This is a genomic window from Palleniella muris (assembly GCF_004792655.1).
GTDB classification, from domain to species: Bacteria; Bacteroidota; Bacteroidia; order Bacteroidales; family Bacteroidaceae; genus Prevotella; species Prevotella muris_A.
Window position 1 is genome coordinate 115,344 of record NZ_SRZC01000004.1, and the last position, 55,593, is coordinate 170,936.

The window sequence follows — 55,593 nt, forward strand, 5'->3', positions numbered from 1 at the left end:
CTCGCCGAGTGGAAGAAGGAAGGTCTCTTCAACGGCAAGTTCTCAACACAGCACCACTTCTTCGGCTACGAGGGACGTTGCGCTGCCCCTTCAAACTTTGACGCTGACTACTGCTACTCTCTCGGTTTCAACGCTTCCATGCTTATCGCTGCAGGCAAGACAGGCTACATGTCTTCCGTGAAGAACACATCCAAGCCTGTTGACGAGTGGATTGCGGGAGGTATTCCTATCACCATGATGATGAACATGGAGAAGCGTAACGGCGAGATGAAGCCTGTGATACGCAAGGCCCTCGTGGAACTGGACGGCAATCCATACAAGTACTTCGTTTGCCACCGCACAAAGTGGGCTCGTGAGACAGACTTCATTTATCCAGGTCCGATACAGTATTTTGGTCCGGCAGAGGTATGCGACCAGCCGACAAAGACACTGACTCTCGAGCACGAGTAATCCTTTCGCTATAAGCATGCATGACGCGCAGTGCCGGTGTTGTTCCGGGCTTGCGCGTCGTGTGATGTGTGGCTTATGGCTGCATGAATTTCATAACACGTTAAGTGGGAAAGAAAAGAACTACCAAAAATAAGAGAAAGCGACTCAGCCGCCATCCCAAATGGGTGTGGTGGCTGGGTGGCTTTTTGCTTGTGGCTGCCTACACATGGGCTTTCTGGTATTTCTTTGTCTCTCCGACATCCTTCCGCTGGCAGGCGCTGTACGGTGATGCCAATTATCCGGAAGGTTATGAAATCCATGGCATAGACGTCTCCCATTATCAGGGAGATATTGACTGGGCGTTGCTCCGTACGGCGAACATCAACCGCTGTCCCGTACGTTTTGTTCTCATAAAGGCGACGGAAGGCGCAAGCATTGTCGACGAGAACTTTGACGAGAACTTCTTCCAGGCGCGCGAACACGGGTTCATACGCGGAGCGTACCATTTCTTCAGTCTTAAGACTCCTGCCAAGCAGCAGGCGGAATTCTTTCTTGCAAATGTGCTGCTTGAAGCGGGCGACTTGCCTCCAATCCTTGATGTGGAGCATAAGGCGAAGGAACGTTCGGTGGAAGATTTCCAGCGTGATGTGCTGACATGGCTGCATACGGTGGAGAACAAATACCATGTCAAGCCCATTATATACACCTATTATAAATTTAAAGAGAAGTATCTCAACGATGCGCGCTTTGACGATTACCCTTATTGGATAGCGCATTACTACGTTGACACGATGCAATATAAGGGCAAATGGAAGTTCTGGCAGCATACGGATGCCGGCAGGCTGCCCGGAATAGAAGGTGAGGTGGATTTTGATATTTACAATGGGTCGTTTTATGACCTAAAGAAACTCTGTTTACCGGAAGATGACTGACAATAATATTTTCAAAGGAAAGAAAGCCGCATATTTCACGCTTGGATGCAAATTGAATTTTGCCGAGACATCGACATTCGCCGAGATGCTGGAGAAGAGGGGTGTCGTTGCCGCCGCAAAGGGTGAGCAGGCAGACCTCTGCCTCATAAACACCTGCTCTGTGACGGAGGTTGCCGACCATAAATGCCGACAGCAGATACATAAGATGGTGCGCAACAATCCCGGGGCTTTTGTCGTTGTGACAGGCTGCTATGCACAGCTTGAACCGGAGCGCATCGCAGCAATAGAAGGTGTTGACCTTGTCCTTGGCTCAAACGAGAAGGCAGACCTGATGCAGTATCTTTCTGATGCGTGGACAGAGAAGTCCGGTGCTGACTGTGGTGAAGGGCGTGGCACAATAATTTCGGAGAACCTTCATCGCCACCATAGTGTGAAGACAAAGGAAATCAAGTCTTTTGCTCCGTCGTGCTCGCGTGGCAACAGGACACGCTATTTCCTTAAGGTTCAGGACGGGTGCAACTACTATTGCACATATTGCACAATACCTTATGCGCGTGGAAATTCGCGCAACCCTTCCGTGGAATCACTTGTGGCACAGGCTCGTGAGGTAGCGGAGAGAGGAGGAAAGGAGATTGTGCTGACAGGCGTTAATATCGGGGATTTCGGTCAGACAACAGGGGAGACTTTCCTTGAATTGGTGAAGGCTCTTGACAAGGTTGAGGGTATAGAGCGTTACCGTATATCGTCGATAGAGCCGAATCTGCTTACCGACGAGTTGATAGAGTACTGTGCCGGCTCGCGTGCTTTCATGCCACATTTCCACATTCCCTTGCAATCGGGAAGCGATGAAGTGCTTAGGCTGATGCACCGCCGTTATGACACGGCTTTGTTCCGTCGTAAGATAGAGCTTGTAAAGTTATTGATGCCGGATGCGTTTATCGGTGTTGATGTAATGGTCGGATGCCGTGGCGAGACACCGGAATGCTTTGAGGAATGCTATGAGTTCATCAAGTCTCTTGATGTGCAGCAGCTTCATGTGTTCCCATATTCGGAGCGTCCGGGGACAGCGGCACTGAAAATCCATTATGTCGTTGAGGACAAGGAGAAGAAAGAACGCTCACATCGTTTGCTGGAGCTGTCGGACTTGAAGACCGAGGCTTTCTATAAGGGCTTTATCGGAAGGGAGATGCATGTCCTTATGGAGAAAGCTCCGAAGGGCAGGGCAATGCATGGATTCACAGATAACTATGTCCGTGTGGAGATTCCTGCCGGCATTGCCAAGGACGAGTATGACAATGAAATCTTGAAAGTAAGGCTTAGTGGCTTTAACAGCGACAAGACTGCGTTGATGGCAGAACTGTTGCCGTAGTCGTTTGTGTCATAATAAGAATGGGAGGATATATCCGTGATGAAAGTATCTGTTATAATCTTGAACTGGAACGGTGCTGCCATGATGCGCCGTTTTCTGCCTTCTGTTGTCGCTAACACTGATGGTGCGGAGATTGTTGTTGCGGACAATGGATCGTATGACGCCTCGCTTGCGATGCTTGCGTCCGAGTTTCCGTCTGTGCGTGTTATCCGCCTTGGCATGAATTATGGTTTCGCTGAAGGTTATAACCGTGCCATATCTGAGGTGGACAGTGACTATGTGGTGCTTCTCAACAGTGATGTGGAGACTCCGAAGGGCTGGCTTTCTCCTCTTGTTGGGTATATGGATGCAAATCAGGATGTGGCGGCATGTCAGCCTAAACTGTTGTCGTTCAATGATAAAAACTCTTTTGAGTATGCCGGTGGGGCAGGCGGATTCATAGACAGATTCGGTTATCCTTTTTGCCGAGGAAGGATTTTTGGCGTGGTGGAGAAAGACAAAGGACAATATGATGATGTATGCGACATACATTGGGCGACTGGCGCATGCATGATGGTTCGCAGGGATGTTTACATGGAGTCGGGAGGACTGGACGCACGTTTCTTTGCCCATAACGAGGAGATAGACCTCTGTTGGCGCATGCGTCTGTTCGGCTATCGCATTGTGTGTGTGCCGGACAGCTGCGTTTACCACTTTGGCGGCGGTACGCTTCCGCAAGGCAATCCGCGCAAGACATATCTGAATTTCCGCAATAATCTGACAATGCTTTATAAGAATCTGCCGGACACACGGATAAAAAGTGTGATGAGGTGGAGACTCGCCCTTGATTATGTGGCTATGCTGCAATCATTGCTAAAAGGCAATATTGCTGATGTTAAGGCGATAAGGGCAGCACGCAGGGATTTCAATGCTTGGAAGAGTGACTATGCTCCGATACGCAAGCGAATACAGGAGCGTGCCTGCAAGGATGATAATGTACGAGAGAGGTGCACAACTTCGTATTCAATACTTGTGAAATATTACTTGCGTGGAAAAAAATATTTCTCTGATTTATGATAATGAAGGATATGAAAGAAATGAGTATAAAGCAGAAACGTGTTTTTTATGCGTTGGCATGCGTTGCTGTGCTGTTGGTTGCTTTGGGCGTAGTCTATGCAGCTTCTGATGACGATAAAGGAGGAAATGCCGATGCCGATTCTGCCAAATGTATGACAGTTGCTGTCACCCCGACATTGGACTGTCTTCCTGTTTATGTTGCCGTGGAGACCGGCATTGCCGACGAACTGGGATGTGAATTGGGCTTACAGCAGCAGGCATCGATAGCCGATTGTGACAGTGCGTTGGTGGGAGGCTCGGCATTCTGTGCGTCAACGGACAGTGTCCGGGCAGCAATGCTTTTGGCAGGAATGAAGAAAGGTGTGAAGGAAAAATACTCAATCGTCAGGAATCCGAACTGTTGCCTGTTTCTTTTTGCAAATCGCAAGGCACGTGTGAAGAAAGTCTCGCAACTGAAAGACAAGATGATTGCCGTGGATCGTAAAGGGGCAGATGCCGTGATGGCACAGTATGTTCTGGATTCTGTGAAACTTGTTGATGACAAGGCGTTTCTTGTGAACATCCACAGTCTGAATGTACGTATGGCAATGCTTGCAAACAACACTATAGATGCTGCTGTGCTACCGGAACCACAAGCAACTGTTGCACGTAAGGTTGGGCATGAGAATCTTTATGCAGAATGCAGCCGTGGTGGAAAAACGTATGGGGCTTTTCTTGTGGAAAAAGAGAACAAGGAATTGTTTGTGAAAATCTATAACCGTGCTTGTGACTCAATAAACAAGAACGGAATAGCACATTATGATTCTATACTTGTGAGGAGAATGTCAGTGCCGGAAAAATTCGTGAAAGACATTCCAATAATAAGGTTTGTTAAATTATAAAAAAAAAAAGAATATCTTTCTTGATTTGGATTATTTTTGGTAACTTTGCAGCGGACAAAACAGATACAACACTCCCATTCGGATTTCGTGGAATATTGCTTTCTTCCAGATTCTGTGCAGAGTGCGTAAGGCGAGAATAAATAATAAAAACAATAACTAAAACATTAATTTATGTCACAGATTAATGGACACATCTCCCAAATTATCGGTCCTGTTATTGATGTGTACTTTGACACTAAAGGGCAGGACCCGGAGAAAGTGTTGCCAAAGATTCATGACGCTTTGAAAGTGAAGCGTCCTGATGGCTCGGACTTGATTATTGAGGTGCAGCAGCATATTGGTGAGGATACTGTACGTACTGTTGCCATGGATAATACTGATGGTCTTCAGCGCGGTCTTGAGGCTGTGCCGACAGGTTCGCCTATCGTCATGCCTGCCGGTGAGCAGATTAAGGGAAGAATGCTGAATGTTATTGGTGCTCCTATCGACGGCATGAAGAGCCTTTCACAGGAAGGGGCTTACCCTATTCACCGCGAGGCTCCAAAGTTTGAGGAACTTTCAACCTCAAAAGAGATGCTTGCAACGGGCATTAAGGTGATTGACCTTCTCGAACCTTACCTTAAAGGCGGAAAAATCGGTCTTTTTGGTGGTGCCGGTGTAGGTAAGACTGTGCTTATTATGGAGCTTATCAACAATATTGCCAAAGGACATAACGGTTTCTCTGTCTTTGCAGGTGTAGGCGAGCGTACTCGTGAGGGTAACGACCTTATACGAGAGATGATTGAGTCCGGTGTAATAAAATATGGTGATAAGTTCAAAGAGGCAATGGCTGAAGGCAAATGGGACTTGTCTCTCGTTGACCCTGAAGAACTCAAGAAATCACAGGCGACACTCGTCTATGGTCAGATGAACGAACCACCGGGAGCACGTGCTTCCGTGGCTTTGTCAGGTCTTACCGTGGCAGAGGAATTCCGTGACCAAGGTGGTGACATCTTGTTCTTTATTGATAATATCTTCCGTTTCACACAGGCAGGCTCTGAGGTTTCAGCTCTTCTCGGACGTATGCCGTCAGCTGTGGGCTACCAACCGACATTGGCATCCGAAATGGGCTCTATGCAGGAGCGTATCACATCTACAAAGACAGGCTCTATTACATCAGTACAGGCGGTGTATGTCCCTGCTGATGACTTGACTGACCCTGCACCTGCCACAACATTTACCCACCTTGATGCCACGACAGAACTTTCACGTAGCATTGCGCAGCTTGGTATATATCCTGCCGTAGACCCATTGGGCTCTACATCACGAATCCTTGATCCGTTGGTTGTTGGCAAGGCACATTATGATTGCGCCCAGCGTGTGAAGCAGATTCTTCAGCGTTATAAGGAACTACAGGACATCATTGCCATTCTTGGTATGGATGAGTTGTCTGATGAGGATAAGCTGACAGTAAACCGTGCACGCCGTGTGCAGCGTTTCCTCTCACAGCCATTCACTGTTGCAGAACAGTTTACAGGCGTGAAGGGCGAGATGGTTTCCATTGAGGACACAATAAAGGGATTCAACATGATTCTTGACGGTGAACTTGACGACCTTCCGGAGCAGGCGTTCCTTAATGTCGGTACTATAGAACAGGCGATAGAGAAGGGCAAGAAACTGCTCGCTCAGGCACAGGAATAAAATATCTCGGTTATGATTACTCTTAATATCGTATCTCCGGAAAAGGTAGTGTATGCCGGCGCTGCAGACAGAATTGTTGTGCCGGGAACAATGGGACAGTTTGAGATTCTTGAGAATCATGCCCCTCTGATTTCATCCTTGGATAAGGGTGAAATCAGATATGCCACTGCTGACGGCGAACATTCAGTTGCCGTGGAAGGAGGCTTTGTCGAGGTGAAGAAGAACCAAGTGGATATCTGCGTTGAGATTTAGAGTGGTGCTGTGAAGATTTCTGCATAGAATGTTCTTTTTTTGTTGAAGACAAGCAAGAATGAAAGCAAAGTGATGGATAAAAAAAATGTAGAAAAGGCATTCAAAAGATACATTGCACAACTCTTGGGCATTGCAATTGTACTCTGCCTGATAGCAGAAGCTCTGATGGCATTAGATGTTGTTGGGGATATAATGATGCCATTGACAGTCAGTTTGGTATTCATGTTGGTCGTTGGGATTGTGATTTCTTTCATTTGGAAGAAAGTCGCAATATCAAGTCCTGACTCTTTGACAACATTCTTTACTGCGGTCTCTGGTTTCAGGATGCTTATTGCTCTTGTGACCCTTTTGGGATGTTACATTGCAGTCGGGCGTGACAATATGGACAAGTATGTGATAGTCTTCATGGTGTTCTATTTCGCGTCTCTTGCACATCACTCAATGTTCTTTGCACATATTAATAATAAAAAGTGAAAAATGAAACGTATCAAGTCAATACTGCTTTTTGCTTTTCTGCTTCTGTCCGTGCTGCCTATGAAGGCAAACGGTGGTGGGCAGAAAGAGGAAGGCTTGAATATTCCGGAAATTGTGCTTGAGCATCTTGCCGATGCTTATGAATGGCACATCGCTTCTTATGAGGGAAAGCATTTGAGCATCCCATTGCCGATAATTGTGAGAAGCGAACAAACAGGTGAATGGACATTCTGTACAGCTCATAGTCTTCCGGAAAACTATTTTTTCAATCCTGAGAGCCATGGCAAGATTTATGAAAAGCTGGCTGACGGCACAACTGTGCGCCCGATTGATTTGAGCATTACAAAATCTGTTGCCCAGATATGGATTGTCGTAGCCATACTGCTCACTGTTTTCCTCGGTTGTGCGAAGTGGTACAAAAAGCGGGATTGCAGAAGCGAGGCACCACGAGGCTTTGTCGGGGCTGTGGAAATGCTTACAATGACAATTCATGATGACTTGTGCAAGAGCTGTATTGGCGAGAAACATTACAAGCCGTATGCTCCGTATCTCCTTACGGTTTTCTATTTTATCTTTACTACAAACCTTATAGGACTTATACCTATATTCCCGGGTGGCGCCAATGTCACCGGCAACATAAATGTAACAATGTTTTTGGCATTGTGCACAATGTTGGTGATAAATATCTTTGCAAATGCTCACTACTGGAAAGAAATATTTTGGCCGGAAGTGCCGGGACCATTGAAGCTGTTGATGATTCCGATAGAAATGTTCGGAGTCTTTACAAAGCCGTTTGCTTTGATGATTCGTCTTTTTGCAAATATGATGGCGGGGCATGCTGTGATTCTTTCATTCACTTGTGTGATATTTCTTGGTTGGTCAATGGGAGCAGCTTATGGACTTGGATTGAATTTGTTCAGTGCTTTAATGCTGTTGTTCATGAACTGTCTCGAAATTCTTGTTGCATTTGTTCAGGCTTATGTGTTCACGCTTCTCTCTGCTGTGTTCATAGGGCTCGCTCATGTAGAACATCATGAGGCATAGTGAATACTTGTCATAATAAGGACCGTATTGACATTCCTGACAATATTGACAAATTAACAAATTCTCATGTGAAAACACAAAAAGCAACGAACTCCTATAGATGCAAGTTGCATAAAACAGATAATAGATAAACAATTAATAACTTAAAAGTCAAAACTATGATTTCATTATTAGTAGAAGGTATTGCAGCTATGGGCTGTGGTCTTGGTGCAGGTATAGCAACAATTGGTGCAGGTCTTGGTATTGGTAAGATTGGCGGAAGCGCAATGGACGCTATTGCACGCCAGCCGGAGGCAACAAGCAAGATTCAGACAAACATGATTCTTACTGCTGCTTTCGTTGAGGGCTGTGCTCTTTTTGCTATCGCAGCCTGTGCATTCCTTATCAAATAAAGACAGAAATTCAAATAGAGGAGAATGGATTTAAGTAATTTGCCTGCTATACTCACACCGGACCTTGGGCTGCTGTTTTGGATGTTGCTGGCATTTCTTGTTGTCTTCTTCGTGCTTGCCAAGAAAGGTTTCCCTGCCATAGTCAATATGGTAGAGGAGCGCAAGGCATACATTGATGAGAGTCTGAAGAAAGCTCATGAAGCAAACGAGAAATTGGCAAACATTCAGGCAGAGAGCGAAAAGATATTGCTTGAGGCAAGGGAGCGCCAGTCACAGATTGTGAAGGAGGCTCAGGCTACTCGTGACAATATGATTGCTCAGGCGGAAGTCAAGGCACGTGAGGAAAGCGCGCGCATTATTGCCGAGGCAAAGGCTCAGATTGAGACAGAGAAGAAGAATGCCATCGCTGACATCCGTCAGCAGGTTGCTGTCCTCAGTGTGGGCATTGCCGAGAAAATACTGCGCCAGAAGCTTTCTGACGACAAGAGTCAGATGGCTTATGTTGACAAGTTGCTGGATGATGTTTCTTCTGATGCTAAATAAAAATAGAGTATGGATTTAGGCGTTATTTCAATTCGCTATGCGCGTGCCCTTTATAAGAGTGCCGTGCAGACGGGCTGTGACGAGGATGTCTACAACGACATGGTGACTTTGGCTAATGCGTATATGGATGTGCCTCAGTTGCGCCACACCATTGACAATCCGATGCTCCAGAAGGAGAAGAAGGAAAGTCTGCTCAAGGCTGCTTGTGGTACGAAACCGGCAGAATTGACAATGCGCTTTCTCAAACTCGTTTTGCAAGAGGGCAGGGAGACGGTGATGCAACTTATTGCTCAGTCATACATCACTCTATACCGCAAGCAGAAGAATATCATTCACGGACGTCTCATCACTGCCACTGCTGTCAGTACAGCCACAGAACATAAAGTTCGACAAATGGTTGAGCAGAGAACTGATGGCAAAGTAGAGTTTCTTACCGAGACAAACCCTGATATCATCGGCGGTTTCATTCTCGAGTATGACACTTACCGTATGGATGCCAGTGTGAAGTCACAGCTTCAGGGCATTCTAAAACAATTAAAGTAAAATAATGGACAAGATAAAACCAAGCGAAGTATCTGAAATTTTGCTTCAGCAACTCAACAGTATCGGAGCTGAGCATAATTTTGATGAAGTGGGTACTGTGCTTACCGTCAACGACGGTGTTGCACGTATCTATGGACTCAATAATGCAGAGGCAAATGAGCTTCTTGAGTTTGAGAATGGTACGATGGCTATCGTGATGAACCTGGAGGAAAACAATGTTGGTTGCGTTCTTCTCGGTTCGACGAGCGGTATCAAGGAGGGAATGAAGGTCAAGCGTACAAAACGCATCGCTTCCATTCGTGTAAACGACAATATGCTTGGTCGTGTCATCAATCCTATCGGCGAAGCTATTGATGGACTGGGTGACATAGACCTTACAGATTCGTATGAGATGCCTCTTGACCGCAAAGCTCCGGGCGTTATTTACCGTCAGCCGGTAAAGCAGCCTTTGCAGACCGGTATAAAGGCTGTTGACTCAATGATTCCTATCGGACGTGGTCAGCGCGAGCTTATCATTGGTGACCGTCAGACAGGCAAGACTGCCATTGCGATAGATACCATCATTAATCAGAAGTCTTTCTATGAGGCGGGCAAACCGGTATATTGTATATATGTTGCGATAGGACAGAAGGCTTCAACAGTGGCAGCTCTCGTGCAGAATCTCAAAGAAAGAGGCGCTATGCCATATACAATCATCGTTGCCGCTACAGCCTCTGACCCTGCTGCCATGCAGTACTATGCGCCTTTTGCAGGTGCTGCCATCGGAGAATATTTCCGTGACCGTGGCGAACATGCACTTGTGGTGTACGATGACCTGTCAAAGCAGGCTGTCGCTTACCGTGAAGTATCGCTCATCCTTCGCCGTCCGTCAGGACGTGAGGCATATCCTGGCGATGTCTTCTACCTCCACTCCCGTCTTCTTGAGCGTGCTGCGAAAATCAATGAGCAGCAGGAAGTGGCAGAGCAGATGAACGACCTTCCGGCATGTCTGAAGGGAAAAGTGAAAGGCGGTGGCTCACTCACGGCTCTTCCTATCATTGAGACACAGGCAGGTGACGTGTCGGCATATATTCCAACCAATGTGATTTCAATCACTGACGGTCAGATTTATCTGGAGTCAGACCTCTTCAACCAAGGCTTCCGCCCGGCTATCAATGTCGGTATCTCTGTATCTCGTGTCGGTGGTTCGGCGCAGATAAAGTCAATGAAGAAGGTTGCAGGTACATTGAAGATTGACCAGGCTCAGTATCGTGAGCTTGAGGCTTTCTCCAAGTTCTCAAGTGATATGGACGCCGTTACAGCCATGACTTTGGATCGTGGACGCAAGAACAATCAGCTTCTTATTCAGGCACAGTACAGTCCGATGCCTGTCGGTGAGCAGGTTGCCATACTCTATTGCGGTACACACGGTCTAATGTCAACGGTTCCGGTAGAGCGTATCCGTGAATGTCAGGACCAGTTCCTTGAAGTAATGCGTACACAACATCAGGATGTCATAGATTTCCTTGGTGCAGGAAATATTGATGACAAAGCAACTGATACTATAGAGAAGGTTATGGCAGATGTTGCCGGCTCTTTCAAATAGAATCAGGCATTGATTTTCCTGATGTATAATTCTTAATTTGAAAGCGTATGGCTTCATTGAAAGAAATAAAAGACCGAATAGCATCTATCAACAGCACCCGTAAAATCACGAGTGCCATGAAGATGGTGGCAAGTTCAAAACTCCACCATGCTCAGGTGATGATAGAGAATATGCTCCCATACGAAGGGATGCTGGAGCATATTCTCAAGACTTTCCTTGCCAGTGAGATAGATGCCCGGAACATTTATTCGGAAGAACGACCGGTGAAGAGAGTCGCAATTGTAGCGTTCAGCAGCAACAGTTCGCTGTGCGGCGGATTCAATGCCAACATCATCAAGGCGGTGCAGAAAGCTGTTGAGGACTATCGGGAACTCGGTTTAGAGAATATTGTTGTTTATCCTGTAGGTCGGAAAATAGCGGAAAAGGCTATCAAGTCAGGATTGATTGTGGCAGGTGACTTCAATAATCTTTGCGACCATCCATGTGTCGACGGATGTGTGGATATAGTTAAAGATGTTGCAGTGAAATTCCGCAATGGCGAGATTGACAAAGTGGAACTCATCTACCACCATTTCAAGAGTGCCGGTTCGCAGATTCTGAAGCGCAAGACTTATCTCCCTATTGACATCACGGAAGTGGATTTTAATGAGGATAAGGTGCGTGACCTGAAAACGCAGATAGCCACAAAGGAAACGCAGGAATATCTTGCACGGCGTGCCCGTGAGGAGGCTGCAAAGGCTAATGAGGAGGTTGCGCCTCTCAATGATAATTTCCTTGTGGAGCCAGACCTCTATACCGTTCTCAGCAAACTTATTCCTCAGTATCTCAAATTGCAGATGTATACTGCGCTCCTTGACAGCAATGCTTCCGAGCATGCTGCCCGCATGGTGGCTATGCAGACAGCAACAGACAATGCGGACGAATTGCTGCGGGTGCTCAACCTTCAGTACAATAAATCGCGCCAGCAGGCTATTACAAATGAATTGCTTGACCTTGCAGGTGGCTCGCAGAATTAGTTCTGAGTATTATTCTGAAAAATCCATTTCGATGGTTTATATTCATTCAAACGGCACCACACTTGATGCGTGGTGCCGTTTGATTATAAAAAGAACATTATCTTGGTTGAACGGCAAACGATGTCCTGAGGGCTGACCGGAAAGCGAGTGCAATAGCGAGCCGGTGTTTGGTTGCAACGTTTCGCTGAAATGGGATTTTGAAGTGTTGACTAAGTAGACAATATTTCAGAAATTAACAGCACCTTTATAGCCGGTCTATAAAGGTGCTGGTTTGTATTTATGGTGTGGCAATCAGTACTTTAATGAGCTTAGCTGCATGAAATCTGGTATTGGGTAGGTGTGCAGCCGATGTGCACTTTGAAATATTTTGCAAAGAAACTCTGATTGGGGAATGAAAGCATGTCGCTCACCTGTTGTATAGTATAGCGGCGGCTTCTCAGCAGCACTTTTGCTTCAAGCAATACATATTCGTCAATCCATTCCCCTGCATTCTTTCCACTCACTTTCTTTATCAGCATGGAGAAGTATTTGGAACTGATGTTCAGTTCCTTGGCATAATATTGTATGGTACGGTGTTTTCGGAAGTTCTGTTGCACGAGTTCTATGAAGCGGTCGTAAAGGCTCATTGGGCGGTCAGTGTTGCTTATCTTCTCTATTGGTTTCCTGACAAGTTCCTCCAATGCAATGGCGCATAGCACATAGGAATAGGCCTTGATAGCGAACTTGCGGAAAGGGTTGTCCGCCTGTTTTAATTTTTCCTTCATCTTCAGGTAGACATCAATGCATTCGTTCATCAAAGATTCTGTAAGAGTAATCTTGGGATTGACGGAGATTCTTTTATTAATGTTCATTGAAGCCTCAATGTGTTCTATCGGTGCAAAATACTCGTTGGAGAACGATATGACAGCCATGCGGACGTCATCGGACAAATCGATTATTTCCATGATTGCTCCGGGCAATATTGTAAGTGTCTCGTTTTTGCTTATCAGATATTCACGGAGGTTGATTCTGACCGTAAATGTTCCCTGCACACAGAAATATACAGTATTGCAAGTAATCCTTATCGGACACTTGATAAAGAACGAGTCAACCTCTGCCGGAATGGAATGGTCACAGAGATTGTCAATCATTAAAAACTCGTCGCCAATGTGGTGCACTCCATAGATTCGGGAGATGTTGTCAAAGTTAGACAGGATGAGAGGTTTGTTTTTCATATTGGACAATTTTATGCTGCAAATTTAGTTAAAATATATCAGATTTCAAACAAATTCGTCCTTTAGGATAATTAATAGTCCTAAAAGGACCACGGTGTTTCATTGATTTTTAAGAAATTTGCAGCCGAAATTATTTAATATGTTTTTAGTATGTACATGAAGAAAACATTTTACATTGCATTGGCGGTGCTCATGGGACTATGCTCATGCCGGCGCACCGCAGACAAAACATCTATGCACACAGTGATGGTTACGTGTCCTGAAAGTTCCGTGGCAAGTGACGGAGGCGAGGTATCTTTGCCAGGTACAATAAAGGAGGGACAGACGGTGCAGTTATCGTTCAAGACATCAGGGCAAATCATCCGTTTGGATGTCAAAGAGGGTGATTATGTCCGGAAAGGGCAGCTTGTTGCTACACTTGACGCTGCTGACTACCGGATAGCGTTGGATGCATCTCAGGCGCAGTATTCACAGATGAAAAGTGAGGTGGCACGCATCAAAACCCTCTACGAACGTAATTCTGTGTCGAAGAATGAGTATGAGAAAGCCGTTGCGGGATTGGAGCAGGCGGCTGCCGATCTGCAGGCGAAGAAGAACCAGCTCCGGTACACAAGCCTTCATTCTCCTGCAAGCGGATATGTGCAGCAGGTCGATTCGCACATAGGGGAAATGGTCAGTGCCGGTTCTTCGGTGGTGACACTGATTGATGTGGAGCGAATGGAGGTTGAGGTCGGACTACCTTATAAAATTTATCAGCAACGTGACAATCTGACCGGGTTCAAGGCTGTTGTCGGTGGTAAGGAATATCCGCTGACTAAGCTCAATGTCATACCGAAGGCCGGAAGTGCACAGCAATATACCATGCTTTTGGCTTTGCCTTCTGACAAGTCATTGAAAGAGTCGTCCGGAATAAATGTGGAGGTGAGGTTCTCTGTATCTGGTGATGGAGACAGCTTGTCGGAGATGACTGTGCCCGAGAGTGCCATCGTGTATGAAGGCTCACAGCCCGGAGTGTGGGTCTTGCGGCAGGATTCGACTATCGTTAGGAAACCAATAGATACAGGCACAGTGATTGACGGGCGTGTCCGTGTGCTCAAAGGGCTGAATGGTTCGGAGACAATAGTCAAGGCGGGTGTGAACCAGCTCCACAACGGCGAGAAGGTGAGAGTGCTTCAACAGAAATCATTAACCAATCCCGGAGGGCTGTTGTGATGAAAATTATCAAGTACCTTGTGGAACGGCCTACATTGATGTGGTCGTTTATGGCTGCCATAGTCATTGCCGGAATTCTGAGTTTCATACGTATGCCAAAGTTGGAAGACCCAGTTGTGCCTGTCAAACAGGCCGTTGTCGTGGTAGCCCGTCCCGGAGCTTCTGTGCATGAAATGGAGTTGCAGGTGGCGCAACAGGTGGAAGAATCGCTGCGCACCCTTCCGGATGTGCGGAAAGTTATGACCGACTGCCAGCAGGGACAGGCGATGTTCACGATTGAGTTTGAAGAGACTGTGCTGATGGACGAAATAGAGCAACATTTCGACATTCTACGCCGGCGTGTCAATGACCTTCAACAGTCGTTGCCTCCCGGTTGTGTGGCATCACTTGTGCTTGATGACCAGATGGATATATTTGGTATCTTCTATTCATTGCAAGGTGACGGCTATACATCTGCGGAACTCTATGATTATGCCAAACTGATACGCCGTGAGCTTCTTGGAGTGAAGGGCATAAAGCGTGTAAGCATCTATGGTGATAGGGAAGAGACGGTGAACATAGTGCTTGACAAGAGCAAGATAGCGGCAAACGGTCTTCTTCCTACTCAGATAATGATGGCATTGCAGGATGTATGCAATCAGGTAGATGCCGGCAAAGTGAATGCCGGGTTATCCAAATTGGCTGTCAGGGTTGACACAATGGTGTGCACGGTTGACGACATCCGCAACATTTACATTCCGACACTTGACGGAAGCCGTGTCCAACTCTCTGATGTGGCTAAGGTGGAACGGAGCTATACCACTCCTCAGCGCAATGCATGATTATGCTTGGAGTGTTGCTACTGTTGTTCGGAAAGTGGAACAAAGTCATCATAATCCTCCTGTGCATTCCGTTCCTGATGGTTGGAGTGGCTCCGGCTCTTTTCCTGACTTCCACGCCACTGACATTCATGGCAATAATAGGATTAATGGGACTGATGGGTATGATGACCAAGAACACCATAGTGCTTGTGGATGAGGCCGACCGTCTTGTGCGAGAGAATCACTGCACAGTGCGACAGGCTGCCATTGAAGCCACTGTGTCGCGTGTGCGTCCGGTGTTCCTTGCCTCGTTCACAACCATTGTGGGTATGGCACCGCTGATTCCTGACCCTATGTACAGTTCATTGGCAATCACAATCATGAGCGGACTGTTTGTCGGCACACTTGTGACATTGCTGCTCCTTCCGTTGCTTTATGTAATCTTGGTAAAAGACACAAAATAAGACAGAAAATGAAGACACATATTATTATAGCCTCACTTTTGCTGGCTGCTATTTGCCACGCCCAACCTCTTGTGCTGTCCCTGAAAGAATGCAGGAGCATGGCGCTGGGTCACAGTGAAGACATGAAAATCTCTTCCAACAACACTTTGCAGGCGGTGCTCGACCATAAAGTCGCACGCAACTCATTATTGCCGCAACTCACAGGCTCTGCCATGGGGATGTACATGGCACCGGACATGGATTTCGATGGAATGACACTGTCCATGAAAGGCACATGGACAGCCAGGCTTAATCTCACGCAGCCGATTTATGTAGGAGGGAAAATCATGTCCGGCATAAAGCTCGCAAAACTTGGTGTTGAGGCATCGCACGAACAGCTGAAAGTGACCCGCGCCAATGTGATTGCCGATGCGGACAATGCCTATTGGACATATATTGCTGTAATGGAGAAAAAGCGGATGCTGGAGTCTATGCTTGAATATATCAGCTCTATTTACAATCAGGTAAGAAACTCCGTTGATGCGGAAATGGCGATTTCCGCAGACCTGTTGCGTGTGGAAGCCAAGCGGAGTGATTTCAATTATCAGCTTGAAAAGGTAAACAATGGTTTGGAAATGTGCCGTATGAACCTGTGCAATGTTGTCGGTGCGGATTTCTCAACGCAGATTGTTCCTACAGACACCATAATAACTATTGATGGTTCAGCACACTGTTCTGTCGGAAAAGACCTGATTTCCAACCGTCCGGAATACAGGCTTTTGCAGAAACAGACAGACATTTCGCAGGAACAGGTGAAGCTGGCGTGTGCCGACTATCTGCCGACTTTGGCATTGTCTGCCGGCTATTCCTACTTCGGCAACCTTAAGATTAAAGGGTTTGCTGATGACGGAACAGGCAGGATGACTCCTTTTTCGGAACGTTACAATGATGATTCTTTCTCGCTGATGCTGTCATTGTCCGTTCCTATATGGAACCGGGGAGAAGGTCATAGGAAGGTGCAAAAGCAGAAACTTGCTGTTGAAGATGCCCGTCTTGACTTGGAAAAGAACAACCGCCTGATGTTGATAGAATTGCAGAATGCATACAATAATCTGCACTCTTCCGAATCATTGATAGCCACTGCGGAAGCCGGCGAACGTGAAGCGGAAGAGGTTTTGAGAGTGATGACCGACCGTTATGAAGTCGGAATGTGCACACTCACCGACTTGCTGGAGGCTCAGTCGCAATGGCATTCCGCACGTTCCAACAGTATAGAGGCAAGGACGCAATACAAAATCTACGAAACAGACTATCAGCGTGTTGCGGGATTGATGGAATGAGGGTTGCTGGTGTCTGTATGCTTGGTAATGCAGAACTTTATGATAATTACCGTATAAAAAATGAAAACAGTTGTTGGAAGCCACTGTGCAATAAAAGTTGGCTTCCAACGACTGTTTTTTTAGTTCAATGTGGTATCAAGATATAAGGAGAAACAGCGGTGGAGGCAAGTCAAAATTTTCCTGATTTCGTAAATGCCATCCCAAAAAATCGTCTGTAAATATATGAGCGATTCTTCAGGTATTCGACTGTTGCCCCCCCCCTTTACTTGATGTACAAGCAAGATGTGCTTAGAAGAGTTTACGAAAAATGGAATCCTCGATACGGTTGAATCTCGTAAGCGCGAAAACAAGGTCAAGTCTTAGCTCAGAACCATTGATAAATATGTTGCTGATCTGTTGTGGATAGCCATGGACTCTAATGACCGGTTTGGGTAAAAGGAAATTGTGGTTATTTCAGCCACCCGAGACGCATTGCCCAATCGTCAAGGACTTGCCGGCGATACTTGCTTACGGTGGCAGCACCTTGCCATTTGCCCTCAAAAAGGGAAGGGGATGTGCAGTCTGTCCACCATGATGTCCCGAGCTTGTAATCGGTCGGCGATGGTGCTCCGGGCCATTGGTTGTCCACTGTGAGAGTTCCTCTGATAGGTTTGAAGGCAGCGTTGTCACAGGTTATCTCATAGTTGAGGGTAGCTGTCTGTTTTGGGGAATAACGGACACAGTACTCGCCTTTGCCCATGTAATATCCCTGCCAGTTCTGCTTGTCTATAAAAAGATTAAAGCACGGAGAATATTTAGGGAGATTCAGCCTCTTGCCTTTGAATCTGAATTCCACCACGGAATACACCGGTACGGCAGCCGTTGGCTCTTTTTCAGGGTTAATTATTCTGCGCGATGAGTAGTTGGTCTTTTCAAAACTTCCGCCCCAAGAATCACCTTCCGGGCTGTCGGGATTGCCGTTCATCATATAGAGCAGTGACGGCGTGTCGCCCATTTTCACAACCCCTTTGTAATAATTGATAAAGTCCGCACCGATGTGTCCTGCTCCTTTCATGCAGGCTTCGTAATATCCTGCATGGTATCTGCAGCTGTCCTTCGTGTCAGAAATCAGTCCTCGATAGGAAGCGTTATTCTCTATCATCCATAGATTGGGGAAGTTCTCCGCGATATAGGCATAGCTGTTCACGCCCCATTTCTTGTTAGGGCCGCCTATGTAATACACGCGAATCTTTTTGACAATGTCCGGTGCATCGTGCAGAGCCTGCGCAACATCTTCGAGGGAGCCCCACACAAGTACATACAGCGGTCGGTTGTCTTTCTTGCGGGCGCAGCGTACAATCCATTCCGAGCCTTCTGTCGGCTTGTCATAACCCGCAAACGGTGCAAGTCCGTGGCGGCCTTGCTTGCAGAACGGGCGCAGTTCTTCCGGTGTTTTCAACTCTTTGCAATGCGATTTGAGTACAGGGAAATCCTTCTCATAAATGTCTATCATCCTCAGAATCTCTCTTTTCGAGCCATTGCCGAAGGACGGTGAAGAGACAAGTCCCTCTATGTCGAAAAGGTCACTGTACATGAGCAGATGCAGCATCGACTGGTTGTCGTCAGGGTCAGTGCCACCAATGTCGGTGCTGACGAGTATGCGCGGCTTCTGGTTCTGTGCAAAAGCAAAGCAGCAAGGTGCGATTGCAAGAAGCAGAATAAAGAGTCTTGTTTTCATAATTCGGTTGTTGTTTTATGTCATTAGTTAGCAATTATATGTCGTTGTATGGATTTATTTATCCTCGTGCTTTCCTGTCTTTTCAAACTTTTCACGGTTATTCATGATAGCTTCCATGTTTTTCAGTGCCCATTCTGTCAGCTCTTGAATTATAGGCACAAGAGAATGACCGATGTCCGTCAGACTGTATTCTACTTTCGGAGGCACGGTCGGATAAACCTTCCGTGTCACCAGACCATCGGCTTCCAATGTCTTTAGGGTTTCGGACAGGACTTTTGAGGAAATGTCGGGAATAAGTTTGCACATTTCGCTGAAGCGTATCGCTTCCTGCTCGCTTAATATCACGATGACAAGCAATGCCCATTTTGTGCCGAGTCGCGCCACGATGTTGCGAATCGGGCATATTTCGATGATAGAGTTATTGTTTCTGTTCTTCTGCATGTTTGGCAGGTAATTGAGTGGACTTATAGTTATTGTGATGGCATATACCTAAGCAAAGTTAGTGAAAAAAACTGACAGAGTGATGCTTACGGTGCGTTTTAATGTATTTTAACGTATCGTTAAAAGCCTCAAAAACAACACAAGTGAGGAAAAGGTAACTATGTTTCAGGAAAGTAAGTTCTTGTGTATGAGTGAGTAATGTATTAACTTTGCACCTGCAAAACAGAAAAATCTTACTTTCGGAATAATCGTTTAACCATATAAAAAGCAACATTATGAGCAGTATTGAAATTTTGAACAAGGGCGCAAAGTATGCCCATGCATCTGTAGGAACACTTAAAGGCTATGAGGGAAAGGATTTTGTCAAGGAAGCGACCGATGCCACTTCGTGCGAAATCTCGTTCGGAACATTGCCGACGGGTACTTCTGTCCCATTCTTCCACAGACACAAGGCAAACGAGGAGAATTACATCATCCTTTCCGGAAAAGGTAAGTTTCAGGTCAATGATGAGGTGTTTGACATTGCTGAAGGTTCCGTTGTACGTGTCGCTACCGGTTGCGACCGCAACCTGAAATGCACTTCTGAAGAGCCGATGACCTACATCTGCATCCAGGCAAAGGAAGGCAGTCTGGAAGGCTATACGATGACTGATGCAGAAGTGACTGAGCATGAGGACCTTTTGTAACCTTTATGATTGTGATTTCAAATGGTTACCTTTTGCATTGCGAAAGGTAACCATTTGTGTGGTAAAACGTTACACTTCGTCAGGTAAAAGGTTGCCTTTTGGATTGTTATATTCTTTTATTTGTGATATATGGAGGTAAGTACTTGGTAATCAGTCGTCTATCTGATGTTGTAGATGGATGTGTCTGTCCTTTGCATTTGAAAGCTCGTTTTGTGCTTTATGGATACAATGGATTGGCTCCGCAAAGCAGCTTTCTCTTATAAACCAAAAAATCTTAATTTTTTGTAATTATATTGTTTGTGACTGTATATTGTGCGAGTATTTTCTTATCTTTGCATAAACATATATATGCATAAACTAATTATAATTTAGGAACAGATGAGAATTCTTTTGTGTGGTGGTGCCGGGTTCATAGGAACCCACACTATTGTAGAATTGGACAAAGCCGGTCATGATGTCGTTGTTGTAGACAACTTGGTGAATTCAAACGAGGAAGCCCTTCGCCGTGTGACAAAAATCATAGGGAAGGAAATTCCTTTTTACAATGTTGACTGCCGTGACCGCAAGGGAATGACGAGGGTTTTTGATGAGAACAAGTTTGATGCTGTCATCCATTTTGCCGGTCTGAAGGCTGTCGGTGAGTCTGTGGCGAAGCCTTTGGAATATTATGAAAACAACATGAACGCCACGTTTGTACTCATGGATGTGATGCGTCAGCATGGCTGCAAGAATATCATATTCTCTTCTTCAGCTACTGTCTATGGCGACCCTGCCATCATTCCGATAACAGAGGAATGCCCGAAGGGACATTGCACAAATCCTTACGGGCAGACAAAGTCCATGCTTGAGGAAGTCCTGATTGATGTGCAAAAGGCTGATAATGAATGGAATGTTGTCCTGCTGCGCTATTTCAATCCTATAGGCGCACATAAGTCAGGATTGATAGGCGAGAATCCGAACGGTATACCAAACAACCTTATGCCTTACATCACGCAGACCGCTATAGGTATGCGCGAGGAACTTGGTGTGTTCGGCAATGATTATGACACACCGGACGGCACGGGTGTCAGGGACTACATCCACGTTTGTGACCTTGCCGCCGGTCATGTCGCTGCACTTTCCGCAATAGAAAGGAAGTGCGGGCTTGCCATTTACAATCTTGGTACAGGACACGGCTATTCTGTGCTTGACGTTGTGAAAGCATTTGAGGACGCCAACGGACTTAAAGTTCCTTATGCCATAAAGCCACGCCGCCCGGGAGACATCGCCACCTGCTACTGCAATCCTGCAAAGGCAAAGGCGGAGTTGGGCTGGGAAGCGCAGTATGGCATAGAGGACATGTGCCGTGACTCTTGGAACTTCCAGAAGAACAATCCGAGAGGTTACGAGGGATAGTGTACAGACACATTCTGTAGGAAATAATGGAGATTCATCCGATAGCATATTTCCACTCTCCATTCACGTCAAAGTTCGGTATTCCACGTCAAAGCGGTGTTGTCCCGGAGGTTGAGGGAGAAATAGTCTTCTGCAAGCCATACGACAATCCTGTTGCCGTCCGTGGCATAGAGAACTTTGACTATGTATGGCTGATATGGGGTTTCAGCGGTAATCCCGGAAGCAGTGGGAATTCTATACAAGAAACAGCATTTGATGACGGGAGGGACGATACTGTACATCTGTCAGTGCGTCCTCCGCGTCTTGGTGGAAACGAGCGTGTCGGAGTGTTTGCTTCACGTTCACCTTTCCGTCCCAACGGTCTCGGGCTGTCATGTGTGCGACTGAAAGAAGCAAAGAAGGGACGCTTGGTTGTCCTCGGTGCCGACCTTATGGACGGCACCCCGATATATGATGTGAAGCCATATATTACTTATGCCGACGCCTATCCCGGCGCACGTTCCGGTTTCGTCGATGCTGCGGAGTGGCAGCCACTTGCGGTTGTCTTCCCAAAGGAGTTGCAGCAAGGCTTCTCCGAAGCAGACATAAAAGCGATTTCCGGGGCGTTGAGCCAAGACCCGCGCCCGCATTACCATAAGGATTCGCCACGCATTTATGGAATGCCTTTCAGAGGAAAGGACATCCGTTTCCGAATCTGCGATAATAAAGTAGAAATAACAGACATAATCTGAGTCGTCATAATCATTTGTGACGCCAAACTAATTACCATAATGAAAAAAATACTGACCACATTAACTCTTACCACAGCTCTGTCCATCCCGATGATGGCACAGCAGGGTGGACTTGTAGACATGCACAACGCCTCACATTCAGTAATGGTGAACACTCCTTTGGGTGCCACACATTGGACTGGAGGCTTTTGGAAAGAACGTTTTGACATATTCCACAAGAACTCTATTCCTTCCATGTTCGAGACATGGAAAAGCAAGCAGGGAAAAGGCTGGAACAATTTCCTTGTAGCGTCAGGAAAGATAGAAGGTGAGCACCACGGTCCTGCTTTCCATGACGGAGACATGTACAAATGGTGTGAATCAATGGCAGCAGTATATGCTGTCACCAAGGATTCGGGACTTGACAAGATAATGGACGAGTTCATTGCCCTTGTCGCCGCATCGCAGCGTGAGGACGGATACATCCATACTCAGGTGAACATCGCGGAACTTAATGCCAAGAAGAAGCGCAAGGAAGCTAAGGACAACACTGTCGTGGGTACGGCACAGGGAACCGGTGCTGACGGTGCTCTCGGCAACAAACTTAATTTTGAGACTTATAATATCGGTCACCTTATCAATGCCGCCCTTGTCCATAAGCGTGCGACAGGCAAGACAAATTTCTACAATGTGGCACTCAAGGCTGCGGATTTCCTTATCAATTTCGCCAAGACAAATCCTGACGAGCTTGCAAAGTGCGCCGTTTGTCCGAGCCATTATATGGCGGTTGCGGAACTGTACCGTGAGATCGGTGACAAGCAGTACCTTGACCTTGCACAGACACTCATAGACATCCGTGGCAGCCAGCCTGACGGAACGGACGACAATCAGGATCGTGAGGCATTCCGTGAGCAGTACACAGCTATCGGCCATGCAGTCCGTGCCAACTATCTTTATGCAGGTGTGGCAGACCTTTATTCCCTTACAGGCGAGGCACAGCTGATGAAAAACCTCACCTCAATATGGGATGACCAGATAAACAGGAAGATGTATATCACAGGCGGTTGTGGCGCATTGTACAACGGTGTGTCCCCTGATGGCACGGACTATAAGCCGGCAAACTGGCAGCAGGTGCATCAGGCGTTCGGCAGACCGTATCAGTTGCCGCAGTCAACGGCTCACAACGAGACTTGTGCGAACATCGGAAACATGCTCTTCAACTGGCGTATGCTCCAGACAACAGGCGACGCAAAGTATGCTGACATTGTTGAGACTTGCTTGTACAACTCCGTGCTTACAGGTATATCTTTGGACGGTACTAAGTATCTGTACACCAATCCGATGCGCCTTTCAAAGAAGCTCCCTTACCAGTTGCGTTGGAGCCGTGAGCGTCAGAAACTGATTTCCTGCTTCTGCTGCCCTCCGAACACACTGCGTACTGTCTGCGAGGCACAGGAGTATGCTTACACAGTAGGCTCTGATGCCTTGTTTGTGCAGCTTTATGGTGAGAACGCTTTAGAGACAGTTCTTGGCAAGAAAGCATTGAAAGTTTCACAGAAAACAGATTATCCGTTTGACGGACGCATAGAACTGACCATCGACGCTGTCGGCAAGAACTGCCTGAACACAGTCAATCTGCGCATACCGGGATGGTGTGACAATGCCACCGTGACTGTCAATGGTGAGGCGCAGCAGGTTAACGTCGCTCCTAATTCCTACATAGCACTTAACCGTAAGTGGAAGAAGGGTGACAAGATTGTCCTTGACATGGAGATGAGGGCGAAGCTCATTGAGAGCAATCCGCTTGTCGAGGAGTCTCGCGGTGAGGTCGCTGTTAAGCGCGGACCGTTGGTTTACTGCCTTGAAGAGATTGACATCGACGGCAATCAGAACATGAAACCGGGTTCCGGAAAGACACCGAGTGTGTCAAGTGTTGACATTGACAACATCGTTCTGCCGATGAATATCAAGTTCTCCGTGGTCGATGTGGAGATAGCCGACTCAAAGATGAAGGCACTTGAGGGTATGGCAAAATACGTTGAAGAACCGGATTGGAACGGCACACTCTACCGCGAGGTGAGCAGAAAGGAGCGTGACATTAAGGTACGACTGATTCCTCACTATGCGTATGGCAACCGTGGATTGCAGGATTTCACAATCTTCATGCCGTTGGCACGCTGATACATATGTTAAAATACTCAGCAAGTGGGTAGAAAGCCCCACTTGCTGAGTATTTATAGCCAAACAAAATTGATTTGCGAAAACACTCATGCCTTATTGCAAACATCTCCATGCAAAGTGTGGCGGAGCCACACTTTGCACGGTAGTTATTGTAGAACATGGAAATTATACAAAAACGTAGTCATTGGGTAATTGGAAAACCATGGGCAATGCGCTTGCATATTTTCGCAAATCTATTCTGTCTTACTATTATATAGACTGAAAAAAATAATGTTTATGAGAAAAATATTGTTGAGTATATTTGCTTTAGCGGCACTGTCTGCTTCGGCAGCAGACATATATGTGTCGCCCAATGGTTCCGACACGAACGACGGTACTGTGGGAAAACCGCTGAAGAGCCTCCGTATCGCATTGCGTCAGGCACGCAATCTGCGCCGACTTAATGACCCGTCTGTGAAAGGCGGTGTGACGATTCATGTCGCAAAAGGCACATATAATCTTTATGAACCGCTGTATGTCCGCCCCGAAGACAGCGGTACTCCTGACTCTCCGACACTGATTAAGGGCGAGGGCGCAGTGATTTCCGGAGGAGTGGCCGTTACCGGATGGCGCAAGGAAGGCAAGCTGTTTGTTGCCGACACTCCTGAGTTTAATGGCAATCTGATTGATTTCCGCCAGCTTTACATCAATGGCGAGAAGGCTGTGCGTGCACGCGATGTGGCGAATTTTGATGATATGGCGCACATACTCTCCCTTGACAAGCCTAATCAGGTGATGTACGTTCCTGTTACGCCAGCTGTCAAGGCTTTGGAACGTCAGTATAATGCAAAGAACAAGCAATATGCCCAGCCTGTTGAAATGGTGCTCCATGAGATGTGGTGTGTTGCCAATCTTCGTATAAAGGACATAAAAATACAAGGCGACAGTGCTGCTGTCACCTTTCACCAACCTGAGTCAACAATACAGTTTGAGCACCCTTGGCCGTCACCAATGGTGAACACAAAGCCTTTCACACGTGAGGACGGAAAGGTGCTTAACCTTAACTCTGCATTCTATTTGACAGGTTCTAAGGCATTGCTTGATGCTCCTGGCGAATGGTATCATGATGTCCGCAGCCACAAACTCTACTATTATCCGCGCAGTGGAGAGACTCTTTCCATGCTCAACAGCAAGTCTGCTCCTGCCATTGTCCCTGCATTGGAGACACTCGTGGAGGTGAAAGGCACTCTCGAGCGTCCTGTCCACGATGTGCGTTTTGAGGGGATAACCTTCTCTTACAGCACATGGATGCGCCCGACCACTGACGGTCATGTGCCTTTGCAGGCAGGAATGTTCATGTACGAAGGCTACAAACTGCGCCCGCAGACACGCCGTCCCGACCGTAATAACGGACTTGACAATCAGGGATTCCTCGGTCGTCCGGCTGCTGCTGTTGTTGTAAGTGGTTCCAATGACATTGCTTTTGACGGCTGCACATTCACTCATCTTGGCTCTTCCGGCATTGATTATGAGGAAGGGACAAAGGGTTGTGTGATAAGCAACAACATCTTTACCGACATCGCCGGCAGCGGTATTGTAGCAGGTTCGTTCTCACCGTCAGCCTTCGAGACTCATCTTCCTTACGATCCTCTTGACAGACGAGTGGTTGTGGACGGACTCATTATTGCCAACAACAACATCAAGGATGTTACGAATGAGGATTGGGGAACGCTTGGAATCAACTGCGGATATGTTGCAAACACAATCATTGCGCATAACGAAATCAGCGAAGTTTCTTATTCCGGTATAAACCTTGGCTGGGGATGGACACAGAGTGTGAACTGTATGCGTGGCAATGAGGTGTACCGAAACTACATCCACCATTATGCAAAGCACATGTACGATTGTGCGGGCATATACACATTGAGCTCGCAGATAAAGACGTACATCACGGAGAATGTCGTGGATGAGATTTATCATCCTGTCTATGCACACGACCCGCACCATTGGTTCTATCTCTATTGCGACGAAGGTTCGTCGGGCATCACTGTGCAGGACAACTGGACTCCGACAGAGAAATACCTGAGAAACTCCAACGGTCCTTGCAACACTTGGGAGAACAACGGCCCTGCAGTGAATGACTCCGTAAAGGCAAATGCCGGTATCAAGGCCGGTCTGGATATTGCCGGACTGAGAGCAAAGATACAGACAAAGAAACCTAAGAAGGCGAATTAAACGCCTTTGGAAGGATATTGCAAATAGAATTGAAAAACAAAAAACTCGCGATATTATGTGGATAACCTATCCCGGTGATTTTGAAATATGGCTTGGTAACAAGTTCAACAACCGCCGTACAGAGCGCGGTGCAATGTTCCCACCGTTCTGGAAGCAGGACTCCCACTATGTTACGGTGGAGTTCTCGACAACTGTCAACCTTGAAGAGGCTGAGGAAGTGGAGATTCTCTGTGAGGGAAAGTTCAACCTTATGCTTGACGGCAAACTGCAGTTCGGTATGCCTGAGCATTTCACTGTACCTGCCGGTGAGCACAAACTCAACCTGAAGGTGTGGAACCAGGCAACTCCTCCTGCATTATATATAAAAGGTAAAACCATCGTTACAGACTCTTCATGGCTCGCAACCTACGAGGATAAGATTTGGATTGACGAAAATGGCATAGCTCATGGTTCGGGCATCTATGTCCCGGCAGCAACAAGCAAGTACTTCCAAACCAAAGAGCAGCGTCCTTCCGAGTTTGCCTTGGCAACAGAACCACTGATGCCGGTGAGCAAGGAGAGGGTAGGCGAGGGAACACTCTACGACTTTGGAAAGGAGACAATGGGACTTCTGTCCGTAGGCAACTCAAAGGACAAGGGACTTGTCGAGGTCTATTACGGTGAAAGCCGTGAGGAAGCCTTGGACAAAGACTATTGTGAGACGCTTGACAAGTTTGAGACTAAGGACTTTACTCCTGTCATTCTTGACAGTAAGGCGTTCCGCTATGTCTATGTAGAGTGTGCCGGAGGTGTGGAAGAACTTGATGTCTATGCCTTTTATGAATACCTTGAGCAGGACATGGCACTTGGCGGAGCGTTTGAATGCTCCGATTCCGAACTGAACAGAATATGGGAAGTGGGTGCTTATACCATGGACCTCACAACCCGCGAGTTCATGATGGACGGCATCAAGCGTGACCGTTGGACATGGTCAGGTGATGCCATACAGTCCTATCTGATGAACTACTATCTCCGTTTCGATTTCGAGTGCGTCAAGCGTACCATACGGCAACTGCGTGGAAAAGACCCGGTAACAGCCCATATCAACACAATTATGGACTACACTTTCTATTGGTTCAAGTCTGTGCTTGACTACTATGAGTACACTGCCGATACAGCCTTCGTCCGTGAGATGTGGGCACGTATGAAGACACTCATGGACTATGTCCTCGGAAGACTTGACGAAGAGGGGCTTGCCGAGGGACAGCCTGACGACTGGATTTTCGTTGATTGGGTGGATTTCCCTATGCACAAGCGTGGTGTGATGTGCTTTGAGCAGATTCTCCTTGCCAAGGCTCTTGAAACCATGAAGGTGTGTGCAGAGCTTCTTGGAGAAGAAATTGATGCTGAAAAATATGCTACCTTATATAAGAATGTACGCCTGAAGACTGACGAGCATTTCTGGAATGAGGATAAGAAAGCGTATCTCCACAGCATTGAGGACGGACAATTGAATGAGATGATAACCAAGTTCCCTAACATGTTCGCCATACTTTTTGGTTATGCGGACGGACGGCGAAGCAAGGAAATCATGGAGAATGTTATGCTCAATCCTGATGTTGAGGCCATCACAACCCCTTACATGCGCTTCTATGAGTTGGAGGCTTTGTGCCAAATGGGACTGCATGATTATGTCATGGGCGAGATGAAATCCTATTGGGGTGGCATGTTGAAGGAAGGTGCGACATCATTTTGGGAGAAATATGTCCCGACAGAGCAGGGTACACAGCACTTGCAGATGTACGGCAGACCGTATGGCAAGAGCCTTTGCCATGCCTGGGGAGCATCACCGGTCTATCTTCTTGGAAAGTATTATCTTGGCATCAAACCGACAAAACCGGGCTATCAGGAGTGGGAATGCCGTCCGCATCTCGGTGGGCTTGAATGGATGAAGGGGCGTGTACCTACGCCTTTCGGACCTATCTCGTTGGAGATGAACAAGGAAGAAATCACCATACAAAGTCCTGTCATAGGAGGAAAACTTTATGTCGGAGACAAATGTATAGACATCAACACTACGGAGAAGATACAAGTTGGACTTAAGTAAAGATTTTACAGACTATACCTCACGCCTTTTCGGTGAGGAACGCTGGCAGCGATTTCTTGACTCTTTCGGTCAGGAAGTCCCTGCCAGTGTGCGTTATAACCCGTTCAAGCCGGTTGCTGACATGCCGGAAGGAGAGCCTGTGCCATGGTGCAAGGATGCCTATTGGCTGAAGGAACGCCCGAAGTTCACACTTGACCCGCTGCTTCATGCCGGAGTTTATTATGTGCAGGAAGCAGGGTCAATGTTCCTTGACAATGTTCTTCGGCAGTATGTCCAAGAACCGGTGTGCATGCTTGACCTGTGCGCTGCACCGGGAGGAAAGTCAACATTGGCACGTGCTGCATTGCCGGAAGGTTCTTTGCTGATAAGCAACGAGCCTGACCACCACCGTGCCAATATCCTTATGGAGAATATGCAGAAGCAGGGACATAAGGATGTCTATGTCACAAACAACTATGCAAAGGACTTCAAGTCTGCGAAAATGCAGTTTGATGTCATACTTGCCGATGTGCCGTGCTCAGGTGAAGGAATGTTCCGCCGTGACGAAGGAGCGATAAAGGAATGGAGCTTGCAGAACGTGCGCAAGTGTGCTGAACTGCAGCGGAGCATAGTCAGTGATATATGGGATTGTCTGCGTCCCGGCGGACTGTTTATATATAGTACCTGTACGTTCAATCTGCAGGAGGATGAAGAGAATGTCCGTTGGATAGCGGAAGAGCTTGGAGCGGAAATTCTTCCTGTACAGACAAGTCCGGAATGGAACATCACGGGCTCCCTCCTTGAAGGATTTGATGAGCCCGTCTATCGCTTCATACCCGGAGTGACTCGCAGCGAAGGACTCTTTATGTGCGTTATGCGCAAGCATGGGGAGTCTCAGCCCTGCCGCAGACCGATAGAAAAGCAGTTGAAACGCCTACGCATACTTTCCGATGGAAATCCGAAAGGAGAGCAGAAAGGCAAGAACATCATCCCTGCCCATGCTGAGACATTGCTCGTCCCTTGTGGTAAAGAGAAAACCGGTGTGTATCCTGTTGTAAAACTGTCACTCGAAGATGCCCTGCGCTATCTTCATCGTGAAGCAATAACTTTGCCGGAAGCCACTCCGCGCGGCTATGTCATCGTCGCTTATAAAGGTCATAACCTCGGATTCATGAAGAATCTCGGCAATCGTGCAAACAATATGTACCCGAAAGAGTGGGCGATAAGAAATCTGTAGATATTTGGATTAATCCTATTTAATATAGAAGACAGCTGTAAGTTACCATATCAGAGAATATGAGTCCTCGGATATGGTAACTCATTTTTTTTTAAGAAAAGGTCAAAGTATATATTCAGTAACGCCTCCCTTGCGTTTGTGAATCTCTCTGCGCGAGCCCTTTGTCTTTCGTCACATAAAAGTGCGTCTTCATTATACGCACATTCGGTAACGGATGAACTGTCCGCCAATAGGTCGCGCCCTATGTGCAGATAGTCAACATCGTTCAAGGCAAACGATGCCAAGGTCGGCAGTATGTCATAATGATTTCCATATTTATGTGTGGCACTCTTATGGTGAGGTTGACGTAGTGCCGGTGGCAGGTAGACATACATGAGTATGCGGTTGCGGAAACTCTCGTCAACATTATTATAGTCAATGATTGACCTCAGGCTATGGTCTCCGCAGATTATGATGATAGTGTTGTCGGCTGCCGGCGACTCTTTGAAACGTGTGAGTAAATTCCCTATGGATTGGTTCGCATATTGGAAGCCACGTAGATATTGCCTTACAACATCACGTTTCCCACTGAAATTCCTGGAATTCACCAAAGTGTCTGGCAACTCTGGAAGTTTAATATCATCAGGTAAGTCCAGTGGAGGGTGGTTGGTTGTAGTCAGCCCCATTATGAACTTTGGGGATTTCGCAGGTTTTTCCAATATTTCCATGAGCGAGTTGAGCATATAATGGTCATAGACTCCAATGCAGCATTCTTTGTATTCCGGGTGCGCAGATTTCATCTCGTACATCGCCACAATGTCATCAAAGCCTTGCACTGTCAGTCCCTCCTGCACATTGCCCCAGCCGGGATCCATTCCTGTGATGAACGTAGTGCTGTAGCCGCTTTTGCAGAACGCTTTTGCAATGGATGTTGGCAAGGTGGTGTAGTGGTGTGGCGAGAAGAAAAATCCTTTGAATGGTGTCGCCACGGTGAGGCACTCCAATGAGCGTGCCGTGCCATTGCGGACAGATGTGAAGTTGTCAAACAGGAGGTCTTCATGCAGATGCCTTTCCATTTCAGGCATCAACTGGCAGTTTTTGCTGCTCAGCGTTGAGAGGTAGTAGCCCCAACTTTCACTCATCAGCAGCACAATGTTATGTTTCTGTACGTTCTTGTTATGTTCCGCATGTGAGAACAAGAGTGAATTAAGGGTTGCAAGTGTGTCTTCGCATATCTTTACAGGGATTGGTCTCCCCATGCCTTCGGCAAAGGCATCGCAGGCTTCCTGTAATGCTGTGAAGCCATATCGCTCCAGTGCTTCTTCTCCATTCAATGGTGAAGAACCTTTCCCTAAGTCGCTTTTCGCTTTTTTTAGCATATACAGAGCGTTAGGGACGATACTGTTAAACTGTTTGTCAGGAGATACGACAATATCTTCCGCTTGTAGTGGATAGGGTCCGAAACCGCCACGCAAGCAATATGCCTCTACTGCTACAACTAACACTATGCTAAGCCAATTCCTTTTCATTCGCAATGTTCGGTTATGTTTAGATTCTTTATTAACAGACTGTTCACTCTCCAAGTAGTCCAAAGACATCCAATGATAATAGCTATCATCCGGATGACAGGGTATTCGTTCCAGATGCTTTCGATAAGGCTCAGCGGTTCTTCCTTGAAGAAGTCGAAGAATGTGGAGTTTATGTGTGACCCAAAGTTGTGGTAAAAGCCAAGGTCAACGCAACCCAACAATGTGATTGCCATCACTACGACCATGCTGTACCATTGCGTGAATACTGTGAAGAAGCGGCATAGCCTCTTGTTGGCTACAACCAATAGCGGCAGACCCAAAAGCAATAAAGGCACGGCAGCGTAGGCGCAGACTTGAGAGTCGAATCGAACGATGTTGCGTAATGCCAGTGGGAGATGGGGCAGGTTTTCTGTGATGACAGACATAGGAATATAGATGAAGATGAACACTAAGCGTATCACAATCAGCATAGTGAGCCATATCGCTATTTGAAATACTGTCAGTTGCAAGAATATTCGGGACATAATATGTTTGAGGCTTGTCCTCCCAAACAAAGCACTTTGGTATGTTAACAAATTGGCGGATAGGACATAAAAACAAAAATAGCGTGGGAGTCCTCACTTACCCGTCCCACGATTCCAGGCCTTCGAACTTGCCCCCATTAGTAGAACGAGCAAGTAGCAGAAGCCCACGCCGTATGCTGACGAGTGGATACAATCCACCCATACAATCATACACGTAGACACCTACTTTGCTCTTGTTCCTTGACTAATGGTTTCAAGTGTTCGAAGTTTGGAACCGTCAAAGACAAGGCTTAGTAAACGCCTTTTCATTAATATGTAACTCCCATGTTTTCCCGCCCTTATGGGCTTCTGCATGGGAGAATAGTGCAAAGTTTATGCTTTTTTGTGAAATCACAAAGATTTTTCAAGAAAATCAGACAGGCATAGTGCCATAAAAGCATAAAAACAAATTGATAGAATGATTTTATGCACCTGTGCAAGTCATCTGCTTGTTTGCCATAACTAAAAAAATCCCTGACTTCATCACTGGTTTACCTTTGAGAAAGTGACGAAGTCAGGGAAATATAATTTATGGCTTTGGTTAATAATATAAGACGCAAGCAGTTTGTTTGATGTCAGCAAATACAATCTTTACCGATGAACAAGAAGGAGCTCGTTGCCACTATCATCAAACTTCACTCTTATAGAATTCTTCCAATTGAAACACCATGTGATTCGCATTATAATATCTTTGTCGGGTGAAACATCCGATTCTGGTTTATTTGGTGTAGTGCCTAATTCTGAGATTGTAATGAAGCGTTCTCCGTCATGTTCGCTGAAACTCCACCTTCCCCACAGCTCATCACCTTGTTGCTCAATAAGACATCTGCCATTGCCCCAGAAACAAAAAGATACTTGTCCGGAATCGACCTTCCGCCCATTAATCTCTGTTGCATACCATTCCCCATAAAAGTCCGTGCTTTCAAGGGTGGGTACATATTCATCTTCTTTGTCGCAAGAGACGCTGAAGAGTGAGACAAGGATAAAGAAAAGAATGCGCTGCAAATAAGTTGTATTGATTTCAATAACCATAATTTAAACATTTGTAGTAAAATAGTTTGCTATTGCCTTAGAATGATAAAACTACATTATTATAGTAAGACTCCTGTATGCAATTGTTCCACTGGAAACATCAAATCCCAGTTTTTTCCCAAAACGATATTACTACCTTCAATCTTGAACTTCTTGAACAATGCTGGTGCTGCATATTTGTTATACTGTGGATGAGAGTTTTTCTTGAAGAATGATGAAAAATCCAATGTCCTCTCAACGCCATCATTGAAAGTCAATTTCACAGATAAACCTCCAAGGTAATCTGTCTTTGTTATGTATAAGAATAGAGCCATAACTATAATTTTTTCTTAATATTAGTGCATCTGACAACTTTCTTCAAGATAAAAAAGTTAATCCATTTGGAAATAATACTCTATGTATAGTAACTTCGTTCCATTAAACGTTATTGCTCTAAGAATCCAAAGAATTAAAAGAAGCAGTTTCATCATGACATAGATTATTGTCTAACAAGCCATTTCTTTTAATTCTTTGGATTCTTAAAGCAATGTTTTTCTTAAAGTATTGTCACTCATGGGTGATAATATCTATTAAGAACATTATGGATTAATCTTTTCTGATAATTTCCATTCCTTCGTTTACGGCCTGCATGTTCAGAGGGATAAGTCCATGGTGACGTTCGGGGAGAGTCTTGTAGAGAGCCTTCTCCAGTCCTTCGAGAGTGACAAGAGGGGCGACTTTCAGCAGACCGCCCAGCACAATCATATTGAAGACTTTGGTGTTCTTCAACTCTATGGCTTTGTCCATGGCGTTGATGCTGAATGTATGTATGTCGGTGCGTGTCGGCAGATTGAACACACCGGCACTGTCGTAGATAAGTATTCCGCCCGGTTTCACACGCGCTTGGAACTTGTCCAATGACGGTTGGTTAAGGACGATGGCGATGTCGTAGTTGCTCAATATAGGTGAGGCAATCTGCTTGTCAGAGATTACGACAGTGACATTTGCCGTGCCACCGCGCTGTTCCGGTCCGTATGCAGGCATCCATGTCACCTCTTTCCCCTCCATAAGTCCGGAGTAGGCGAGTATCTTTCCCATTGACAGTACGCCTTGTCCACCAAAGCCTGCTATGATGATTTCCGTTTTCATGTTGCTTTTATTCTTAGAAACTTTATGAGTTTGTGCGAGTTTACCGCGTTAGCGGTTAAATATAGTAGCCGTGGGTCGCAACCCACGGTTTGTGCATCTGTTTCTCTTTTCACGACCGATTTATTGGTCGAATAGTTGATTTTTTTGTTTATTCGACCAATAAATCGGTCGTAAAAAGAACTGTTACTCTTGTTCCGTGGGTACGACCCACGGCTACTTTCTTGCCACCGCTAACGCGGTTTCTTCCATATATGTGTATTTTATCCGTTGCAAAGATAAAGGTACAATCTTAACCGTTAACGCGGTTTATCCATTATTTGCTGCAAAGATAAAGGTACAGTCTTTAACAGTTAACATGGTTTCCTATATGGAGTTTTTTTACAATACAAAACAGAAGCCACGGTATTTAACCGGTTATGTCCTGTCCTTCAGGTCTCCTTTAGGATAGTATGGGAACATATTCTCCACCATCCATTCGTTTGCCTTTACGGGCGACATCTTCCATCCGCTGTTACAGGTGGAGACAATCTCCACGAGTGAGGAGCCTTTACCTGCCATTGAGGCTTCGAAAGCCTTGCGTATTGCCGCCTTTGCCTTGCGTATTGCCGGTGCAGACTCTACGGACTGTCGGCTGACATAGCATGTGCCCTCCAATGTTGCGGCAATCTCTGTGATGCGCAGAGGGTAGCCGTGCATCTCCGGGTCACGGCCATACGGGCATGTCGATGTCTTCTGTCCGATGAGTGTGGTAGGAGCCATCTGTCCTCCGGTCATGCCGTAAATGGCGTTGTTTATGAATATTATCGTGATGTTCTCGCCACGGTTGAGAGCATGGATAGTCTCCGCCGTGCCGATACATGCAAGGTCACCGTCACCTTGGTAAGTGAAGACAAGGCGGTCGTTCCACAGGCGTTTTATGCCGGTGGCAACAGCCGGCGCGCGTCCGTGGGCAGCCTCCTGCCAGTCGATGTCAAGGTATTTATATGCAAACACGGCACATCCCACAGGGCAGACGCCTATGGCCTTTTCCTCCATGTGCATCTCCTCAATCACCTCTGCGACCAGCTTATGCACCACGCCGTGCGAGCATCCCGGGCAATAGTGCATGGGAGTGTCGTTCATCAGTGACGGTCTCTGATATACAATGTTTTCAGAAGTCATTTCTTTCATGTGCTTGTTTTGTTCTTCTATGGCAGTCATCGGTTCAGTCCTCCAATAAAGTTCTTTAATGCTTCGGCTATCTCGTCAGGTTCAGGCACCACTCCTCCCATGCGTCCGAAATGCTTTATCGGCAGGGCGTCATGTATGGCAAGGCGCACATCCTCTATCATCTGACCGCCATTTATCTCTGCGCACAGCACACCTTTCACCATGTTTTCCCCATTTGGAGTCTTTTTTGTACAGAGGGCTTCAAGCTCTTTGTACGGATAAGGCCACAGGGTTATCGGACGGAAAAGTCCTGCTTTGATGCCCTCTTTCCTCAGTTCGTCGATGGCGGTGACGGCAAGTCGGGCAGAGATGCCGAATGCTGCGATGATGTATTCCGCATCGTCGGTCATGTAGGTCTCGCATCTTGTCTCGTTCTCCTGAATGGTTCTGTACTTCTCCTGCATTCTCAGGTTGCGTTCCTCCATGACCTCCGGTGTCTGTTCCAGTGAGGTGATGATGTTCGGTTGCCTTTCCTTTGTCCTTCCGGTTGTAGCCCAAGGGCAGCGCTCGCGTATCTCTTCTTCAGTCCAACGTGGCTGATAGGGTGGGAGAACACACTTCTCCATCATCTGTCCTATGACACCGTCGCAGAGAATCATGCCCACACAGCGGTACTTGAATGCCAAGTCAAAGATGAGCGGAACGAAGTCCGCCATCTCCTGAACTGTGGACGGTGCAAGGACAATACAACGATAATCACCGTTTCCGCCGCCACGAGTCATCTGTGTGTAGTCCGCCTGTGACGGCTGTATGGTGCCAAGACCGGGACCTCCGCGTGATACATCAATCACCACGCCCGGTATCTCGCAGCCAGCCATGTAGGAAATACCCTCCTGCATGAGTGCTATGCCCGGTGATGATGAGGATGTGAATGCGCGCTTTCCTGCTCCCGCCGCGCCGTAGACCATATTGATTGATGCCGTCTCGGACTCAGCCTGTACCACTGCCATGCCTGTTGTTTCCCAAGGCTTCAGCATTGCCAAGGTCTCGATAATCTCACTTTGCGGAGTGATAGGATAGCCGAAGAAACCGTCGACTCCGCAGCGTATTGCTGCATGGGCGATAGCCTCATTGCCTTTTAGGAGCATCACTTCTCCTTCTGTATGTTTCATGTCATTTGCCATAATCTTCAATCCTCAAGTTTCTTTTTATAGACTGTTATACAACCGTCAGGGCAGACGATACCGCATGAGGCGCAGCCGATGCAACTGTCGTTGATGGCTTCTGCATACGGATAGCCGCAGGCGTTGACTTTCTTGCTCATGGCGATAACTCCTTTCGGACATGCGGCAGCGCACAGTGCGCAACCCTTGCATCTGTCCTTGTTTACCTCTATGGCACCGATAATCTTACTCATTGTTCTGTTGGTTTTAAGGTTCTGGTGTGGCGATTACGGGTTATACATATCTTTGTTATAAAACTCGATAATCTCCATCAGCATTTTTCTTGCGTGAACGGCAGGCGACTCACTGTCAAGGTCTATGGCTTCCTGATAGCAGTTGAGTGCCCCTTGCCAGTCCTGGTGCTTTCTGCGGAGGTTCCCCTCCTCATACCATTCTTCTGCATTCATGATATTGTATAATGTGTTTTTTGCAGTATGTACATTGCTGTCGCTACGGAATGCCTTATCAGCATGCACTCTTTCTTGGTTTGATTGTCACAGTGCAAAGATAAAGATTAAAACAGAAAGGACATTTGAATGTTCTTTCTATTTTAGATATTTTAAGCGTAATAAACATGAAAATGCGCACACTGCTTGGTGAATGTGCAATGGAAGGGATTGCATGGCTGTTTTCTGACTTTATTGCCGGATTGTTTGTCATGGAGAATGGTGTTTGTATTCAGGTGGGCATGATATATGGAATTACTGATGTGTCTCTCTTGTATGAGCTTGCCAATGTTAGCGTGGGGTGAGAAAACTCGGGGCTCAAAGTGCCATGTAAATTGCGTAGAAAATAAAAACAAGAAGAAACTTTCAAAAAAACGATATTTTTGTCGTTTTGTGTAATTAATTATAATACAGTGAATTATGGTGTATGAAGTTGGTTTGCCTAAATTTCGTTTTGGCGAAAGGTTGCCTTTCATAAGGTCAAAGGTAATCTTTTGCATTGTGGAAGGTAATCTTTGACAGTGCAAATGATAACATTTTCCTATGTTTTTGTCATGAAAAAATGTCTGAAAATGCCATGAACGGCAATTAGAAATGCAGGTAATGCTATTTTTTATGTGCAGTATCTTATGTTTGGACATAAAATATCAGAAAACTCATGATATGCTTTTGTAAATGTTTTTCATACTAAAGCCGGATGCAAAGGGGAATGCATGCTGATTAATTCGGATTCTGAAGATTTCTTTTCCGGCAAAATATTTACCATGAGTCTGACGAATTGCTGCTGTACATTAGTATTCCTAATCAATCTGAATTCGTTGGACTCACGCTAATATTCATGTGGTTTTTACAGATTTTTTTTGCTCTATAATATTCTGAATAGGTACGATTCGGATTTGATTTTAGAAAGTTTGGATCCTAAAAAAAACGTATAATCCGTTTTGGACTATACGTTTTTGTAGCGATTTTTTTTATGCGTTTTATCGTGCAGCGATACACTCAACCTCAACGAGTACGCCCTTAGGCAGAGCCTTTACGGCAACGGCGGAGCGTGCCGGGAACGGTTCTGTGAAGAATGTGGCATAGACTTCGTTCATTGCTGCGAAATCGTTCATGTCCGCCATGAACACTGTTGTCTTGACAACATTAGCGAGTGTCAGCCCGGCAGCCTCCATAATAGCCTTTGCGTTGGTGAGAGCCTGCTGTGTCTGCTCTTTGATGCCGCCTTCAACGACATTGCCTGTGGCAGGGTCGAGTGGAATCTGTCCTGATGCGAAAACCATGCCGTTGACTTCAATTGCCTGGCTGTATGGTCCGATGGCTGCAGGAGCCTTGTCTGTGTGTAGCGCTTTCATGTTTTTAATGTTTTTATGGGTTATTGGTTTTGGGTTATTGGTTGTAGGTTTAGATATTGGGTAACCTACCACCTTGCTTTCAAACAATCTTGAAACCGTGTTCACGGATGGCTTGGGTGATTTCCGCCCTGTGGGCATCGTCGCGTGTCTCACAGACAATTCGGAGGATGCAGGCGTTGATTTTCTCACTGTCGGCGGTGCGCTCGTGGTGGACTCTTGTGATGTTTCCGCCACACTTTGCAATCACTGCTGCCACCTCAACGAGTTTGCCCGGCTGGTCGTCAAGCTCGATGTTGATGTCGCAGTAGCGTCCGCTCTTTGTGAGACCGCGCTTGATGACCCTGTTGAGTATTGTCACATCGATGTTTCCTCCGCTGACAATGCAGACAGTCTTCTTGCCTGCAACGGGAACTTTGCCGTAGAGTACAGCGGCAACAGCTGCTGCTCCGGCACCTTCCGCAACGACTTTCTCTTTCTCGAGGAGGTGGAGTATGGCTCCGCAGATTTCATCCTCAGTGACGGAAACGACTTCATCAACGTAGTTTTGGCAAATCTCATAAGTCAGTGTGCCCGGTTCTTTAACAGCTATGCCGTCGGCTATGGTGGAGACAGAGTTGAGGGCTTCCCTGCGGTTGACGCTGAGACTGTGCACCATGCTTGCCGCTCCGGCTGCCTGTATGCCATAGACCTTGATGGCAGGATTGAGGGATTTCACGGCGAATGCTATGCCGCTGACAAGTCCGCCACCGCCTACGGGGACTACTATGGCTTCGACATCAGGCAACTGTTCAAGGACTTCAAGTCCGATAGTGCCCTGTCCGGCAATGACATTCGGGTCATCGAAAGGGTGGATGAACGTGTATCCTTTCTCCTCTTTGAGTTTCAGGGCATACTGGTAGGCATCATCGTAGACTCCCGGCACAAGGCATACGTCAGCTCCATAGCTCTTTGTCGCCTCTACTTTGCTCATTGGCGCGCCTTCGGGAAGGCAGATGATTGAGCTGATGCCGTGGGCTGTCGCGCCGAGGGCGACACCCTGTGCATGGTTGCCGGCGGAACATGCTATGACGCCTTTTGCCTTCTCTTCCTCGCTGAGTTGCGAGATTTTGTAGTATGCGCCACGGAGTTTGAACGAACCGGTCTCTTGCAGGTTTTCAGGTTTCAGGTAAACTTCGCAATCGGTACGTATCTTCGGTGCCTTGACCAGTTCTGTCTTGCGTATGATTTTGCTGAGCACGTAGCGTGCTTTGTAGAAATTGTCTAAGTTCAGCATAGGATGTTGTGTTCTTGTTAGAAATGTTAATGTCTTTGCATGTGTGGCTTTTCTTTGTTCAAACCATTGGCAAAATTACAGAAATTTTCTGTATTGCAGATGTATTTTGCAAATTTTAAGTACTTGCTAGCCCAGAAAGTAAGTGTTTATATAACATCTTCCGCTCAGGGACAAAATGGTTGCCAGGAGCGGAAGATGTTAAGTTGGTTTTCACCGGTGACTGCGTGAAAACCAATGTTCCTATGTTGTTTCCACATTGACTTCTGCTTCAAGAACATTGATGACATAGTCGCCGATTTTCTCGCATTCGCTGATGAAGTCATTGTAGAATGTGCTGAGATGATAGCTGTATGTGCCGGAGTTGACAGCCTCGAAGTTTGCTGTGCGGCATTCGTTGCGGAGTGTGTTGATTTTCTCCTCAATATGCCTGCTCCGCGACATGTCAATCCTTACGTGCTCAGGACCTGTGATGATGTTGTACATCTCTTCGAGAGCCATGTTTGTCAGGTCAAGCATCTGTGTGACGTTCGCCATCTGTGACTCGGTGAAATTCTCATTGTTGTATTTGTATTTTCGGCGTATGGCACGTCCGAGATGGTACATTGAGTCACCGATACTTTCAAGTTCGTCAACCTCACGCAGCATTTGGGCTATATGGTTCTTTGAATATGCAGACAGCCTTCCTTCGCTGACCTTACGGAGATATTCGGCTATCTCAATCTCCATATTGTCGGTAATCTGCTCGTAATGTTGGATGCGTTTGAACTCTTTCTGGAAAGTTTCTTCATTCTCGGCTGTAAATGCGTTGCGCACCATTCCAAGCATCATGTGGCAGCGTTCTGCCATAACACCGATTTCCTTGCGTGCCTGATAGATGGACAGCTCGGATGTCGAGAGCAGACCGCCGGAGATGTAGCGGAGACCGTGTTCCTTTGTTTCTTCCTTCTTGTCAGGGAGCACATAGCATACGAATTTCTCAATCTGCTTGACAAATCCGATGAGAAGCAGAGTGTTGAAGATGTTGAATGCTGTATGGAATGCGGACAGCTGTATGAGCTCGTCTGTTCCGTAGTGCATGATGTTTGCGACCACCCAGCGTATCATGTCGCAGAACGGATAGAAGCAGAGAAGCACGACAACAACACCGAACACATTGAAGAACATGTGGGCAAGCGCAGCACGGCGGGCTTGCACTCCGGCTGTGAGTGATGCCATCACTGCGGTGATTGTAGTACCTATGTTCTGTCCCATGGCGAGGGCTGCCGCCAGTTCAAGGCTGAATCCCGGGATGTGCATGTCGAAGAGCATCAATGTGATAGCCATTGTCGCTGCCGACGCCTGTACAAGCATTGTTACAAGAGCTCCGACGATTACAAAGAGGAGCACGGTGAAGAATCCGCCATTAGCAAGTCCTGCAAGCATGGACGCAACGATGCCGCCGATGTTGAGGTCTGTGGCGGATTGCTGCAGGAAGCACAGTCCCATGAAGAGGAAAGCGAAGCCGAAGATGAATTCGCCGATACTCTTTCTCTTCTCATTGCTGCTGAAAAACAGTGGTATGCCAATGGCTATGAGTGGGAGGGCAAGGGCGGCGATGTTTACTTTGAAGCCTACCAATGATATGATCCATGCTGTCACTGTCGTACCGACATTGGCACCCATAATGACTCCTATGGACTGCCGGAGGGTCATCAGACCGGCATTTACGAAACTGACGACCATGACTGTCGTAGCACTTGATGACTGAATCAGTGCTGTGACAAGAATTCCGGTGAGGACGCCCATGACTCTGTTCTTTGTCATCGCGGCAAGAATAGCACGCAGACGGTCGCCGGCAAATTTCTCGAGTCCTTCACTCATTGTCTTCATTCCAAAGAGGAAGAGCCCGAGTGAGCCAATCAATGAGAGTATGTTTAGTAATGTTTCCATTTATAAAAAAATAATTGGTGTGTTATTTTGTCAAGGCATTGGTTTACATTGTGTTAATGACTAAATATGCAATGTGCTCTGTTCCCTATAATATATTGGTTTTGTGTATGTTAGGCTTGTGTTAGTTTTATGGTGTCAGTTCGGAGCATCATGTATGTGTGCTTTGGTAGAGCTTTGCTTTATTATGTAGGTGACAAATAATAAAAGGTGTGCCAAGTAGTTATACCTGGTACACCTTTTTATTGTTATATTGTTTTGGCAATGTCTTATTCACCTTTGATAGCTGCAACTCCCGGGAGAACCTTACCCTCGATAGCTTCGAGGAGTGCGCCACCACCTGTGGAGATATAAGAAACCTTGTCTGCAAGACCGAATTTGTTGACACAAGCAACAGAGTCACCGCCACCGATGAGTGAGAATGCACCTTCTGCTGTAGCCTCTGCGATAGCGTTGCCGATAGCGCGTGAACCGTCACAGAAGTTGTCGAACTCGAACACTCCGGCAGGACCGTTCCAAAGGATTGTCTTGCAGCCCTTGATAGCGTCAGCAAAAATCTTCTGTGCCTCAGGACCTGCATCAAGACCTTCAAGGTTGGCAGGGATTGCGTCTACAGGGCATACTGTGCGGTTAGCGTCGTTAGAGAAATCGTCGGCTGTCACACAGTCAGGAGCGAGTACAAGCTCAACACCGTTCTTCTTTGCGAGTTCCTCGACACCGAGAGCCACATCGAGCTTGTCCATCTCAACGATAGACTTGCCAATCTCGCCACCGTGTGCCTTTGAGAATGTGTATGTCATGCCACCACAAAGGATGATTTTGTCAACCTTGCCGAGGAGGTTCTCGATGATGCCAATCTTAGAGGAAACCTTTGAACCGCCCATGATAGCGATGAATGGACGCTTGATGTTGCCAAGCACATTGTCAACAGCCTGCACCTCTTTCTCCATGAGGAGACCGAGCATCTTGTTGTCAGCGTCAAAGTAATCAGCGATGACTGCTGTGGAAGCGTGCTTGCGGTGAGCTGTACCGAAGGCGTCCATAACGTAACAGTCAGCATAAGAAGCGAGCTTCTTGGCAAACTCCTTCTGCTTCTCCTTCATCTCTTCCTTTGCTGCCTTGTAAGCAGGATCTTCCTTGTCGATGCCGACAGGCTTGCCCTCTTCCTCTGGATAATAGCGGAGGTTCTCGAGAAGGAGGACTTCTCCCTGCTTGAGGGCAGCTGCCTCAGCCTCTGCATTAGCACAGTCCTTTGCAAACTTTACAGGTGTGCCGAGAGCTGCTGATACAGCGTCTACAATCTGACCGAGTGACAACTCCGGCTTAACCTTGCCCTTCGGCTTGCCCATATGTGACATGATGATGAGTGAACCGCCTTTCTCAAGAATCAGCTTGAGAGTAGGGAGGGCACCCTTTATACGTGTGTCGTCTGTGATTTTGCCGTCTTGGAGAGGCACATTGAAATCAACACGGACAATGGCTTTCTTGCCATTGAAATCATACTGGTTAATTGTCATGATGATAAATGATTAATTATGTTTGTACTTTTATCGTCTTTTTGTTAGGGTTTATATTGCAAAATTACAATTTTATTTTGTATGTAGAGCCTTTTCTGCATTGTTTTTTCGCATAACGCTTTGCGAAATTGATATATATTATTGCGCAATGGGCTTGTGTTTTTCTTGCATGTGTGGCAGGTGGTTGTCGTTATTTGTCTGTGTCCACTCCGAGTCCGAAAAGTGCAAAGTCTCCTTTCATGGGGTCGTCAGGGAATATTTCACACAGTCTCCTGCTAAGTTTCCTTGCGTTGGACATCGATGTGGACTTGGATGCCAGTAGTCCGAGACGCATGGCTTCCTGCACGACATGTGTGTCCATTGGGATTATAAGTGTCCTTTTGTCGATGATGTCACTCCATAGTCCGAGGTCTACCGGAGAGTTGTCGCGTACCATCCAACGGAGGAACATGCAGATTCGTTTGCAGCTTGATGTCGTGTCTTTTGGTATGACACCGGTTGAATTGTGTTCCCTGAACCATGTTGTTATAGCGTCAAGAGCTGTGAGGGTGTCAATATTTGTTTGTTTTCTGTATGCGTATGCAACAATGTAATTCTTCATTGTTCCATGTTCTTTTATCATCTCTGCAAGTGCTTTTAGGAAATTGTTGAACGTTTGGCATGTGTAGAGACGGTAAAAGCATGTTGGGGTGGGAGGCACTGCTGTTTCGTAGGCATTGCTTGTCAGCCATTTGCCGACATCACCTCCGGCATCGTTCACGATGGAGTCAAGCAATGCTTGTATTTTCGGCAAGAACTGTTTCCGTGAGCCGTAGCTCAATGCTGAGGCTATAAAGGCAAGGAGTTCCTTGTTGGCGTCTCCTTCAATCCGGTGCATAAACCGGCTTGGATCGCCAACAAGGAACTCCTTTTGTTCATATCGAAAAGCCAACGACTTAAGATGATTGTTCAATTCTGTGTTCAATGGCGTTTCGTTCATATATGTGTCATTCGTTTGTTTTGTATCGGTTCACTATTACAGGATAGACTTTACAGTCTCAAGCATACCCTTGGACTGGATGTCGTTCAGGAAGCCTGTAACCATGTCTGTGAGACCCGGGATAGTGTTGATGTCTCCGTGCTCGCCCCAGATCCAGTCTGCTGCGAGAACGCCCTCGGCAACCTTGCGTGTGTCGCCTGTTGCCCAAAGCTCTGTGAGGAGATCCATGATCTTCTGGTCGTCGTTTGGCTGGATAGGAGCACCGTCAGCGCGTGTACCACCCTTGTAGTAAGTGATGATAGCTGCCAGACCGAGTACAAGTCCCTTAGGAAGCTCGCCCTTGCGCTCAAGATAAACCTTGACTCCCGGAAGGTCGCGTGCCTGGAACTTAGGGAAAGAGTTGAGCATGATGGATGTAACCTGGTGGTCGACGTATGGGTTGTCGAAACGCTCAAGCACATCGGCAGCGAACTGCTGAAGCTCTTCCATAGGAAGGTTGAGGGTCTGCATCAGCTCGTCATACTGAACCTTCTTGATGTACGGACCGACAACTTCGTGGTGAAGTGCGTCGCGCACGATGTTGATGCCTGAAAGGTAAGCCACAGGAGAGAGAACAGTGTGAGGACCATTAAGGAGAGTAACCTTACGCTCGTGGTAAGGAGCTTCAGACTCAGCGATGAGCACGTGGAGACCTGCCTGGTCAGCAGGGAACTCGGCACGAAGCTCCTCGCATGTCATGTTCTCCGGACGCTCGATAACCCAAAGGTGGAAAATCTCAGCCTGTACGACGAGGTTGTCCTTGTAGCCAATCTTGTTCTGGATTTCTACGATGTCCTTGCGTGGGAAGCCAGGAACGATGCGGTCAACGAGTGTTGCACACACATAGTTGTACTTCTCAAACCACTCCTTGAAGCCTTCGTAGTCAGTGCCGAAGTCTTCCTTCCACAGCTCGATGTACTTGCGGATGCAGTCCTTAAGGTGGTGTCCGTTGAGGAAGATGAGCTCACAAGGCATGATGATGAGTCCCTTTGTCGGGTCGCCCTGGAATACCTGGTAACGGCGGTAGAGGAGCTGGACGAGCTTGCCCGGGTAAGATGATGCAGGTGCGTCGGAGAGCTTGCATGCAGGGTCGAATGCGATGCCCGCCTCAGTTGTGTTGGAGATGACGAAGCGGATTTCAGGCTGCTCGGCGAGTGCCATGTATGCCCAGTTCTGAGCGTATGGGTCGATGCCGCGAGAGATTACGTCGATACGGTCAAGCTGGTTGACAGGTTCACCGTTCTGACGGCCCTGAAGGTTGACATGATAGAGACAGTCCTGACCGTTGAGCCACTGTACCATGCCGCGGTCGATAGGCTGAACGACAACGACTGAGCCGTTGAAGTTTGTCTTTGCGTTCATGTTCCATACAATCCAGTCAACGAATGCGCGAAGGAAATTGCCTTCACCAAACTGGATAATCTTCTCAGGAGCAACACTCTTAGGTGCTGTCTGCTTGTTAAGTGATTTAAGCTGTGACATAAATTTATGTAAAATAGTTAATTGATGAATGCTTTACGTAATATCATTATTCTCTGCAAAGTTAATAAAAAAGTTTAATAATATAAAAATTGATATATGTAAAGTTGCTTGATTTATAACAATTTAACACAAGTGCTGTGCTTTGTGACCACTCTTTGAAGAATCAATGATATTGCGCCTATATATATATTAATGTGTGCCCTAATAATTTACTGTAAAAACGAAAGGTAACACTTGGCAAGGCAAAAGGTAACACTTGACTTGGTCAAAGGTAACACTTTGTATTGCGAAGTGTTACCTTTTGTGGCATTGCCTTTTATGCGCTGAAAAAGATATGTTTAGGTTAAAGATAGTTAAAGGGTATCGGTTTTCCCTTTCTTATTTGTTTATATGTTAAAGAAAAGCATAACTTTGGCTGTTGCAAAATGGAAAGAGCTGATTTGGAAATAATATCCGGCGCGTTGCGTTCTGACATACTGACCCTGCTGGGTCGGTACGGACTGTCCGATGCCGATAGGGAAGACTTGGCTCATGATGCTGTGGTGAAACTCTGGCTTATGCGCCACGCCATCAATGATGCGCAGCATGCCAAGGCTTTGGCTTTCCGGATCGCAAAGCATCTGGCTATCAACGAGATTAAGCGACGGCGCACACTTGGTATGGACATTGTGGCAAATGTCAGGCAAGAAGGCTGCGAGACTGACAGTCAGCTCATTTGCGACGAGAACGAACGATGGCTGCAACGTCAAATGGAGCACCTCCCGCCACGAGAACGCCAGATACTCGTGTTACGGCAAGTGGAGCAGTTGACGACAGAAGAGATAGCCTCGCTGTTGGGTGTGAAGAAAGAGACAGTAATAACAGAGCTCGCAAGGGCAAGAAAAAAGTTGATGACATGGAGGAAAGGATAAGGAATTTGATAGAGATGTATATGGAAGGTCGGACTTCTTTGGAGGACGAGAAAGTGCTCCATGACTATTTCTGTGGCAATGAAGTGGCAGAGGATTTGCTCCCATACAAAGAGATGTTTGTGGTGATTGACGAGGACATCATGGCACTGCAGGACATCGCGAGAGAGCCGCACAGCCAAAAGCGTGCTGCAAAGCATGCGACATTGTTTTGGACTGTTTCGGTGGCAGCGTCGCTATTGCTGCTCTTCACTTTTGCATGGCAGAAAGGTTGCGAGTGTCCGATAGATGAAAAATCCGCCGCTGCAAAGGCTTTTGCCGAGGTGGTGAGTGCAGATTCTGTCTCTGTGCGTCAGCAGATGCCGAGGGATGAAGAAACTGTTGGTAATGAACGCCACTTGGCAAAGAGCATCATGCCTGATGCACATGTGGAAAAAGCAACGCCCCCACAGGCTGAGACGGTGGAACAGCAGCCTGAGAATGCTGACGCTGCAGAGAGGACAGAGCTTGAGGGCGTGAGCTATTGCGACTCAGGCGACGAGGAATCCGAGGCGATTCGCCGGTATGAGCTGATGCTTGTGGAGTATAGGCTGAAGGCGATGGACGAAGCGGCAGCAATCAGTATGGTTTGCAATGACGGCGTGGATAGCGGAGGATGTGAATTTTCAGAAATATAAAAAAGTAAGGATATGAAAAGAAAAGGCTTGTTACTTGTAGTGCTTGGCATAGTGTCATTGCTTGCCACTGCAAAACGGAAGGTGGTTGTTTATCCCGACTTCGGGCTTGCGCCAACAGCCGCGCACACCATTGACAGTATTGTGCTGAGTGACAAAGAGACAGTGCTCTATTGCACTTTAAGGATGTACGGCAAGGGTTCTCGAAACTGGCGTTCACAATCCCTGCCACTGTACATCCGGGCTCAGGGGAAGGTTTATGAGCTTGTGAAATATGACGGGTTTGTGCCGGACAAGCATTATCGCCATGATGACGCTCCCGACGGCTTGCACTACTCTTTGACTTTCCCACCTATTCCGAAGAACACAAAGACCATAGACTTCTTTGGCGAGAGCGGTGACAACAAGTCATGGCCGATTTTCGACCTGCGCCTTGACGGAAAGAGGAATCCGCATGTTGACCTTGTTCATGAGGCTGTGCGCAAGGAAGCCGAGACTGTCGTTGATGACAAGCAACCGTTGGAAACGCCCGTGTGGACGGCCGATTCGGCGACGGTCAACATCAGGCATTACGGCTACCGCAAAGAATTGGGCAGCAATGTGACGGTAAGTTTGGTGGACATTCTTTCGGGGAAGTTGTGTAGTGTGAAAAAAACATTGAGTGATGACGGCTGTGCCACATTTCAAGTGCCGGTGCGGACAAGCAAGGCTGTTGTTTCCGTCTATTCTTTCTACTATCGCGGGTCGATGATAGTGTCGGCAGGAGAAGAGTCAACCTTCCATATTGACATGAACAAGCGTGGGCATATCCGCAGCAATGTTGCTGTCCACCGGTGGGAGGACGGTCGCTATACATGGTGTACGGGTGCCAATGCCGAACTGAACAATCTTCTGTTGCCACAAAAGTCTGCCAAGGTTTTGGCGGAAACTCCGCTGACAACAAAGCAGCAAGAATATTTTACATTGATGGATGAGGCTGACGAGGCTGCGGCATTTTTTACGGAGACGGCAAGGACTGCGCGTCAGATACCGTTCCGCCGTATGGCTGAGCTTCCGATAAGTGACTCGCGGCTGTTGTATTTCAACAGACCACTGCGAAGGATAGCTCAATACGGAACAGTGATTGCCACAAATGGAAATCCCATGTCTGATGCTTTGGAACAGATAAAGTCCGGAACTTTCCTTGACAAATTACGCAATGCCACATGGCATGATAGTGGACCTGTTGTTGACTTGATGATGCTGTATGTTTATCAGGAACTTATCAATCAAGGGCACGTGCTGACGGAAGCCGATTTGTCCCCATTGAAGGAGCGTGCCAATCGTGTCCTTTATGATTATCTGTTGGATTATAAGCGACAGTTGGAAAAAATGAGAGAATCATACCGCACCAATGCTGCCAATCGCCACTACAATGTGCCAAACGTAAAGACGCAGAGTAGGGTGGATGCCGTACTGCGTCAGCATGAAGGGAAAAACGTCGTGCTTTGCTTCATTCCTGCCAACATCACTTCTATAAAGATGTTCAGCAAGATGAATGATTTCATTGCCAAGATGAAAGCCGGTGGCACAGAGTTTTGCCTTTTCCCAATCGGTGATATGGACAAGAAACGTTGGCTGTCACATACAAGCTGCATCGGCGCAAACTGCTATTGGCTGTCATTCAGCTCTGCTTTGTCTTTCTTGGCAGAACTGACAGGCAGTGATGATTGTCCGCCCCTTGAATTCCTGTTTGTCAGCAAGGATGGCAAGCATGCCGAGACATGGTCGGAAACTTTGGGCAAGCATCATGTTGTGAATAGAGACTTTGAAGATATGTTGAAAACCTATGTACAGAACTGCATAGATAAATAACAAATACCATTAACACCATGAAAATTAAGATATTGGCGGCAATGATTGCATTGTCGCTGGCTACAGCCGTGTCCTTTTCCCAAACACAAACGAGTCAAAGCAAGGGAGGCAAGACGCAGGCAAGCGAAGCGAAATCCTCCCAACAAAAGGAGAAAAAGGAGCGCACAGTGTATGTCAGCGGAAATCTCTACGACTCTTTTCTTCACACTCCTTTGAAGGCACGGGTGTATTTGATGAACGAGGATTCGGTTGTGACCGATTCCATGAAAACCGTTATAAACTCTTATGTCAAGACAAGTCGTTTCCATTTTCAGGTTCCACAACGTGCTGCACGGTTTATTGTGAAGGCTGTTTGCGAGGGCTACGAGGATGGGTATATAAGCTATGACTTGAAGCCTATGCGCAGGAAAGAGGGTTACTTGTTGCCCGACATCCCAATGAAACGCCGTCGGCAGGATGACATCTATAAGGATGTGGAACTGGGCGATGTGGTGGTGCATGGCACACGCATACAGATGGCATACCGTGGCGACACGATTGTGTATGATGCCGCAGCGTTCAATCTGCCTGAGGGTTCTATGCTCGACGGACTGGTGAGACTGATGCCCGGAGCTGAGTTGAAAGACAATGGCGACATATATGTCAATGGGCGTAAGGTTGATTATCTGACGCTCAATGGCAAGGATTTCTTCAAGGGAAAGAACAACATAATGCTCGAAAACCTGCCTTATTTCACTGTAAAGGAGGTGAAGGTTTACGATAAAAGCACGGAGACGAGTGAGCTTATGGGGCGTGATGTGGAGCAGAAGGACTATGTGATGGATGTGGAGCTGAAGCGGGAATATGCCATGGGATATATTGTGAACACTGAAGCGGGAGCCGGCAGCAATGACCGTTGGATGGCACGCTTGTTCGGATTGTACTATGGTGACAAGTTGCGTGTGAGCACTTTCTTCAATGCCAACAATGTGAACGAGAACAGGAAGCTGGGGCAGGAGGGTGAATGGAGTCCTAAGAAACTGTCGCGCGGACAGCTTACAACGAAACAGGCGGGCGTCAATGCTGAATACAGCGATGCAAAACTTAGTCTCAAAGAGACATTCGATGCCTCTGTGGACTGGAGCGGCACACGCACAGAGCAACGCAGTGTCTCGCAAACTTTCTCCACCGGTGGTGACATCATGCGCCGCAGCGAGTATTTGAGCAAGGACGATGATTTCTCACTGAGTATGAGAAATATGCTCAGAAATCAGAAGTTAGGGATACATTCAGGTGTGAATCTTTACTACTCCAACACTAAAACCATGGGCATGTCAGCCGACTCTACATTCAATGACTGGCTGATGAATAGTAATATAAACCGGACGATGAGGCGGTACAAGAATTTCCGTGCCAACGCCTATATCTCGTGGTATAAGCCATTGAACACAGGTGATGCCGTCATGTTTTCTGCGACGGCGTCATACGGTAGCAGCAAGCCATACGAGTCGTTCCGCATAGACCGTACCGTTTATGAGACAACTGGCGACATCGACCTGCGTCGCCGTTATACCGACAGCCATAGCATGAACTATTCTTATACGCTCTCGGCAGGATACCGATATGTCTTACCAAAGGTGTTTGACATCGAACTGCGTACCGGCTACTGTCAGGAATTCCGTAGTGCAGCCAATGGCAACTACCGTTTTGACCGCTTTGACAATGAACTGCCGGAGCAACTTGGTTGGTTGCCGTCAACACGTGACTCCATGATGATGGCACTTGATGCCGATAACTCTTATTTCCATTCCACACTTAATCGGTACATGAAAAATGAACTGGCTATCATTCGTTCAACGAAGAAAGGGTTTTTGTATTTCATCCTTCCATTGTCAACAGGGCGTGAACGCATGATATACAGTGGTACCGGACTTGACACCATAGCACGCCGCACATCACTGAAGTTAAATCCTTCGTTTCAGTATAGTACATCAGGCAAAAACCAGTTCCGCTTTGTTTATTATGGTAATTTGTCGCAGCCGAGTTTCTACAGCCTGATGCCGAGGGAAGATACTAATAATCCTTTGTACCGCAGGATTTCCAACCCTGACCTGAAGTCTGAGTTCCGCCACAAGCTTGAGGTAAGGAAAACAGTGAAATGTGACTCCATAGGCATGAGCTACTGGATTAACCTTGATGCCCAATTGGTGCAGAATGCCCGAGGCACACGTACCGCTTATAGCTCCGCAACGGGAGCTTATACTTATCGTGACGACAATGTGAATGGCAACTGGAACGCCAAATTGCGCTATGGCATGGACGGAACGTTCGACAAGAAGCGCCGGCTACGATACACTCTCAATACGACCGTGGCGTACGAACATTGCGTTGACTTTGACATTGCTTACGACTCAGAGGCATCGGCGCTCAGCAAGGTGAATACCGTAAATCTTGGTCTCGGAGGTGGTTTGAAGTACAAGATAGACAAGCTCACCGTAGGGATCAATGGAAAGATTGATTCCCGTTTCAGCCGCAGTGACCGCGAGAACTTCAATGCACTCAATGTGTATGATTTCCGATATGGTACGAATCTGCAATATCTCATTCCATGGGTGAAACTCGACATTGCCACAGACATCAATATGTTCAGTCGCCGTGGCTACGATTCAGGCGAGATGAACACCAGCGACCTTGTGTGGAACGCCCAATTGGCTCACACATTTATGAAAGGCAGAGTCACGGCGAAGGTCATGGCGTATGACATCCTTCACCAGCTGTCAAACAAACGTTATTCTGTTAATGCTCAGGGACGTACGGAAACATGGTATAACACAGTGCCGCGCTACGTTATGTTCAGCATGACATACAAACTGCATGTGAAGCCATGTAAGAGATAATCACCCCGGGGAATCAGATGTTCCCCAGGGTGATTATCTCTTACGTGGCTTGTTTCTTATATCCGCATTTAGGGCATACACCATTTTCATCGAGTGCTATGCCGCAGAGCGGGCAACGGTCAATACAGTTATTTGCAGTATAGTCCTCTGATCCTGCATTGTCACCGCTGGTGAATGTCAGTTTTACGATGTTCAGCTTGTCTTTCAGCAGCTCATGGACAATCTTTATCATCCCCTCTACGGTCATCGTTTCCTTTGTCACCACCAGTCGGCAGTCAGGATACGCCTTTGCAAGTTCGGTGTCGAAGGCTTCTCCCTTCATCGTGTTTTGTGGGTGACCGTCCTTAATTCCTTGTTTCTCATAGACGTCAAGGATTGCTGGAAGCAGTGGGTCGTCTTGGCGAAGAATCAGTGCATGGTCGAAGTTCTTTATGACATCCCACGCTGTTTTCTTGATTTCATTGCATGGGAAAACCATATTTACACCTTTGTTGACAGAATCTTCCACCTCAATCGTGAGAGTGCCTGTATGACCGTGAAGATACTGCGCTTCTCCTTTGAATCCATAGAAACGGTGAGCGTACTGGATGTCGAATGTAGTAATGCTTCTCATAATCCTGAAAATTTTAATAGTGAATAATTACGTTACTTGTCATTTGACGGTTGCAAAGATATGCAGTATTTTTGGAATATGCAAATGATCTTTACGGTAATTAACTATATATCATGAGGTTGCAGAAATAATTCAGATGTTTTTTTTATTGTTTGTTTTTGTTTGCTTCTGATTGCGGAGGGTCGTCTCTATTGCTGATATAATAGATGTTGCTTATATAAATAATAGATGTGTAACAAAAAATCCCACTTGTCGTGAAACAAGTGGGATTGAATATCTTTTTGATTGGTTTCCTTGCTATGCTTTTTCCGCAATTAGCGGTTGGGTGCATAGTCATGAAACTTTCTCAAAGACCGGATTATTTGCCCTCCATCTGTGCCTTGAGCTGTGCGAGAGCGTCAAGGTCGCCGAGAGTTGTTGCTGCTGCAACGTTGTTGATAGCAATTGTCTCCTCCTTTTTTGCACGTGGAGCACGTGGAGCGCGCTTCTTAGGCTCATCAGCACCCTCCTCGAATGTACGAGAGTGGCTGAGGATGATGCGCTTAGACTCTTTAACGAACTCGATAACCTTGAACTCGAGCTCCTCGCCCTTCTGTGCCTGAGTGCCATCCTGCTTCTGGAGGTGCTTAGGAGTAGCGAAGCCTTCACCGCCCTCGTTGAGAGTGATGACAGCTCCCTTGTCCATCATTTCGGTAATCTTACCTGTATGAACGCTTCCAGGAGTGTAAAGTGTCTCGTATGTATCCCAAGGATTGTCCTCAAGCTGCTTGTGACCGAGAGAGAGACGACGGTTCTCCTTGTCAATCTCAAGAACTACAACCTCGATAGGCTCACCAACCTTTGTGAACTCAGATGGGTGCTTAACCTTCTTTGTCCAAGAGAGGTCAGAGATGTGGATGAGTCCGTCAACACCTTCCTCGAGCTCAACGAAGATGCCGAAGTTAGTGAAATTGCGAACCTTGGCTGTGTGCTTAGAGCCTTCCGGATACTTGGTTGTGATAGCCTCCCATGGATCTTCCTTAAGCTGCTTTGTGCCGAGAGACATCTTGCGCTCGTTGCGGTCGAGAGTGAGGACAACAGCCTCTACCTCGTCGCCCACCTTCATGAAGTCCTGAGCAGAACGGAGGTGCTGGCTCCAAGACATCTCAGAAACGTGGATAAGTCCCTCTACGCCAGGAGCAATCTCAACGAATGCGCCGTAGTCAGCGAGAACGACAACCTTACCCTTAACGTGGTCACCCACCTTGAGGTTCTCGTCAAGAGCGTCCCATGGATGTGGAGTGAGCTGCTTGAGACCGAGAGCGATGCGCTTCTTCTCGTTGTCGAAATCGATGATAACGACATTAATCTTCTGGTCAAGCTCAACAACCTCGTGTGGGTTGCTTACGCGACCCCAAGAGAGGTCTGTGATATGGATGAGTCCGTCAACACCGCCGAGGTCAACGAATACACCGTAAGAAGTGATGTTCTTAACAGTTCCTTCGAGTACCTGACCCTTCTCGAGCTTGGAGATGATCTCCTGCTTCTGCTGCTCAAGCTCTGCCTCGATGAGTGCCTTGTGTGAAACAACAACGTTCTTGAATTCCTGGTTGATTTTGATAACCTTGAACTCCATTGTCTTTCCTACGAATACATCGTAGTCGCGGATAGGATGAACGTCAATCTGTGAGCCAGGGAGGAATGCCTCGATGCCGAATACATCGACAATCATACCACCCTTAGTGCGGCACTTAACGTAGCCGTTGACAACCTCTTCTGACTCAAGAGCAGCATTTACGCGATCCCAAGACTTTGTGAGGCGTGCCTTCTTGTGAGAAAGGATAAGCTGACCTTTCTTGTCTTCCTGATTCTCAACGTAAACTTCTACTACGTCGCCAATCTTCAGGTCTGGATTGTAGCGGAACTCGGAAGCCGGAATGATACCGTCGCTCTTGTAGCCGATGTTTACGATAACCTCTTTCTTGTCTGCAGAGATTACTGTTCCTTCTACAACCTGATGCTCAGAAACCTTGTTAAGGGTCTCGTCATAAGCTTTTGCAAGGTCTTCCTTGCTTGCTTCTACACTGCTGCCATTCTCGAACTCTTCCCAATTGAAGTCGTCAAGTGGCTGCACATTTTTAAAGTTAGACATGTGAATTGAAAATATAAATTAAATGAGTTAATAATCGGGACTTGTGCTCCTGCCTCATCGGCTTTGCGGCTTTCTGAACGGGCATAGTATCCCCTTACAGCGTACAAAGGTACAATGAAAAACCGATATACGCAAATATTCTTGCAATAAATTACTGTTTGTCTTGAATAATTCTTATTTTTTTTGACTTATTATCTACTATTTTTTATTAGTAATCAAATTAGAGCAATGTTTTATGTCCCATCCCCCCGTATGCCAGAAAGTGGCATATGGGGGGGATGGAAAGACCTATCTCTAATCTGACAGTGCATTATGCTAAGTGCATGACAACGATTAGATACTTGGCACAGGCTATTCTGAAATAGTGTACTTTCCTTTTGAGTCATTTGTAACCTTTACCGTAAACTGGGCATAAGGTTCGGACAGATAGGCTTCATGAAGATTTTTGTGAATCATAATGGTATAGTCGTCTTTCTCAAGCGCTCCAACTTCAAAATGGATGTCGTGGTCGCAGTAGCAATTTGCTGCGTTGCTGTTCTCTATCTCATGCACTCTGATAGTGTTCCCTTCTTTGGAGGTTTCCACCCAAATCTTGTCGGAACCACAATTGAACATACTGTTTACATGGTCAAAATAGATATGCATGCCACCGTCATCACCTTTCTTGACCTTATAGTTTACATACTCGCCACGCACATCATGATACATTGTGCCTTTAGCCTTAGCACCCTCCTTGCATCCAGTGTCAGTGAAGCCACTCAATGTGAAGACTGCGCTCTCACTGTTGAACGTATCCTTATTGCAACTAAAGAGCAGAATAGGGAACAATAGTAATAAAGTCTTTTTCATAAGTTTCAGTCTTTATGGATTAATATGTAATTTTTGGGCAAAATCTCCTTCTCCATTACTAAGGGTTACAATATACGTGCCCTTACCCCAGCTTGCTGAATCTATAGAATAAGGCAATGAAGTTGTTTAAACTAATTGGATTTAAGACATTTTTTAACAAACATGACTATGAATGCCAGATAGTTCCACCCTTTCCAGCTATCCACAGTTGTGTCAA

Annotated in this window: 51 protein-coding genes (1 of these 51 cut by a window edge); 30 read left to right on the forward strand and 21 right to left on the reverse strand. The window is 46.7% G+C overall.

Translation table 11 applies throughout. The annotated features are described in order from the left end of the window. The 14 genes from E5358_RS03685 to E5358_RS03750 all read left to right on the forward strand — a co-directional run. Positions 1–450 carry the 3' end of a diphosphate--fructose-6-phosphate 1-phosphotransferase gene (locus tag E5358_RS03685; protein WP_135938932.1) on the forward strand. Its footprint begins 1,194 nt before the window's first position, so only the last 450 of its 1,644 coding nucleotides appear in the window; its start codon lies beyond the left edge, outside the window; it ends in the stop codon at positions 448–450. A gap of 104 nt (positions 451–554) precedes the next feature. Continuing rightward, the gene (locus tag E5358_RS03690) at positions 555–1,361 is read left to right on the forward strand and encodes a glycoside hydrolase family 25 protein (protein WP_135938933.1); all 807 of its coding nucleotides are present in this window, start codon (positions 555–557) and stop codon (positions 1,359–1,361) included. Further along, complete coding sequence (gene mtaB, locus E5358_RS03695) at positions 1,354–2,730, forward strand: tRNA (N(6)-L-threonylcarbamoyladenosine(37)-C(2))-methylthiotransferase MtaB (RefSeq protein WP_135938934.1); 1,377 nt, start codon at positions 1,354–1,356, stop codon at positions 2,728–2,730. The genes E5358_RS03690 and mtaB overlap by 8 nt, the downstream gene beginning before the upstream one ends. A gap of 39 nt (positions 2,731–2,769) precedes the next feature. Then, complete coding sequence (locus E5358_RS03700) at positions 2,770–3,786, forward strand: glycosyltransferase family 2 protein (protein WP_135938935.1); 1,017 nt, start codon at positions 2,770–2,772, stop codon at positions 3,784–3,786. Further along, the gene (locus E5358_RS03705; RefSeq protein ID WP_135938936.1) at positions 3,783–4,667 is read left to right on the forward strand and encodes an ABC transporter substrate-binding protein; all 885 of its coding nucleotides are present in this window, start codon (positions 3,783–3,785) and stop codon (positions 4,665–4,667) included. The genes E5358_RS03700 and E5358_RS03705 overlap by 4 nt, the downstream gene beginning before the upstream one ends. Before the next feature lie 171 nt (positions 4,668–4,838). Further along, on the forward strand, positions 4,839–6,347 hold the full coding sequence (gene atpD / locus E5358_RS03710) for a F0F1 ATP synthase subunit beta (protein ID WP_135938937.1): 1,509 nt from the start codon (positions 4,839–4,841) through the stop codon (positions 6,345–6,347). 12 nt (positions 6,348–6,359) lie between these two features. Then, entirely contained in the window at positions 6,360–6,599 is a 240-nt protein-coding gene (gene atpC / locus E5358_RS03715) for an ATP synthase F1 subunit epsilon (protein ID WP_135938938.1), read from the forward strand. Positions 6,600–6,668: 69 nt separating this feature from the next. Then, positions 6,669–7,073, forward strand: coding sequence for a hypothetical protein (locus E5358_RS03720; RefSeq protein ID WP_422121054.1), 405 nt, complete (start codon positions 6,669–6,671; stop codon positions 7,071–7,073). 3 nt (positions 7,074–7,076) lie between these two features. After that, complete coding sequence (gene atpB, locus E5358_RS03725) at positions 7,077–8,117, forward strand: F0F1 ATP synthase subunit A (protein ID WP_135938939.1); 1,041 nt, start codon at positions 7,077–7,079, stop codon at positions 8,115–8,117. Between the two features lie 158 nt (positions 8,118–8,275). Continuing rightward, positions 8,276–8,509, forward strand: coding sequence for an ATP synthase F0 subunit C (atpE, locus tag E5358_RS03730; protein WP_135938940.1), 234 nt, complete (start codon positions 8,276–8,278; stop codon positions 8,507–8,509). A 24-nt stretch (positions 8,510–8,533) separates the two neighbouring features. Then, a complete protein-coding gene (gene atpF, locus E5358_RS03735) occupies positions 8,534–9,052 on the forward strand; it encodes a F0F1 ATP synthase subunit B (protein WP_135938941.1) in 519 nt (172 codons plus the stop codon). Between the two features lie 9 nt (positions 9,053–9,061). Next, positions 9,062–9,595 (forward strand): F0F1 ATP synthase subunit delta, encoded by a 534-nt coding sequence (locus E5358_RS03740; protein WP_135938942.1) that lies wholly within the window; start codon positions 9,062–9,064, stop codon positions 9,593–9,595. Position 9,596: 1 nt separating this feature from the next. Beyond that, positions 9,597–11,180, forward strand: a complete 1,584-nt coding sequence (gene atpA, locus E5358_RS03745; protein WP_135938943.1) for a F0F1 ATP synthase subunit alpha — start codon at positions 9,597–9,599, stop codon at positions 11,178–11,180. Positions 11,181–11,227: 47 nt separating this feature from the next. Further along, positions 11,228–12,196: a F0F1 ATP synthase subunit gamma gene (locus tag E5358_RS03750; RefSeq protein WP_135938944.1), complete on the forward strand. Its 969-nt coding sequence runs from the start codon at positions 11,228–11,230 to the stop codon at positions 12,194–12,196. 308 nt (positions 12,197–12,504) lie between these two features. Here E5358_RS03750 and E5358_RS03755 read toward each other — a convergent pair whose 3' ends face one another. Continuing rightward, positions 12,505–13,410: a helix-turn-helix domain-containing protein gene (locus E5358_RS03755; protein ID WP_135938945.1), complete on the reverse strand. Its 906-nt coding sequence runs from the start codon at positions 13,408–13,410 to the stop codon at positions 12,505–12,507. Between the two features lie 156 nt (positions 13,411–13,566). On the opposite strand from E5358_RS03755, the gene E5358_RS03760 reads away from it, so the two are divergent. The 4 genes from E5358_RS03760 to E5358_RS03775 are packed head-to-tail and all read left to right on the forward strand — an operon-like array spanning position 13,567 to position 17,205. After that, complete coding sequence (locus E5358_RS03760; RefSeq protein ID WP_168354572.1) at positions 13,567–14,622, forward strand: efflux RND transporter periplasmic adaptor subunit; 1,056 nt, start codon at positions 13,567–13,569, stop codon at positions 14,620–14,622. Next, complete coding sequence (locus tag E5358_RS03765) at positions 14,622–15,443, forward strand: efflux RND transporter permease subunit (protein WP_277821151.1); 822 nt, start codon at positions 14,622–14,624, stop codon at positions 15,441–15,443. The genes E5358_RS03760 and E5358_RS03765 overlap by 1 nt, the downstream gene beginning before the upstream one ends. Then, positions 15,440–15,886 (forward strand): efflux RND transporter permease subunit, encoded by a 447-nt coding sequence (locus E5358_RS03770; protein ID WP_135938948.1) that lies wholly within the window; start codon positions 15,440–15,442, stop codon positions 15,884–15,886. The genes E5358_RS03765 and E5358_RS03770 overlap by 4 nt, the downstream gene beginning before the upstream one ends. An 8-nt stretch (positions 15,887–15,894) precedes the next feature. Next, positions 15,895–17,205: a TolC family protein gene (locus tag E5358_RS03775; RefSeq protein ID WP_135938949.1), complete on the forward strand. Its 1,311-nt coding sequence runs from the start codon at positions 15,895–15,897 to the stop codon at positions 17,203–17,205. Positions 17,206–17,653: 448 nt separating this feature from the next. Here E5358_RS03775 and E5358_RS03780 read toward each other — a convergent pair whose 3' ends face one another. After that, positions 17,654–18,922, reverse strand: a complete 1,269-nt coding sequence (locus E5358_RS03780) for a nucleoside hydrolase-like domain-containing protein (RefSeq protein WP_135938950.1) — start codon at positions 18,920–18,922, stop codon at positions 17,654–17,656. A gap of 54 nt (positions 18,923–18,976) precedes the next feature. Then, complete coding sequence (locus E5358_RS03785) at positions 18,977–19,363, reverse strand: winged helix-turn-helix transcriptional regulator (RefSeq protein ID WP_135938951.1); 387 nt, start codon at positions 19,361–19,363, stop codon at positions 18,977–18,979. A gap of 275 nt (positions 19,364–19,638) precedes the next feature. Here E5358_RS03785 and E5358_RS03790 point away from each other — a divergent pair, with 275 nt between their 5' ends. The 7 genes from E5358_RS03790 to E5358_RS03820 all read left to right on the forward strand — a co-directional run bounded on the left by E5358_RS03790 (position 19,639) and on the right by E5358_RS03820 (position 29,851). Beyond that, positions 19,639–20,049 (forward strand): cupin domain-containing protein, encoded by a 411-nt coding sequence (locus E5358_RS03790; protein ID WP_135938952.1) that lies wholly within the window; start codon positions 19,639–19,641, stop codon positions 20,047–20,049. Between the two features lie 378 nt (positions 20,050–20,427). Continuing rightward, positions 20,428–21,444 carry a UDP-glucose 4-epimerase GalE gene (gene galE, locus E5358_RS03795; protein WP_135938953.1) on the forward strand — a complete coding sequence of 339 codons (1,017 nt, stop codon included), beginning with the start codon at positions 20,428–20,430 and terminating at the stop codon, positions 21,442–21,444. Between the two features lie 26 nt (positions 21,445–21,470). Next, a complete protein-coding gene (gene tsaA, locus E5358_RS03800) occupies positions 21,471–22,175 on the forward strand; it encodes a tRNA (N6-threonylcarbamoyladenosine(37)-N6)-methyltransferase TrmO (protein ID WP_422121055.1) in 705 nt (234 codons plus the stop codon). A 39-nt stretch (positions 22,176–22,214) separates the two neighbouring features. Then, on the forward strand, positions 22,215–24,335 hold the full coding sequence (locus E5358_RS03805; RefSeq protein WP_135938955.1) for a glycoside hydrolase family 127 protein: 2,121 nt from the start codon (positions 22,215–22,217) through the stop codon (positions 24,333–24,335). Positions 24,336–24,611: 276 nt separating this feature from the next. Beyond that, positions 24,612–26,549 (forward strand): right-handed parallel beta-helix repeat-containing protein, encoded by a 1,938-nt coding sequence (locus E5358_RS03810; protein ID WP_135938956.1) that lies wholly within the window; start codon positions 24,612–24,614, stop codon positions 26,547–26,549. Positions 26,550–26,604: 55 nt separating this feature from the next. Beyond that, the gene (locus E5358_RS03815; RefSeq protein ID WP_135938957.1) at positions 26,605–28,635 is read left to right on the forward strand and encodes an alpha-L-rhamnosidase-related protein; all 2,031 of its coding nucleotides are present in this window, start codon (positions 26,605–26,607) and stop codon (positions 28,633–28,635) included. Then, positions 28,622–29,851: a methyltransferase RsmF C-terminal domain-like protein gene (locus E5358_RS03820; protein WP_135938958.1), complete on the forward strand. Its 1,230-nt coding sequence runs from the start codon at positions 28,622–28,624 to the stop codon at positions 29,849–29,851. The genes E5358_RS03815 and E5358_RS03820 overlap by 14 nt, the downstream gene beginning before the upstream one ends. A gap of 50 nt (positions 29,852–29,901) precedes the next feature. On the opposite strand, the gene E5358_RS03825 is transcribed toward E5358_RS03820, so the two are convergent. From E5358_RS03825 to E5358_RS03865, 9 genes are all read right to left on the reverse strand, one after another. Further along, entirely contained in the window at positions 29,902–31,359 is a 1,458-nt protein-coding gene (locus E5358_RS03825) for an LTA synthase family protein (protein WP_168354573.1), read from the reverse strand. Beyond that, positions 31,356–31,883, reverse strand: coding sequence for an LTA synthase family protein (locus tag E5358_RS03830; RefSeq protein WP_135938960.1), 528 nt, complete (start codon positions 31,881–31,883; stop codon positions 31,356–31,358). Before E5358_RS03830 ends, E5358_RS03825 begins: the two co-directional genes overlap by 4 nt. A 630-nt stretch (positions 31,884–32,513) precedes the next feature. After that, complete coding sequence (locus tag E5358_RS03835; RefSeq protein WP_135938961.1) at positions 32,514–32,954, reverse strand: hypothetical protein; 441 nt, start codon at positions 32,952–32,954, stop codon at positions 32,514–32,516. 59 nt (positions 32,955–33,013) lie between these two features. Then, the gene (locus E5358_RS03840) at positions 33,014–33,268 is read right to left on the reverse strand and encodes a DUF2442 domain-containing protein (protein ID WP_135938962.1); all 255 of its coding nucleotides are present in this window, start codon (positions 33,266–33,268) and stop codon (positions 33,014–33,016) included. A 271-nt stretch (positions 33,269–33,539) separates the two neighbouring features. Continuing rightward, entirely contained in the window at positions 33,540–34,082 is a 543-nt protein-coding gene (locus E5358_RS03845; RefSeq protein WP_135938963.1) for a 2-oxoacid:acceptor oxidoreductase family protein, read from the reverse strand. Positions 34,083–34,496: 414 nt separating this feature from the next. Next, complete coding sequence (locus E5358_RS03850; protein ID WP_135938964.1) at positions 34,497–35,252, reverse strand: thiamine pyrophosphate-dependent enzyme; 756 nt, start codon at positions 35,250–35,252, stop codon at positions 34,497–34,499. A 26-nt stretch (positions 35,253–35,278) separates the two neighbouring features. Continuing rightward, positions 35,279–36,403 carry a 3-methyl-2-oxobutanoate dehydrogenase subunit VorB gene (locus E5358_RS03855; RefSeq protein ID WP_135938965.1) on the reverse strand — a complete coding sequence of 375 codons (1,125 nt, stop codon included), beginning with the start codon at positions 36,401–36,403 and terminating at the stop codon, positions 35,279–35,281. 17 nt (positions 36,404–36,420) lie between these two features. Continuing rightward, positions 36,421–36,648, reverse strand: a complete 228-nt coding sequence (locus E5358_RS03860; protein WP_135938966.1) for a 4Fe-4S binding protein — start codon at positions 36,646–36,648, stop codon at positions 36,421–36,423. Positions 36,649–36,681: 33 nt separating this feature from the next. Next, the gene (locus E5358_RS03865) at positions 36,682–36,861 is read right to left on the reverse strand and encodes a tetratricopeptide repeat protein (protein ID WP_135938967.1); all 180 of its coding nucleotides are present in this window, start codon (positions 36,859–36,861) and stop codon (positions 36,682–36,684) included. A 167-nt stretch (positions 36,862–37,028) separates the two neighbouring features. On the opposite strand from E5358_RS03865, the gene E5358_RS03870 reads away from it, so the two are divergent. Further along, entirely contained in the window at positions 37,029–37,205 is a 177-nt protein-coding gene (locus E5358_RS03870) for a hypothetical protein (protein WP_168354574.1), read from the forward strand. 675 nt (positions 37,206–37,880) lie between these two features. Here E5358_RS03870 and E5358_RS03875 read toward each other — a convergent pair. The 6 genes from E5358_RS03875 to E5358_RS03900 form a co-directional block, all read right to left on the reverse strand. Then, positions 37,881–38,255 carry a RidA family protein gene (locus E5358_RS03875; protein WP_135938969.1) on the reverse strand — a complete coding sequence of 125 codons (375 nt, stop codon included), beginning with the start codon at positions 38,253–38,255 and terminating at the stop codon, positions 37,881–37,883. 79 nt (positions 38,256–38,334) lie between these two features. Then, a complete protein-coding gene (gene ilvA / locus E5358_RS03880; protein WP_135938970.1) occupies positions 38,335–39,528 on the reverse strand; it encodes a threonine ammonia-lyase in 1,194 nt (397 codons plus the stop codon). Between the two features lie 240 nt (positions 39,529–39,768). Next, a complete protein-coding gene (locus E5358_RS03885; RefSeq protein WP_135938971.1) occupies positions 39,769–41,457 on the reverse strand; it encodes a Na/Pi cotransporter family protein in 1,689 nt (562 codons plus the stop codon). Positions 41,458–41,723: 266 nt separating this feature from the next. Then, the gene (locus E5358_RS03890; protein ID WP_135938972.1) at positions 41,724–42,971 is read right to left on the reverse strand and encodes a phosphoglycerate kinase; all 1,248 of its coding nucleotides are present in this window, start codon (positions 42,969–42,971) and stop codon (positions 41,724–41,726) included. Positions 42,972–43,161: 190 nt separating this feature from the next. Next, entirely contained in the window at positions 43,162–43,950 is a 789-nt protein-coding gene (locus tag E5358_RS03895; RefSeq protein ID WP_135938973.1) for a TIGR02757 family protein, read from the reverse strand. 36 nt (positions 43,951–43,986) lie between these two features. After that, positions 43,987–45,471: a tagaturonate reductase gene (locus E5358_RS03900; protein WP_135938974.1), complete on the reverse strand. Its 1,485-nt coding sequence runs from the start codon at positions 45,469–45,471 to the stop codon at positions 43,987–43,989. A 425-nt stretch (positions 45,472–45,896) separates the two neighbouring features. On the opposite strand from E5358_RS03900, the gene E5358_RS03905 reads away from it, so the two are divergent. From E5358_RS03905 to E5358_RS03920, 4 genes are read left to right on the forward strand one after another with little or no spacing between them, the layout of a single operon-like run. Continuing rightward, on the forward strand, positions 45,897–46,382 hold the full coding sequence (locus E5358_RS03905; RefSeq protein WP_135938975.1) for an RNA polymerase sigma factor: 486 nt from the start codon (positions 45,897–45,899) through the stop codon (positions 46,380–46,382). Beyond that, positions 46,367–47,056 (forward strand): hypothetical protein, encoded by a 690-nt coding sequence (locus E5358_RS03910; protein WP_135938976.1) that lies wholly within the window; start codon positions 46,367–46,369, stop codon positions 47,054–47,056. Before E5358_RS03905 ends, E5358_RS03910 begins: the two co-directional genes overlap by 16 nt. 12 nt (positions 47,057–47,068) lie before the next feature. Beyond that, a complete protein-coding gene (locus E5358_RS03915) occupies positions 47,069–48,907 on the forward strand; it encodes a hypothetical protein (RefSeq protein ID WP_135938977.1) in 1,839 nt (612 codons plus the stop codon). 17 nt (positions 48,908–48,924) lie between these two features. Continuing rightward, a complete protein-coding gene (locus E5358_RS03920) occupies positions 48,925–51,783 on the forward strand; it encodes a porin family protein (RefSeq protein ID WP_135938978.1) in 2,859 nt (952 codons plus the stop codon). Positions 51,784–51,823: 40 nt separating this feature from the next. Here the strand turns inward: E5358_RS03920 and E5358_RS03925 are convergent, their stop codons facing one another. The 3 genes from E5358_RS03925 to E5358_RS03935 form a co-directional block, all read right to left on the reverse strand. Next, the gene (locus E5358_RS03925; protein ID WP_135938979.1) at positions 51,824–52,396 is read right to left on the reverse strand and encodes a 6-pyruvoyl trahydropterin synthase family protein; all 573 of its coding nucleotides are present in this window, start codon (positions 52,394–52,396) and stop codon (positions 51,824–51,826) included. Between the two features lie 358 nt (positions 52,397–52,754). Next, positions 52,755–54,527 (reverse strand): 30S ribosomal protein S1, encoded by a 1,773-nt coding sequence (gene rpsA, locus E5358_RS03930; protein WP_135938980.1) that lies wholly within the window; start codon positions 54,525–54,527, stop codon positions 52,755–52,757. A 351-nt stretch (positions 54,528–54,878) separates the two neighbouring features. Continuing rightward, positions 54,879–55,376 carry a hypothetical protein gene (locus E5358_RS03935; RefSeq protein ID WP_135938981.1) on the reverse strand — a complete coding sequence of 166 codons (498 nt, stop codon included), beginning with the start codon at positions 55,374–55,376 and terminating at the stop codon, positions 54,879–54,881. Between the last annotated feature and the right edge of the window lie 217 nt (positions 55,377–55,593).

Coding starts and splice junctions, on each gene's coding strand:
- mtaB (WP_135938934.1), top strand. CDS start 1,354: ATGACTGACAATAATATTTTCAAAGGAAAGAAAGCCGCATATTTCACG.
- E5358_RS03700 (WP_135938935.1), top strand. CDS start 2,770: ATGAAAGTATCTGTTATAATCTTGAACTGGAACGGTGCTGCCATGATG.
- E5358_RS03705 (WP_135938936.1), top strand. CDS start 3,783: ATGATAATGAAGGATATGAAAGAAATGAGTATAAAGCAGAAACGTGTT.
- atpD (WP_135938937.1), top strand. CDS start 4,839: ATGTCACAGATTAATGGACACATCTCCCAAATTATCGGTCCTGTTATT.
- atpC (WP_135938938.1), top strand. CDS start 6,360: ATGATTACTCTTAATATCGTATCTCCGGAAAAGGTAGTGTATGCCGGC.
- atpB (WP_135938939.1), top strand. CDS start 7,077: ATGAAACGTATCAAGTCAATACTGCTTTTTGCTTTTCTGCTTCTGTCC.
- atpE (WP_135938940.1), top strand. CDS start 8,276: ATGATTTCATTATTAGTAGAAGGTATTGCAGCTATGGGCTGTGGTCTT.
- atpF (WP_135938941.1), top strand. CDS start 8,534: ATGGATTTAAGTAATTTGCCTGCTATACTCACACCGGACCTTGGGCTG.
- E5358_RS03740 (WP_135938942.1), top strand. CDS start 9,062: ATGGATTTAGGCGTTATTTCAATTCGCTATGCGCGTGCCCTTTATAAG.
- E5358_RS03750 (WP_135938944.1), top strand. CDS start 11,228: ATGGCTTCATTGAAAGAAATAAAAGACCGAATAGCATCTATCAACAGC.
- E5358_RS03755 (WP_135938945.1), bottom strand. CDS start 13,410: ATGAAAAACAAACCTCTCATCCTGTCTAACTTTGACAACATCTCCCGA.
- E5358_RS03760 (WP_168354572.1), top strand. CDS start 13,567: ATGAAGAAAACATTTTACATTGCATTGGCGGTGCTCATGGGACTATGC.
- E5358_RS03765 (WP_277821151.1), top strand. CDS start 14,622: ATGAAAATTATCAAGTACCTTGTGGAACGGCCTACATTGATGTGGTCG.
- E5358_RS03770 (WP_135938948.1), top strand. CDS start 15,440: ATGATTATGCTTGGAGTGTTGCTACTGTTGTTCGGAAAGTGGAACAAA.
- E5358_RS03775 (WP_135938949.1), top strand. CDS start 15,895: ATGAAGACACATATTATTATAGCCTCACTTTTGCTGGCTGCTATTTGC.
- E5358_RS03780 (WP_135938950.1), bottom strand. CDS start 18,922: ATGAAAACAAGACTCTTTATTCTGCTTCTTGCAATCGCACCTTGCTGC.
- E5358_RS03785 (WP_135938951.1), bottom strand. CDS start 19,363: ATGCAGAAGAACAGAAACAATAACTCTATCATCGAAATATGCCCGATT.
- E5358_RS03790 (WP_135938952.1), top strand. CDS start 19,639: ATGAGCAGTATTGAAATTTTGAACAAGGGCGCAAAGTATGCCCATGCA.
- galE (WP_135938953.1), top strand. CDS start 20,428: ATGAGAATTCTTTTGTGTGGTGGTGCCGGGTTCATAGGAACCCACACT.
- tsaA (WP_422121055.1), top strand. CDS start 21,471: ATGGAGATTCATCCGATAGCATATTTCCACTCTCCATTCACGTCAAAG.
- E5358_RS03805 (WP_135938955.1), top strand. CDS start 22,215: ATGAAAAAAATACTGACCACATTAACTCTTACCACAGCTCTGTCCATC.
- E5358_RS03810 (WP_135938956.1), top strand. CDS start 24,612: ATGAGAAAAATATTGTTGAGTATATTTGCTTTAGCGGCACTGTCTGCT.
- E5358_RS03815 (WP_135938957.1), top strand. CDS start 26,605: ATGTGGATAACCTATCCCGGTGATTTTGAAATATGGCTTGGTAACAAG.
- E5358_RS03825 (WP_168354573.1), bottom strand. CDS start 31,359: ATGAAAAGGAATTGGCTTAGCATAGTGTTAGTTGTAGCAGTAGAGGCA.
- E5358_RS03830 (WP_135938960.1), bottom strand. CDS start 31,883: ATGTCCCGAATATTCTTGCAACTGACAGTATTTCAAATAGCGATATGG.
- E5358_RS03835 (WP_135938961.1), bottom strand. CDS start 32,954: ATGGTTATTGAAATCAATACAACTTATTTGCAGCGCATTCTTTTCTTT.
- E5358_RS03840 (WP_135938962.1), bottom strand. CDS start 33,268: ATGGCTCTATTCTTATACATAACAAAGACAGATTACCTTGGAGGTTTA.
- E5358_RS03845 (WP_135938963.1), bottom strand. CDS start 34,082: ATGAAAACGGAAATCATCATAGCAGGCTTTGGTGGACAAGGCGTACTG.
- E5358_RS03850 (WP_135938964.1), bottom strand. CDS start 35,252: ATGAAAGAAATGACTTCTGAAAACATTGTATATCAGAGACCGTCACTG.
- E5358_RS03855 (WP_135938965.1), bottom strand. CDS start 36,403: ATGAAACATACAGAAGGAGAAGTGATGCTCCTAAAAGGCAATGAGGCT.
- E5358_RS03860 (WP_135938966.1), bottom strand. CDS start 36,648: ATGAGTAAGATTATCGGTGCCATAGAGGTAAACAAGGACAGATGCAAG.
- E5358_RS03865 (WP_135938967.1), bottom strand. CDS start 36,861: ATGAATGCAGAAGAATGGTATGAGGAGGGGAACCTCCGCAGAAAGCAC.
- E5358_RS03870 (WP_168354574.1), top strand. CDS start 37,029: ATGAAAATGCGCACACTGCTTGGTGAATGTGCAATGGAAGGGATTGCA.
- E5358_RS03875 (WP_135938969.1), bottom strand. CDS start 38,255: ATGAAAGCGCTACACACAGACAAGGCTCCTGCAGCCATCGGACCATAC.
- ilvA (WP_135938970.1), bottom strand. CDS start 39,528: ATGCTGAACTTAGACAATTTCTACAAAGCACGCTACGTGCTCAGCAAA.
- E5358_RS03885 (WP_135938971.1), bottom strand. CDS start 41,457: ATGGAAACATTACTAAACATACTCTCATTGATTGGCTCACTCGGGCTC.
- E5358_RS03890 (WP_135938972.1), bottom strand. CDS start 42,971: ATGACAATTAACCAGTATGATTTCAATGGCAAGAAAGCCATTGTCCGT.
- E5358_RS03895 (WP_135938973.1), bottom strand. CDS start 43,950: ATGAACGAAACGCCATTGAACACAGAATTGAACAATCATCTTAAGTCG.
- E5358_RS03900 (WP_135938974.1), bottom strand. CDS start 45,471: ATGTCACAGCTTAAATCACTTAACAAGCAGACAGCACCTAAGAGTGTT.
- E5358_RS03905 (WP_135938975.1), top strand. CDS start 45,897: ATGGAAAGAGCTGATTTGGAAATAATATCCGGCGCGTTGCGTTCTGAC.
- E5358_RS03910 (WP_135938976.1), top strand. CDS start 46,367: ATGGAGGAAAGGATAAGGAATTTGATAGAGATGTATATGGAAGGTCGG.
- E5358_RS03915 (WP_135938977.1), top strand. CDS start 47,069: ATGAAAAGAAAAGGCTTGTTACTTGTAGTGCTTGGCATAGTGTCATTG.
- E5358_RS03920 (WP_135938978.1), top strand. CDS start 48,925: ATGAAAATTAAGATATTGGCGGCAATGATTGCATTGTCGCTGGCTACA.
- E5358_RS03925 (WP_135938979.1), bottom strand. CDS start 52,396: ATGAGAAGCATTACTACATTCGACATCCAGTACGCTCACCGTTTCTAT.
- rpsA (WP_135938980.1), bottom strand. CDS start 54,527: ATGTCTAACTTTAAAAATGTGCAGCCACTTGACGACTTCAATTGGGAA.
- E5358_RS03935 (WP_135938981.1), bottom strand. CDS start 55,376: ATGAAAAAGACTTTATTACTATTGTTCCCTATTCTGCTCTTTAGTTGC.